51 protein-coding genes and 1 tRNA gene (1 of these 52 cut by a window edge) are annotated in these 56,431 nt (G+C 67.3%); 23 read left to right on the plus strand and 29 right to left on the minus strand.

The features are described from left to right. The first annotated feature begins 368 nt into the window (after nucleotides 1–368). Nucleotides 369–689: an excalibur calcium-binding domain-containing protein gene (locus tag EER27_RS17515; RefSeq protein ID WP_123088520.1), complete on the plus strand. Its 321-nt coding sequence runs from the start codon at nucleotides 369–371 to the stop codon at nucleotides 687–689. A gap of 203 nt (nucleotides 690–892) precedes the next feature. On the opposite strand, the gene EER27_RS12800 is transcribed toward EER27_RS17515, so the two are convergent. After that, a complete protein-coding gene (locus EER27_RS12800) occupies nucleotides 893–1,315 on the minus strand; it encodes a RidA family protein (RefSeq protein WP_123088521.1) in 423 nt (140 codons plus the stop codon). Between the two features lie 105 nt (nucleotides 1,316–1,420). Beyond that, complete coding sequence (locus tag EER27_RS12805) at nucleotides 1,421–1,831, minus strand: nuclear transport factor 2 family protein (protein WP_123088522.1); 411 nt, start codon at nucleotides 1,829–1,831, stop codon at nucleotides 1,421–1,423. Nucleotides 1,832–2,145: 314 nt separating this feature from the next. On the opposite strand from EER27_RS12805, the gene EER27_RS12810 reads away from it, so the two are divergent. Then, nucleotides 2,146–3,552, plus strand: coding sequence for an amidohydrolase family protein (locus EER27_RS12810; protein WP_123088523.1), 1,407 nt, complete (start codon nucleotides 2,146–2,148; stop codon nucleotides 3,550–3,552). Nucleotides 3,553–3,681: 129 nt separating this feature from the next. Here EER27_RS12810 and EER27_RS12815 read toward each other — a convergent pair whose 3' ends face one another. The 3 genes from EER27_RS12815 to EER27_RS12825 all read right to left on the minus strand — a co-directional run bounded on the left by EER27_RS12815 (nucleotide 3,682) and on the right by EER27_RS12825 (nucleotide 5,883). Then, the gene (locus tag EER27_RS12815) at nucleotides 3,682–4,743 is read right to left on the minus strand and encodes a serine hydrolase domain-containing protein (protein WP_123088524.1); all 1,062 of its coding nucleotides are present in this window, start codon (nucleotides 4,741–4,743) and stop codon (nucleotides 3,682–3,684) included. An 82-nt stretch (nucleotides 4,744–4,825) separates the two neighbouring features. Continuing rightward, nucleotides 4,826–5,641, minus strand: coding sequence for a helix-turn-helix transcriptional regulator (locus tag EER27_RS12820; protein WP_123088525.1), 816 nt, complete (start codon nucleotides 5,639–5,641; stop codon nucleotides 4,826–4,828). Between the two features lie 8 nt (nucleotides 5,642–5,649). Then, on the minus strand, nucleotides 5,650–5,883 hold the full coding sequence (locus EER27_RS12825) for a hypothetical protein (RefSeq protein ID WP_123088526.1): 234 nt from the start codon (nucleotides 5,881–5,883) through the stop codon (nucleotides 5,650–5,652). A gap of 394 nt (nucleotides 5,884–6,277) precedes the next feature. Here EER27_RS12825 and EER27_RS12830 point away from each other — a divergent pair, with 394 nt between their 5' ends. Then, a complete protein-coding gene (locus tag EER27_RS12830; protein WP_123088527.1) occupies nucleotides 6,278–7,732 on the plus strand; it encodes a bifunctional 2-methylcitrate dehydratase/aconitate hydratase in 1,455 nt (484 codons plus the stop codon). Nucleotides 7,733–8,040: 308 nt separating this feature from the next. On the opposite strand, the gene EER27_RS12835 is transcribed toward EER27_RS12830, so the two are convergent. Further along, nucleotides 8,041–9,042, minus strand: a complete 1,002-nt coding sequence (locus tag EER27_RS12835; protein ID WP_123088528.1) for an NADP-dependent oxidoreductase — start codon at nucleotides 9,040–9,042, stop codon at nucleotides 8,041–8,043. Next, complete coding sequence (locus tag EER27_RS17365) at nucleotides 9,039–9,308, minus strand: hypothetical protein (protein ID WP_223807325.1); 270 nt, start codon at nucleotides 9,306–9,308, stop codon at nucleotides 9,039–9,041. The genes EER27_RS12835 and EER27_RS17365 overlap by 4 nt, the downstream gene beginning before the upstream one ends. A gap of 66 nt (nucleotides 9,309–9,374) precedes the next feature. Between EER27_RS17365 and EER27_RS17630 the strand changes: the two genes are divergently transcribed. The 4 genes from EER27_RS17630 to EER27_RS12860 all read left to right on the plus strand — a co-directional run bounded on the left by EER27_RS17630 (nucleotide 9,375) and on the right by EER27_RS12860 (nucleotide 14,343). Next, a complete protein-coding gene (locus EER27_RS17630; protein ID WP_123088529.1) occupies nucleotides 9,375–9,515 on the plus strand; it encodes an excalibur calcium-binding domain-containing protein in 141 nt (46 codons plus the stop codon). Nucleotides 9,516–9,554: 39 nt separating this feature from the next. Next, on the plus strand, nucleotides 9,555–10,439 hold the full coding sequence (locus tag EER27_RS12850; RefSeq protein WP_148041025.1) for a tetratricopeptide repeat protein: 885 nt from the start codon (nucleotides 9,555–9,557) through the stop codon (nucleotides 10,437–10,439). 108 nt (nucleotides 10,440–10,547) lie between these two features. Next, the gene (locus tag EER27_RS12855; protein ID WP_123088531.1) at nucleotides 10,548–13,046 is read left to right on the plus strand and encodes a hypothetical protein; all 2,499 of its coding nucleotides are present in this window, start codon (nucleotides 10,548–10,550) and stop codon (nucleotides 13,044–13,046) included. Between the two features lie 142 nt (nucleotides 13,047–13,188). Further along, the gene (locus EER27_RS12860; RefSeq protein ID WP_123088532.1) at nucleotides 13,189–14,343 is read left to right on the plus strand and encodes a DUF3800 domain-containing protein; all 1,155 of its coding nucleotides are present in this window, start codon (nucleotides 13,189–13,191) and stop codon (nucleotides 14,341–14,343) included. A 550-nt stretch (nucleotides 14,344–14,893) separates the two neighbouring features. On the opposite strand, the gene EER27_RS16960 is transcribed toward EER27_RS12860, so the two are convergent. The 4 genes from EER27_RS16960 to aceE all read right to left on the minus strand — a co-directional run bounded on the left by EER27_RS16960 (nucleotide 14,894) and on the right by aceE (nucleotide 19,181). Continuing rightward, nucleotides 14,894–15,115 carry a hypothetical protein gene (locus tag EER27_RS16960; protein WP_148041026.1) on the minus strand — a complete coding sequence of 74 codons (222 nt, stop codon included), beginning with the start codon at nucleotides 15,113–15,115 and terminating at the stop codon, nucleotides 14,894–14,896. Between the two features lie 275 nt (nucleotides 15,116–15,390). Beyond that, nucleotides 15,391–15,996, minus strand: a complete 606-nt coding sequence (locus EER27_RS16965; protein WP_148041027.1) for a hypothetical protein — start codon at nucleotides 15,994–15,996, stop codon at nucleotides 15,391–15,393. Nucleotides 15,997–16,408: 412 nt separating this feature from the next. Continuing rightward, nucleotides 16,409–16,483 (minus strand) — tRNA-OTHER (locus EER27_RS16990). After that, a complete protein-coding gene (gene aceE / locus EER27_RS12865) occupies nucleotides 16,476–19,181 on the minus strand; it encodes a pyruvate dehydrogenase (acetyl-transferring), homodimeric type (protein ID WP_123088533.1) in 2,706 nt (901 codons plus the stop codon). The genes EER27_RS16990 and aceE overlap by 8 nt, the downstream gene beginning before the upstream one ends. A gap of 279 nt (nucleotides 19,182–19,460) precedes the next feature. On the opposite strand from aceE, the gene EER27_RS12870 reads away from it, so the two are divergent. The 3 genes from EER27_RS12870 (at nucleotide 19,461) to EER27_RS12880 (ending at nucleotide 22,429) form a co-directional block, all read left to right on the plus strand. Next, nucleotides 19,461–21,419 (plus strand): SpoIIE family protein phosphatase, encoded by a 1,959-nt coding sequence (locus tag EER27_RS12870; RefSeq protein WP_190285790.1) that lies wholly within the window; start codon nucleotides 19,461–19,463, stop codon nucleotides 21,417–21,419. A gap of 13 nt (nucleotides 21,420–21,432) precedes the next feature. Beyond that, nucleotides 21,433–21,852, plus strand: coding sequence for an ATP-binding protein (locus tag EER27_RS12875; RefSeq protein WP_190285791.1), 420 nt, complete (start codon nucleotides 21,433–21,435; stop codon nucleotides 21,850–21,852). A 181-nt stretch (nucleotides 21,853–22,033) separates the two neighbouring features. After that, entirely contained in the window at nucleotides 22,034–22,429 is a 396-nt protein-coding gene (locus tag EER27_RS12880) for an STAS domain-containing protein (RefSeq protein ID WP_123088536.1), read from the plus strand. Nucleotides 22,430–22,513: 84 nt separating this feature from the next. Here the strand turns inward: EER27_RS12880 and EER27_RS12885 are convergent, their stop codons facing one another. Next, entirely contained in the window at nucleotides 22,514–24,796 is a 2,283-nt protein-coding gene (locus tag EER27_RS12885; protein ID WP_123088537.1) for an NADP-dependent malic enzyme, read from the minus strand. Between the two features lie 196 nt (nucleotides 24,797–24,992). After that, nucleotides 24,993–26,204, minus strand: coding sequence for a flavohemoglobin expression-modulating QEGLA motif protein (locus EER27_RS12890; protein WP_123088654.1), 1,212 nt, complete (start codon nucleotides 26,202–26,204; stop codon nucleotides 24,993–24,995). Between the two features lie 148 nt (nucleotides 26,205–26,352). On the opposite strand from EER27_RS12890, the gene EER27_RS12895 reads away from it, so the two are divergent. Beyond that, nucleotides 26,353–27,021: a YajG family lipoprotein gene (locus tag EER27_RS12895; RefSeq protein WP_123088538.1), complete on the plus strand. Its 669-nt coding sequence runs from the start codon at nucleotides 26,353–26,355 to the stop codon at nucleotides 27,019–27,021. A 244-nt stretch (nucleotides 27,022–27,265) separates the two neighbouring features. Here the strand turns inward: EER27_RS12895 and rsgA are convergent, their stop codons facing one another. Next, nucleotides 27,266–28,387, minus strand: a complete 1,122-nt coding sequence (rsgA, locus tag EER27_RS12900) for a ribosome small subunit-dependent GTPase A (protein WP_223807326.1) — start codon at nucleotides 28,385–28,387, stop codon at nucleotides 27,266–27,268. Between the two features lie 160 nt (nucleotides 28,388–28,547). Here rsgA and EER27_RS12905 point away from each other — a divergent pair, with 160 nt between their 5' ends. The 5 genes from EER27_RS12905 (at nucleotide 28,548) to EER27_RS12925 (ending at nucleotide 33,834) form a co-directional block, all read left to right on the plus strand. Continuing rightward, nucleotides 28,548–29,810 carry an aminotransferase class I/II-fold pyridoxal phosphate-dependent enzyme gene (locus tag EER27_RS12905; protein ID WP_123088540.1) on the plus strand — a complete coding sequence of 421 codons (1,263 nt, stop codon included), beginning with the start codon at nucleotides 28,548–28,550 and terminating at the stop codon, nucleotides 29,808–29,810. Between the two features lie 8 nt (nucleotides 29,811–29,818). Continuing rightward, a complete protein-coding gene (locus tag EER27_RS12910) occupies nucleotides 29,819–30,466 on the plus strand; it encodes an SGNH/GDSL hydrolase family protein (protein ID WP_123088541.1) in 648 nt (215 codons plus the stop codon). Between the two features lie 194 nt (nucleotides 30,467–30,660). Further along, nucleotides 30,661–31,368, plus strand: coding sequence for a methyltransferase domain-containing protein (locus tag EER27_RS12915; protein WP_123088655.1), 708 nt, complete (start codon nucleotides 30,661–30,663; stop codon nucleotides 31,366–31,368). A 358-nt stretch (nucleotides 31,369–31,726) separates the two neighbouring features. Beyond that, on the plus strand, nucleotides 31,727–32,458 hold the full coding sequence (locus EER27_RS12920) for an HAD family hydrolase (RefSeq protein WP_123088542.1): 732 nt from the start codon (nucleotides 31,727–31,729) through the stop codon (nucleotides 32,456–32,458). Then, complete coding sequence (locus EER27_RS12925; protein ID WP_123088543.1) at nucleotides 32,455–33,834, plus strand: leucyl aminopeptidase family protein; 1,380 nt, start codon at nucleotides 32,455–32,457, stop codon at nucleotides 33,832–33,834. The genes EER27_RS12920 and EER27_RS12925 overlap by 4 nt, the downstream gene beginning before the upstream one ends. Nucleotides 33,835–33,930: 96 nt before the next feature. On the opposite strand, the gene EER27_RS12930 is transcribed toward EER27_RS12925, so the two are convergent. The 4 genes from EER27_RS12930 to EER27_RS12945 form a co-directional block, all read right to left on the minus strand. Next, on the minus strand, nucleotides 33,931–34,533 hold the full coding sequence (locus tag EER27_RS12930; RefSeq protein WP_123088544.1) for a response regulator transcription factor: 603 nt from the start codon (nucleotides 34,531–34,533) through the stop codon (nucleotides 33,931–33,933). 78 nt (nucleotides 34,534–34,611) lie between these two features. After that, nucleotides 34,612–35,826 (minus strand): sensor histidine kinase, encoded by a 1,215-nt coding sequence (locus EER27_RS12935; RefSeq protein ID WP_223807327.1) that lies wholly within the window; start codon nucleotides 35,824–35,826, stop codon nucleotides 34,612–34,614. Between the two features lie 109 nt (nucleotides 35,827–35,935). Continuing rightward, complete coding sequence (locus EER27_RS12940; RefSeq protein WP_123088545.1) at nucleotides 35,936–36,721, minus strand: ABC transporter permease; 786 nt, start codon at nucleotides 36,719–36,721, stop codon at nucleotides 35,936–35,938. Continuing rightward, nucleotides 36,721–37,656: an ABC transporter ATP-binding protein gene (locus EER27_RS12945; protein ID WP_123088546.1), complete on the minus strand. Its 936-nt coding sequence runs from the start codon at nucleotides 37,654–37,656 to the stop codon at nucleotides 36,721–36,723. Before EER27_RS12945 ends, EER27_RS12940 begins: the two co-directional genes overlap by 1 nt. 318 nt (nucleotides 37,657–37,974) lie before the next feature. Here EER27_RS12945 and EER27_RS12950 point away from each other — a divergent pair, with 318 nt between their 5' ends. From EER27_RS12950 to EER27_RS12965, 4 genes are all read left to right on the plus strand, one after another. Beyond that, the gene (locus EER27_RS12950; RefSeq protein ID WP_123088547.1) at nucleotides 37,975–39,231 is read left to right on the plus strand and encodes an efflux RND transporter periplasmic adaptor subunit; all 1,257 of its coding nucleotides are present in this window, start codon (nucleotides 37,975–37,977) and stop codon (nucleotides 39,229–39,231) included. 152 nt (nucleotides 39,232–39,383) lie between these two features. Then, the gene (locus tag EER27_RS12955; RefSeq protein WP_123088657.1) at nucleotides 39,384–40,109 is read left to right on the plus strand and encodes an ABC transporter ATP-binding protein; all 726 of its coding nucleotides are present in this window, start codon (nucleotides 39,384–39,386) and stop codon (nucleotides 40,107–40,109) included. Between the two features lie 58 nt (nucleotides 40,110–40,167). Next, nucleotides 40,168–41,325 carry an ABC transporter permease gene (locus tag EER27_RS12960; RefSeq protein ID WP_123088548.1) on the plus strand — a complete coding sequence of 386 codons (1,158 nt, stop codon included), beginning with the start codon at nucleotides 40,168–40,170 and terminating at the stop codon, nucleotides 41,323–41,325. Between the two features lie 108 nt (nucleotides 41,326–41,433). Then, on the plus strand, nucleotides 41,434–42,609 hold the full coding sequence (locus EER27_RS12965) for an ABC transporter permease (RefSeq protein WP_123088549.1): 1,176 nt from the start codon (nucleotides 41,434–41,436) through the stop codon (nucleotides 42,607–42,609). A gap of 189 nt (nucleotides 42,610–42,798) precedes the next feature. On the opposite strand, the gene EER27_RS12970 is transcribed toward EER27_RS12965, so the two are convergent. Both EER27_RS12970 and yedA read right to left on the minus strand, forming a co-directional pair. Continuing rightward, nucleotides 42,799–43,050, minus strand: a complete 252-nt coding sequence (locus tag EER27_RS12970) for a DUF1272 domain-containing protein (protein ID WP_123088550.1) — start codon at nucleotides 43,048–43,050, stop codon at nucleotides 42,799–42,801. Between the two features lie 142 nt (nucleotides 43,051–43,192). Further along, entirely contained in the window at nucleotides 43,193–44,128 is a 936-nt protein-coding gene (yedA, locus tag EER27_RS12975; RefSeq protein WP_123088551.1) for a drug/metabolite exporter YedA, read from the minus strand. Between the two features lie 169 nt (nucleotides 44,129–44,297). Between yedA and EER27_RS12980 the strand changes: the two genes are divergently transcribed. Then, on the plus strand, nucleotides 44,298–44,798 hold the full coding sequence (locus tag EER27_RS12980) for an Lrp/AsnC family transcriptional regulator (RefSeq protein ID WP_123088552.1): 501 nt from the start codon (nucleotides 44,298–44,300) through the stop codon (nucleotides 44,796–44,798). Between the two features lie 158 nt (nucleotides 44,799–44,956). Here EER27_RS12980 and EER27_RS12985 read toward each other — a convergent pair whose 3' ends face one another. From EER27_RS12985 to EER27_RS13000, 4 genes are all read right to left on the minus strand, one after another. Then, on the minus strand, nucleotides 44,957–47,137 hold the full coding sequence (locus EER27_RS12985) for a carboxy terminal-processing peptidase (protein ID WP_123088553.1): 2,181 nt from the start codon (nucleotides 47,135–47,137) through the stop codon (nucleotides 44,957–44,959). 255 nt (nucleotides 47,138–47,392) lie between these two features. Continuing rightward, entirely contained in the window at nucleotides 47,393–48,406 is a 1,014-nt protein-coding gene (gene lipA / locus EER27_RS12990; RefSeq protein ID WP_123088554.1) for a lipoyl synthase, read from the minus strand. Nucleotides 48,407–48,545: 139 nt separating this feature from the next. After that, complete coding sequence (lipB, locus tag EER27_RS12995) at nucleotides 48,546–49,259, minus strand: lipoyl(octanoyl) transferase LipB (RefSeq protein ID WP_123088555.1); 714 nt, start codon at nucleotides 49,257–49,259, stop codon at nucleotides 48,546–48,548. After that, nucleotides 49,247–49,525, minus strand: a complete 279-nt coding sequence (locus tag EER27_RS13000; RefSeq protein WP_123088556.1) for a DUF493 family protein — start codon at nucleotides 49,523–49,525, stop codon at nucleotides 49,247–49,249. The genes lipB and EER27_RS13000 overlap by 13 nt, the downstream gene beginning before the upstream one ends. 218 nt (nucleotides 49,526–49,743) lie before the next feature. Between EER27_RS13000 and EER27_RS13005 the strand changes: the two genes are divergently transcribed. Both EER27_RS13005 and EER27_RS13010 read left to right on the plus strand, forming a co-directional pair. After that, nucleotides 49,744–50,295 (plus strand): hypothetical protein, encoded by a 552-nt coding sequence (locus tag EER27_RS13005; RefSeq protein ID WP_148041028.1) that lies wholly within the window; start codon nucleotides 49,744–49,746, stop codon nucleotides 50,293–50,295. 84 nt (nucleotides 50,296–50,379) lie between these two features. Next, a complete protein-coding gene (locus EER27_RS13010; protein WP_123088558.1) occupies nucleotides 50,380–50,880 on the plus strand; it encodes a hypothetical protein in 501 nt (166 codons plus the stop codon). 90 nt (nucleotides 50,881–50,970) lie between these two features. Here the strand turns inward: EER27_RS13010 and EER27_RS13015 are convergent, their stop codons facing one another. From EER27_RS13015 to mrdA, 5 genes are all read right to left on the minus strand, one after another. Next, nucleotides 50,971–52,197 (minus strand): D-alanyl-D-alanine carboxypeptidase family protein, encoded by a 1,227-nt coding sequence (locus EER27_RS13015; protein WP_123088559.1) that lies wholly within the window; start codon nucleotides 52,195–52,197, stop codon nucleotides 50,971–50,973. Nucleotides 52,198–52,251: 54 nt separating this feature from the next. Continuing rightward, nucleotides 52,252–53,745, minus strand: a complete 1,494-nt coding sequence (locus tag EER27_RS13020; RefSeq protein WP_123088560.1) for a septal ring lytic transglycosylase RlpA family protein — start codon at nucleotides 53,743–53,745, stop codon at nucleotides 52,252–52,254. Then, the gene (gene mltB, locus EER27_RS13025; protein WP_123088561.1) at nucleotides 53,742–54,893 is read right to left on the minus strand and encodes a lytic murein transglycosylase B; all 1,152 of its coding nucleotides are present in this window, start codon (nucleotides 54,891–54,893) and stop codon (nucleotides 53,742–53,744) included. The genes EER27_RS13020 and mltB overlap by 4 nt, the downstream gene beginning before the upstream one ends. 187 nt (nucleotides 54,894–55,080) lie before the next feature. Next, entirely contained in the window at nucleotides 55,081–56,193 is a 1,113-nt protein-coding gene (gene rodA / locus EER27_RS13030) for a rod shape-determining protein RodA (protein WP_123088562.1), read from the minus strand. Further along, nucleotides 56,190–56,431: the 3' end of a penicillin-binding protein 2 gene (gene mrdA / locus EER27_RS13035; protein WP_123088563.1), read on the minus strand. 1,810 nt of this gene lie beyond the right edge of the window; the window shows 242 of its 2,052 coding nt (coding positions 1,811–2,052); its start codon lies off the right edge, out of view — the gene reads right to left on this strand; the stop codon is at nucleotides 56,190–56,192. Before mrdA ends, rodA begins: the two co-directional genes overlap by 4 nt.

Genomic DNA, 56,431 nt, shown 5'->3' on the forward strand with positions numbered 1-56,431 from the left:
ATGCAGCAGATCGGCGCCGCCATGCGCAAGCTGTTGCACCTGATCTTTGGCGTGGTGAAATCCGGCCGGCCGTTCGATCCAAACTACTTGCCCGGCAGTTGACGGCCAAGACGGTATCTACAAGAAGGCACTCCAACCGTGGGAGCTTCCGTAGGGCGCATTAGCCGCAGGCGTAATGCGCCGGATGGGGCGCGCTACGGAGACCCACCCTGGGCCTGAACAATCCGGCGCAATGCGCTTTGGTATCGCGCCCTACGTCTGCCATTCGGAGTAATGGGACGCAGCTGGCTCTTCTTTGCCTCCGCGTTCATCCACGCAGTTTCATGCAGTGGTAGGGTCGGCGCGCGCACGGGACATGGGGGTGTCCAATGCTGGCGAAGCTCCGCATCGCAGTTTTCGGAGTGTTGATTCTGGCGAGCGGCACCGCAGCCGCACATGGCGGCGGCCTGAACGCCGCGGGTTGTCACAACGACCGGAAGAATGGCGGCTACCACTGCCATCGCGGACCCCCAGCCCGACCGCCGCCTGCGCCTGCAAACGGCAACCGGCTCACGCGCGGCCAGAACGACTCCACTTACTACGCCAACTGCAGCGCTGCTCGTGCTGCGGGTGCGGCTCCCGTGCGGCGCGGTGATCCAGGTTATGCCGCGCACCTGGATCGGGACGGGGATGGCGTCGGATGTGAGTGACACATCCGGACAAGTAGCCAAAACTCGTAGGGCGCATTAGCCGAAGGCGTAATGCGCCGGATGAAACGCGCGACGAAGATCCAGCCTCCTCGCAAGCAAATTCGGCGCAATGCCCTTCGGCTATTGCGCCCTACAAGAAGGCACTCCAACCGTGGGAGCTTCCGTAGGGCGCATTAGCCGCAGGCGTAATGCGTCGGATGAAACTACTCGCCCAGCGCCGCCAGCGCCTCGATCTCGAACAACATCCCGTCCAAGGCCAGACGCGGGACCGGGATCAACGTGCAGGCCGGCTTGTGCGGGCCGAAGGCCGTCTCCAGCTCACTGCCGAACACCTGCAACCGCTCCAGGCTGTGGTCCACCACTAGCACCGTCAGTTTGGCGACGTCGGTGGCACGTGCTCCCGCCGACGCCAGCGCCGTGTGCAGATTGGCGAACGCCTGCCGCACTTGCGACCTAAAATCCTCCGCTAGGCGCCCGTCAACGGTCTCGCCACCTTGGCCCGCTATCAGGATCCAGCGCCGTGCGCCGTCGACGATGGCCACGTGCGAGTACCCGTTCGGCGCGGGGTCGTAGAGACCTGCGGGGTTGGAAAGCGCTACTACCGACGTGCGATGGAGATCGTTCATTGCAAGTCCTTTTCATCGAAGGAGTGCGGCCGCGCCGCAATCGCTCACTGGAAGATGTCGTGACAAGGACCGGGCACGAGATGTGCTCCGCCCCTGCGTTGTCTGTTATGCCTTCACGTAACCCATCGCCTCGACGATGCGTCCGCCTTGCACGCGCATCAGATTGAGGCCACGGATGGAGCTGGCGTCGTCGTCACCCCAGCAATACCGCCATCGGATGACGACCCGCTCGCCGACGACGAACACCTCTTCGCGCACGAACCGGGTTCCCGTCGAGCGCGCAATCGCTTGCCAGTTCGCCAGGCACGCGGCTCTTCCAACGAGACGAGCGCCGTCTGGTGCAGGGCCGGTGTTCTCGATGATGCAGTCCTCCGCCACGAGGTCTTCCATGGCGTGGGCGTCGTGACCATCGAAGGCCTCGTGGAACTTGCGGATGACCTCTCTTGCTTCGAGCGCGGCGCTGTCCACCGGCCCGAGAATCGTGATCTGGTCCGGCGTGAGAGATGGTTGGTTCATGAGCCTTCCTTGAGTGGCGAAACGTCGGACTCTTAGTAGCGTCCGTCCACGCGGTAACAAGGAACGCAATCAGGGAAAGCCAATCCCATCAGTGGGACGAGCGACGCGATACCGGATGGCATGTGCCAGACCATCGACCACAGGGCGGCAGCTCCGGCGCTCGCGGGCCTTGGTGAGGGCCGTTTCGGCCGCGACCCAGATTTAAACCCAACGGGTCGCGCCGGCATCGAACCGTGTTGTTGCGCGCTACAAACTCCCCGTTGTTACGACACGCGCTGCGGCTCCGCTGCGCACTTGACCCAGGACCTTGCCTGATGACATTCGCCGCGATCGCAAAACATGTTCTACCAGTTCCCCATCGCCGAAAATTGTGGTGCTGCCTACTGCTCCTCGGCGTGATGCCCGCCGCGGCACAGCCGGTACCGGTCACGCGCACGGCCTTTGTCGACGTGAACGTCGTGCCGATGGACCGGGAACGCGTGCTGACGCATCAGACGGTCCTGGTGGAGAACGGTCGGATCACGGCGATTGGACCATCGGTTGCGGTACCGAAGGATGCTCGTGTCATCGACGGGCACGGCACCGCGTTTCTCTCTCCCGGCCTGGCCGACATGCACACGCACGCGCACACGGCCGAAGACATGCGGCTGTATCTCGCGAACGGTGTCACGTCAGTGCTCAATCTGGGCGAGGCGTCGAACGAGTTCATGGCCAAGGTGAGACCCGCGATCAATCGAGGGGCGAAACCTGGCCCTCATGTCTATGCCGCCTTCCTGGTCGATGGTTCGCCGCGCTATGGGCATTTCACCGTAACGACGCCGGACGAGGCGCGCTGGATCGTTCGCCTCGCAAAGACCAACGGCTACGAGTTCATCAAGATCTACAACAACCTTTCGCCGGAATGTTTCCAGGAGCTGATCGCCGAAGGGCGCCGCCTTGGCCTGCCGATCGTCGGACACGGTGTCACCGGCGTGGGCCTGGAGCGTCAACTCGATGCCGGTCAGCTCATGGTCGCGCACACGGAGGAGTTCCTTTACACGTTCTTCTCGCGGCCGGGCGAACCCGAGCATGCACCCGATCCGGCCCGCATTCCGGCCGCGATCGATGTGATCCGGCGCAACAAGGCCTTTGTCACCGCTGACCTGAACACCTACGCGACGATCGCGCGGCAGTGGGGCCAACCCGACGTCGTCGATGGCTACCTGCGTCAGCCCGAAGCGCAGTATCTCTCGCCCAGTCAGCGCATCGACTGGAAGCAGGCCGGTTATGCAGCGCGGGTGGGCAACATCACTCCGACCCTCGACTTCCTCAAGCGCTTCACCAAAGCAATGAGCGATGCCGGCGTGCCTTTGATCCTTGGCACCGATGCACCCACGATCCCCGGCCTTGCGCCTGGCTATGCGGTCCACGAGGACATGCGCGCGCTGGAAGACGCCGGCCTAACGCGCTACGAGGTGCTTTCCTCAGCGACGCATACGCCCGGCGAGATGATCCATCGCGCGATGCCGCAGGCCGACACCTTTGGCACCGTTACCGAAGGCAAGCGCGCGGATCTGATCCTTTCCGCCGGAAACCCGCTCGATGATCTCTCCACCTTGCGAAAGCCGCTCGGCGTGATGGCGAACGGCACCTGGTACTCGGACAAGGACTTGCAAGGACTGCTCGACGAGCTGGCAACGACGTACGGCGCGCCACTGGAACCGGCCCGCACCTTGCGTTGAAGCGTAGAACGCGTAGGGCGCATTAGCCAAAGGCGTAATGCGCCGGATGGCGTCATTGAGACCCAACCTCTACGTGAATGAATCCGGCGCAATGCCCTTCGGTTTGCGCCCTACGAGGTCTGCTCCTGGTCAGCCCTGCGGAATGTTCGGCAGGATCTGATCCGTCAACAACTTGATCGTCAGGCGGTGCGGTTGCTGCACGTTGTAGTTGGTGGTGGTGATCACCACGACCACGCGCTCGGCGGGGAACACCTGCACGGTGTTGCCGCCGGTGCCGTTCATCGCGTACGACTTCCAGACCTTGTCGCCCACCGGGAACTGCATCAGCCACCACAGGTAGCCGTAGTCGACGCCGTCGTCGACGTGGGCCTGCGCGGTGGTCGAGGCCTGCACCCAGGCGCTGGGCAACACGGTCTGGCCGTTGTACTTGCCGCCATTGAGCTGCAGCTGACCCAGGGCCAGCAGGTCGCGGCTGCGCAGGCCCAGGCCACCGCCTGCCTGCGGCAGGCCCAGCGGTGAGAACTGCCATTCCGGATTGTCGATGCCCAACGGCGCGAACAGCCGGCGTTGCGCATAGGCATCGAGGCGCTCGCCGACGGCGCCCTGGATGGCCGCGCCCAACGCGGTGACGCCCGCAGTGCAGTAACGGAAGTTGCGTCCATGCGGCGACTGCGCCGGGGTCGGCATCCAGGCCGGGAAGCCCTGGATCGGCAGGTCGACGTAGAACTTCACCCAGTCCTCGACCAGGTACATGCGCTCTTCGTTGCCGCGCGAGTACTGGTTCTCGTCGTGGCATTCCACCAACGAGGACATGGTCATCACATCTTCGAACGTGATCTTCGCCTTGCGTGGATCGTCGTTCTCGATGGGCTTGTCGTAGTGCAGGTACGGCAACAGGGGAGCCTGCGCGTTGGGCAGCTTGCCGTCGGCGATGGCCAGGCCCACCAGCATCCCGGCAACGGTCTTGGTGGACGAGCGGGTGTTGCGGCGTGCCTCGGCGCCGCCGTCGTCGAAGTAGTGTTCGTAGACGAGCTGGCCGTCGCGGGCGATCAGGACGCTGGTGATCTGCTTGAACTCACCGCCCTCCACCGCGCGGGTCACGTTGTCGAATGGCGCCTCCGCGGTGGCAGCCGGTGCCACCAGCGGCGCTGCCAACAAGCACGCCGCGAACACAACCGTTTTAATGCACATGGAAAGCTCCGATAGGGAATGCGTGAACCGTAGCAAGCGCATCGCGCCGTGCCTTGTATGTCCTGAACCTGCTGCAGGCGCGTCAGGCCAGCGCGCGGTACTGCGCCGGCGTGCAGCGGTAATGGCGTCGGAACGCGTGAGTGAAGTGGCTCTGGTCGACGAAGCCGCATGCGACTGCGACCTGGGCCAGGCCCATGTGCGGGTCGTGTAGAAGGCCGATCGCCCGCTCCATCCGGCAGTGCCGCAGGTACTCGCCGGGCGAGCATCCGAATCGGCGACGGAACGCCCGCGAAAAATAGACGGGATGGACATCCGCGTTGCACGCCAGCGCGGACAGTCGCGGTGTGTGCTCCCAGTCGTCTTCCAACTGTTCGCGCGCGCGTTCGAGCCAGGCCGGGCCGTCGCGATGCATCACTCGCTGCATCAGCGTGGCGGCATCGAGCAGCGCCTCGACACCGTCTTCGATCACCAGCGGCGACGCGCTGTCCCAGCCGCGGAGCTCGCGCCAGAGCCCGGTGGCCTGGACCAGGCCGGACGGCGACAGTTGCAGGGCATGTTCGGGCAACGCGCGCTGGTCGGCCGCCGATCGCCAGAGGTGCGCCGGAATGGACAGGGTGAAGAAGCGGCCGTCGAGTCCGCGGAAGCAGTCGCGGTGCTTCGTCCCCGGCGGATTCAACACCAGCGCCCGCGTGTTGCACACCGCGGGCATGCCTTTCGCGCTACTCAGGTAGAGGCCGTCGAGCAGCAGCAGAAAGTGCGCGTCGTCGTGCGTATGGGTTTCGACGTCGTGTTCCGGCACGGTCGGCCGCAAGTCGGCGATCGCCAGGTCACCGACCTGGCGCCGCTCGCGATAGTCGCCGTAGAACGTGCCGTGCCCGAGTGTGGCGTTGGCGCTCACAGGAACCATCATGCTGTTGCGCGGTTCGCGTACTGAGGTCCGGAGCGCCCTCCAAGAAGGCGTGCAGGAAGAAGCAGCAGCGCCTGTAGAAATGCGAACAGTGCCGAGAACGTGATACCGACCAGGCGAAACGGCAGGGCGAGCAGCCACACCACGGGCCACAGCACCAAGGCCAACAATGCGAGTGGCCAGCACAGGACGAAGAGAAGGCACCAGGCAACGATCGCAATGAGCGTCTTCATAAGGGTTCTCCGCGGCTGGGCGCGCCGCACGGGGATGGACCGCCACACGGTGCGATCCCTGGAGACCCAAGGCAATCCGCCTGCGACGAACCCGCGCGGGGACCCGACCAAGCCGTGAATACCGCGACGAAACGCGGCGAGGCTCTCTTCTGGTCGTCGGTTACACCAACATGTCGGCAAGAAGGGCAAGAAGGGGACGGAGCGGATTGCTAATACCCTCCGTCCCCAATGTTCCCGCGCGTCAAGCTCGGCGCCGGATCCGGACAGGTCACTCCTGGCCGGCTTAGTTGCCTCCGTCCCCTTTGATTCGCCGCACCGATGCGTTCCTTTGCCGCGCCCTCACGGCGCTCCGCGCCACACTGGTCGCTCCCGTTCCGTCCGTGGGGAAGCGTCCATGAGTCACTTCGACAGCCGCTCCGCCATCCGCCCCCCACCGGATGCGCCGATGGTGGACATCGCCGACTACGTCGTCGATTACCGGATCGACTCGCAAGAGGCCTTCGACACCGCCCGCTACATGCTGCTGGATTCGCTGGCCTGCGCCGCGCTTGCGATGGACCACGCGCAGTGCGTGCAGCACCTGGGCCCGCTGGTGCCGGGTGCGGAGCTGAAGGGCGGCGCGCGCGTGCCGTTCACCGCGTTTGAGCTCGATCCGGCGCAGGCCGCCTACAACATCGGCGTGCAGATCCGCTGGCTCGACTTCAACGACACCTGGCTCGCCGCGGAGTGGGGGCACCCGTCGGACAACCTCGGCGCCCTCCTCGCGGTCGCCGACTACCTGGGCCGCATGGCCGAACGCGAAGGCGGCCAGGCGCTGACCGTGAAAGACGTGCTGGGCCATGCGATCAAGGCGCACGAGATCCAGGGCTGTTACGCGCTGAAGAATTCGTTCAACCGCGTCGGTCTCGACCACGTGATCCTCGTGCGCCTGGCGTCAAGCGCGGTCGCCACGCGCATGCTCGGTGGCGGCAAGGACGAGGTGATCGCCGCCGTGTCGCACAGCTGGATCGACAACGGCGTGCTGCGCACCTACCGCCACGCGCCCAACACGGGCCCGCGCAAGAGCTGGGCCGCGGGCGACGCCTGCCGCCGCGCCGTCATCCACGCGCTCAACGCCATGAAGGGTGTCGTCGGTTATCCCAGCGCGCTGAGCGTGCCGACCTGGGGCTTCTACGACGTCGCCTTCCAGGGCAAACCGTTCGAGTTCGAGCGGCCGTTCGGCAGCTACGTGATGGAGAACATCCTGTTCAAGATCAGCTTCCCGGCCGAGTTCCACGCCCAGACCGCGGTGGAGTGCGCGATGCGGCTGCACGCGCAGGTCAAGGACCGGCTCGACCGGATCGAGCGCATCGAGCTGGAAACCCAGCAAGCCGGTGTGCGCATCATCGACAAGACCGGCCCGCTCGCGAACTACGCCGACCGCGACCACTGCCTGCAGTACATGGTTGCCGTGCCCTTGATCTTCGGCCGCCTCACCGCCGACGATTACGCCGACGCGGTGGCCAGCGATCCGCGCATCGACGCGCTGCGCGCGAAGATGGCGGTGCGCGAAAACCCGCGGTTCACCGCCGACTACTACAATCCCGACAAGCGCTACATCGGCAATGCGGTGCAGGTGTTCTTCACCGACGGCACCGCGACCGAGCGGGTCGCGGTCGACTACCCGATCGGACACCGCAAACGCCGCGCCGAAGGCATCCCGGTGCTGATGGCCAAGTTCGAAGCGGCCATGCGCGCCCGCTTGCCGGCGGCCCACGTCGATCGGCTGTTGGCCTTGGCGGCCGAGCCCGCGGAGTTGGAGTCGTTGCCGATCACGCGGTACATGGCCCTGCTCGCCAAGGCCTCGTAGGGCGCATTGGCCGAAGGCGTAATGCGCCGAATGGGATGCCACGCCGGATAACAATGCCACGCCGGATAACAATGCGGCGCAATGCGCTCCGCTTGTTGCACCCTACGCGGACTGAAGCCAAGCGCACGGGCTTGGCTTGCATGGGTGGAGCCGCAATGCGAAAGCTTGCGAACGGCTGGGAACAACTGCGGGATCGGCAGCACAACTGGGTTAGGCGCAGGGACCAGGACGAAAATGCACTCTGACCCCTGTTGCTGACTTAGAAGCAAGTCGACTCTGCCCCCTGTTTGCGGTGCGCGTTCATTTGCTCACCTCACCTTGATCACGACCTTGCCCTTCGCGCGGCCCTTCGCCAGGTAGTCCATCGCTTCGTTGGTCGCCCCGAACGGGAAGCTCCGATCCACGACCGGCCGCACGACGCCGGATTCGATGAGCGCCGTGATCTGGCTCAATTGCGCGCCATTGGCCCGCATGAAGAGGAAGGAATAGCCGATGCCGTGCTGCCTGGCCTTCTTGCGGATACCGACGCTCAACAAGCGCATGACTTGCTGCAGCATCCAGTTCAATCCGCCTTCTTTCGCGAACGCCACATCCGGCGGACCGGAGATGGAGATCAGTTTCCCGCCGGGCTTCAGCACCGCGAGGGATTTTTCCAACGTGTCCTTGCCCAGGCTGTTCAGCACCACGTCGTAGCCAGAGAGGACTTTCGCGAAATCCTCCTGCTTGTAGTCGACGACGACATCGGCGCCGAGGCTTTTGACCAGCGCGACGTTCTCCGTGCTGGTCGTCGTCGCCACCATTGCGCCCAGGTGCTTCGCCAACTGGATGGCGAACGTCCCCACGCCGCCGGAGCCCGCGTGGATCAGGACTTTTTGTCCCTTCTTCAGCTGGGCGCGATCGATCAGGACCTGCCACGCGGTCAAGCCCACCAGTGGGATGGCGGCGGCCTCTTCCATGCTGAGGTTCGCGGGCTTCAAGGCGACGTCGTCTTCGTGCATCGCGATGCGTTCGGCGAACGTGCCGATCCGGTCCTGGCTGGGCCGTGCATACACTTCGTCGCCGGGTTTGAACCCGCGCACCTTGGATCCGACCCGCACCACGACGCCGGCCACGTCATTGCCCAGGATCAGCGGCAAGCGATATGGCAGGATCAGCTTGAACTCGCCATCGCGGATCTTGGCGTCGAGTTGATTCAGGCTCGACGCGTGTATTTCGACAAGGACATCGTGGTCGCGCACGTCAGGTTCCGGCATCTCGCCGAGGCGCAATGCGCTGCCGCGTTTGTAGCGGTCGACGATGAAGGCTTTCATGACAGCTTCTCCAGCCGCAGATCCCTACGAGTCCCAGTGTCCACCAGGCGCGCCGGTGCAACCCTGCGCAGCAAGCGCAAGCGCATGCGATTGGCGAGTGGCCCGGCCGTATAGCGTAGTTCCGATTGCGCGGGGGTCGCCGCTTGCAGCACGACCGCGTCGGCTGGTGCCGTAGACCTTGTAGCCCGCGGCGGCGAGCCGCTGCGCGATGGCTTCGCCGTGCCGGACGAGCCAGTGACCAGGGCAATGGAGTCGTGGATCTTCATGGTCGTGCCTCCAGCGAGAGGGGGAGAATTGGGCAAATTGGGGACGGAGGCAATTGGTCTGCCTTAATGGCCTCCGCCCCCTTTAGTTGGTTCCGGCCATCCCCGCTGTGCTGCCGCCCGTTGTCTTACGCGGCGCCGCTACGGCGTGGCGATCCCGGGCATGGGCGGCACTTGGATCGGGATGGGGATGGCATCGGCTGCGAATAGCTGAAACGCTTACCTGAGCACTTCGTGAGGATCAACTTCATGTCACTGAAATGGTTGTTCGGAGCGGCGTTGCTCCTTTGCTTCACGCCTGCAATGGGCTGCGTCAATGCGATCGGCACCGACCATGACGGGCGTCGATTCGATGCGGGCTGGCAAACGGGCAAAGAGTTGGCGGGAACCATCAACAACCCCGACAAAGCCCGCTATTGGCTGGGTCGTGCAAACGAGATCGTCGCGAGATCCCGTAGCAAGCCGGATCTCGAGACGCTAACGGATCTGGGCATCCTGTTGCTCTATCAAGGTCAATACACGAAGGCGATCCAGTTGTTCCTGACCATCGAGCGTCGCTATCCCGGGCACCCGGAAGCCGCGGCCAACCTCGGAACGGCGCTGGAACTGTCAGGGCACGATGCGACGGCGCTGCGCTGGATCCGTATCGGCATGCGTCGCAATACCGAAGAGCACTGGGGTACGGAGTGGCTGCACGCGCGCATCCTCGAGGCGAAGATCGCGGCCTCCATGGATCCAACCTACTTTGACCACCATTCCATCACCGGCCTCGTCTTCGAGAAGGTCCTCGTGCCTTCGCTGCCGGGCAGCATGCCGACAGGAAACACCGGCAAGCCGGCCAGGCCATGGGATGTCCATCGTGCACTGTCGTACCAGTTGTCGGAACGAACCGGCTTTGTGAAGCCACGCGACCCGGTCGTGGCCAACCTGCTGCACGACTGGGCCACGCTGAACCTCGCCGGCGGCCCAATCGAGAGCGCTGACGTCCTCTACGACTTGGCGGTGACCTACGGCGCCAAGCGCGAGGTACTGATGCGCAATCGACAGGCGTATATCAAACGCGTGCTGGCGCAGGCGGGAGATACAGAAGTCAGCTATGACACGCCATGTGCGATTTGTCCGCCGCCCGAGTGAGAAGAAGTGCACTCTGTCCCCTGTTCTCAGAGGCAAGCTATTTGCTCTTTGTTTGCTTTTGCTGCGTTACTGGGTGCCTGGCGAAGGACCACACAGGGGGCAGTGCGCATGGAAACGATTCTTTCGACGCCGACGACATCGGTGCTGCAGGTCGGCGATTCGGAGAAGGACGCTCCCGATTGGGACGCGATCATCGACCGGGCCGGTCCGGGTGGACCGCTCGAACGTTGGGTCCAGCCGGGCCAGTGGTGGCAGGTCGTGATCGGCATGCACGTGAAACTGGTCGACGTGCTTCGTCGCGCGGACGATGAGGCCGACAAGGGCCACGGCCGGCACCGGCTGCTGGTGTTTGCCGATACCGTGGATGCGCGATACGACGCGCCGGGGACCATCGACCTGGTGCAGCAAGACAGCGTGGTGATCATCGCCCGCCGGCTGCAAACCAACGCGACGTTGCACTTCAAGCAGACCAACGACTTGGGTTGCCTGGTGGGCTTCTACGTGCGGCAGGTCGAGCCCGCAAGCTTCCGGTCGCAACTGACGCGCCGAGTCGAGTGGCAGGATCGCGACGGCAGCCCGCGTTCGATTTCGCAGACCGGCTATCTGCCGGATCCGCTGACGCCCCAGGTGCTCGGGGCGTGGCACGAGTACGACGGTCTCTACGAGGTCAAGCAGCCGCCATTCCAGATGCTGCCGATGGACTTCTCCCTGATGCCGATGCAGGTCTGCCTGACGCTGCTCGAACGCATGCTGTTCGCCGCTCAGTGGCTGGGCGCGCAGGGCGGCCAGGGCGAGCGCGCCCTCGAACTGCTCGGACGCCTGCAGGAACTGCTGGCATTGCGGCCCGACGAGCCCACGTGGCAGGCGTTGGCGCTGCCCTGCACGAACCTGCGCGAGTTGCTGCAGCCGGTGCGCTTCGACGCGGGCCAGGTGCCGTACCTGAGCGCGTCGTTCTATGGCGATGTGGCGCGCGATCACCTCCCTGCCCTGCAAGCCTACGCCGGCAGCTACGCGCGATTGGCCGACCGCAACGTCGAACTCGGCGCACGCAAGGAAGCGGCGCGCCGCGTACTGGGCGAGAAAGGCGATGCCGGTGCGTTCCAGAAGCTGGTCGCCGCCCAGCTCACCGAGAACCTGCGTCTGGCGACCGCCAACGTCAAACGCGCGCAAGACGCGATCGAGCCGCAGAACAAGAACGTGCGCCGTGCCGAGGTCGCTTTCAAGGCCGGCCTGGACGCGTGGCGCGAAGCGAAGGAGCGCGAAGCGGCATGGGCGATCGCCGGCGCGGTGTTCTCGTTCGTGGCCGGCGTGGGCTCGATGTTCGGGGGCAATGGCGCCGGCGCGGCCGATGCGGCCAAAGCGGCGGCGGACGTGGCGAGCACCGCGGCCAAGCTCGCCGAGATCATGAAGAAGCTGGTCAAGGTCGGCCAGGCAATCGAGAAGATCGTCAAGATGTGCCTGGCCATCGTGGCCGCTGCCGACAAGATTGCCGATGCGGGCAAATTCGCCAACGACCTGTCCGCGATCAGCCGCGAATCGATGTCCGACGATGCCAAGGGCGCGCCTTCGGCCGGTGCGTACTGGGACCAGCTGTGGGTCGAGGTGGAAACGCAGCTGGCCCCGGCGATCAAGGAGGGCATCGGCGGCGCAGTGGAGTACCTGAAGGAACTCAAGATCCTGGTGATCTACGGCCGCGCGTTGACCACGGCGCAAGCGGCACTGCCGCCGCTGATCCAGGAGATCGCGCGCAGCCGCTTGCAGACGGAGATTGCCGCGCGCCAGCACGAGGCCGTCGCGCGCGAGATCGACGCGCTGAAGCAGAACGAGGTCATGTCCGCCCACGCCATGATGCTGCTGTGGGGCAACTACCGCGCGGTGCAGCGCTCGTTGCTGGTGGTGTTGAGCCAGTTCGACGCCGCCTGGCGCTACTGGGCTTTGGACGACTCGGCGGTGGCCCGAGACAACTACCGCGGCATCGCCGATCTGGCCGAGGACCTCAAGGCCGTCGGCGATCTGCGGAAGATGCAGGCGCGCGCACTCGACAGTTTCAAGCCAGCCCCGCAGGAGTACCGCCGCGCGACGTACGTGCTCACGGCCACGGAGCGCGATGCCGTGCTCGAAGGCCAGCGCATCGGGCTGCGCCTGACCCCCGATCGCAGCCCGCTGTCGGGCTGGGGCCTGGCCAGCCGCGTGCGCGTCACGGAGATCCACGTCTGGGTGGAATGGGCCCCCGGCAAGCGGCCCAGCCGCGGAGCGATCGAGTTCACCGTCCGCACCAGCGGTGCGTACGACGATCGGCGCCTGGTCGACAGGACGCCCAAGGCCTTCCACTTCCATGGCGCACCGGTGGACCTGACGTTCCGCTACGACCTCGCAGCCACGCCCGCGGACCACGCAGACACGGTGCGCGTGCGCGCGGCCATTGCCGAAGAGTTCCGCACGTCGTACAGCGAGCCCACGCTGTACACCGACTGGATAGTCTCGACACCGAAGGTAAGCCCAGGCGACGCCGACACCGTGGACATCGGCAAGCTGAAAGCCGACATCGCCGGCATCCGAGTGGAGTTCTCAGGGACGTACATCAAGGACCCGGATCGGTTGGTGTGAGGCAAAAGCCGGGGCAGAGCGTCATTCTGAGAATGGCCCTCTGACCCCAGTTTCGTATTCAACTACCAAGTGTTGAAAAGGCACACTGACCCCGTTTTTGGGCCTGACTCTACGTCCTAGCCACTTGAGATCGAGAAGTCAGATGCAGCCATTGCATGCCTTTATCGATGAATACGGTGACCCTCATCTCGACACGGGAAAGCCGGGGGTGTCGCGGGCCTATGTCGTAACCGCAGTCTGCATCTGGGAAGAATCACTCGAGCGTTCGCGGGATTTCGCGGAACATTTGAGAGCAAGGAACTTTCAGTCCGGCGAGATGAAGTCCAGCGCAGTTGGAGCCAACGATGGTCGGCGGCTCTCGATCTTGCAGAACCTTTCCAACCTGGACTGCTTTGTTGTCGCCCTCTGCGCCCAGAAGGAACGGATAGACCGCGACTCTGGCCTACAGTTCAAGAAGAGTTTTATCAAATACTTTGCGAGGCAGATGTTCGAGCGTCTTTCTCGTTACACGGACACTCTGGTCGTCACCGCGGACATGCACGGATCACCAGAGTTCCAACAGGAACTCAAGAACTACCTATCCAAGCGAACCAGTAGCGATCTCTTCCAAAAATCAGCATTTGATCAGGTTGACAGCGCCTCTGAAGTGCTGCTGCAGGTCGCCGACATCTACGCTGGTAGCCTGGCACGAATTTACGACTCCTCGAAACTCTCAGGTCGTGCCGATGAGCTTCTCTCTGCCCTAAGGGACCGCGTTTCACTTCGGCTCTGGCCAGAAGGATCGGAGCCGCTACATGGCAGCCCTCCCGAAGCGACAGAGCATGACGAGCTAATCCGCAGACTATGCGTTCGACTAGTTGAGAACTATCTACAGTCGCATGCAGGCAATGACAAGGAGGAGATCGCTCGCCTCACATTTCTGGAGTCCCTGCTTTCGAGCCATTCTTGGGGCGGCGCCAATGAGTACATTCGTACCGGCGCCCTCAGAAAAGAAGTCGCCCGCCGCATCGGCGAGCCCATTAGCGAGCATAAATTCCGCTCAAGCGTCGTCGCCAAGCTGCGCGATCTCGACGTGATCATTGCAAGCTGCTCTAAGGGTTACAAGATTCCTTCTAGCTACTCTGATCTTCGTGACTACGCGCTGTTTGCGAACACAATCCTGCCCCCGATGATCTCCCGGATCGGGCGAGCCCGTCGCAGCGTTCGAGAAGCCACATTGGGCTCAGTCGACATCCTTGGTGATCCGGAGCTCGCCGAGCTACAAACGCTGGTTGAGGCTATGCAGAAAACCCTCTAGTCCACTTAGCCCGTAGGGCGCGTTGACCGAAGGCATAATGCGCTGGTTCGAACGCGCGAGTCGGGTGCCCGATGCTTCTGACCACCGATTGAAACCCTCCCTCCGCAGCCTATGCCCCTGCACGTCGCCGGTTGCCCATGCTGTTTGCTTTGGCTTATCGGCTTGCCCCGCCTTATCGGAGTAAGCCTGCCTTGCATCCGCAACACTCTGCGCATGTCTTAATGAATAGACAGCCGTAAACGCGATGCTGAGGAAGAGGAGGAGCGGCAGCCAAGCAGAATGCTAAGCGGGCCGTCGAAGAAGTAACCCGCAATTCTTCCTGGAAGACCTCCAATTGTTGTGAACGCCACGCACTCAACCAAATTGTCATCGTGACTTACGGCTGGCTTCGCGGATTACCAACTTTCGAACCGAAAATCGAAGGCGGCCTTTTGCGCTGGCCGCAACTCTTCCAACACCACCTGGTCGTCGATGCTCGCTCCCTCTGAGGAGAGCTAAAGAGGACGGAGGCAATTGGCTAGGCTTAATTGCCTCCGTTTGATTGACCGACCTACTTGGACTGCTTCTTGCCGTTCTTGACGGCATAGTCACCAAAATCGCTCAGGGACAACCCGTACCAGTCCTTCCCGTTCTTTGGGGACCACAAAATACCGCTCGGCTTGACGCGTACATGTCCTACAACCTTTCCATCTGAATCAACAATGTGGTGCTCTTCGAACTTCTTCGGTGCGAATGAGTTAACACGCTTTGTTGCAGCCTTCTTCGTTTCCATGACCCCTCCGTTGGTTGGCCAGCCTAGCGCTGAGTGGTTACGTAGTCTTCAACACTTATGTTTGCTTGCCTTAGGTTTCCCCTGCGTGACTCTCCCCGAAGCATCCTGGGGCAGCTGTTCGGAAATTTCGGACAGCAGCCTCTGAACAAGCTTTCCACGGCCAAGATGGGCAAAGGCCACGGTAGCCTGCCAAGGTGCTGTCAGGGTCTCTTTCTTACTCGGCCATAGCAATGATGCTCGATGCAACGCTTTCGGATGAGCCCGCAAGTCCACGGTCACGTTGGCTCCCCAATAACGTCAGCAGGATCAAGCACTGCCATGTGCGCCGGGTCTTGCACGTACAAAGTGAACTGCCCGCTCATGGTGATGTGAGGCGTTCCGAAAACGAGGATGTACTTGCTGACAAGTTCACGCATTCCGTCAATGCGGAACCTGTCTCGCACACGCTGGACGAGTTCGTGCGGAACATTGATCGCGATGCGGTCACGGCTACGGTCTGCCGACGTGTTCAAGTAGACAGACCCATCCGCGCCCCACGGCGCGGAGCGGACAGGTATTCCCCAAAAGCCGTGGTAGTGGCCTGCGTGGAGTTCTGGATTGGCGCTGTCGAACGCAACAAAGAAGCGATTTGCCGGCAATGCGGTTCCATTGGGCAGAAGCATTTCAACAGGGCTTGTGCGGAACACTTGTGATGTCACCAGCAGATTCAGCAATCTTTTGGGGCCGCGTTGGATCGTGGTTCCAACAGGCTCGCCGCCGCCCACATGCCTACCGCCGCCACGTTGCTCGCGTGCGGCTCCATTACCACCCTGGCCGGGTTCGTCTGCATCGGCTGCTAGTGCCAACCTAATGCGCTGGCGGTCGGCCTGCCAGCGTTGCACGACTTCATCGCCTTCACGGCCCCACGGGCCTTCGCCACGCACTGCTAGTTCACAGTCGGGCGCGTGCGGGCGACCTACGAAACAGGCGTCATGGCCGTTGCTACTGGCTCGCCTGAAATGCACGGAGCCACCGCAGCCTAGGCATGTGAACTGTCCGCGTTGCGCGGCAATTGCGTCAGCTGGCAAGCGGGAAAAATCCCACGCGGTGGTTGGTTGACCGGTGACAGTTGACCTTGCTTCCTGCATGGCGCCCCCCTTGTCAGCCGTACTGCTCTAGCAGTTCGGATCACTGTTGGCAATGGTCAAGATTTGGCAGCGCAGATGATGCGCCGATTAGCTGTCACCTTGGCGTCACGAAAAAGCCGGCGCTAGGCCGGCTTGTCGAGTCTCCCTTGCAGTTCAAAGGGTCATTTGGTGGGCGGTGCAGGGTAGAACCTGCGACCCTTGCCGTGTGAAGGCAAGGGCCATCTCAGGACCTCTCAAACCCCAATCGGATTCGGCTTCTCGCTGTCGATCTTGTATTGCTTGATCGCTCGGGCCACGTCCTTGCCGGTCATCTTGCCTTCTGCTGCCAGTGCGGCGATGGCGGCGTGGGCGATGTGGAAGCGGTCCACTTCGAAGTGGCGGCGCAGGTTGGCGCGGGTGTCGGAGCGGCCGAAGCCGTCGGTGCCCAGGACGCTGTAGCGCATCGGGACGAATTCGCGGATCTGGTCGGCGTAGACGCGGATGTAGTCGGTGGCGGCGATGGCGGGGCCCAGGCGACCTTCCAGCAGTTCGGTGACGTAGGGCTTGCGCAGGTCCTTGGCTTCGGGGTGCAGGCGGTTGTGGCGGATGGCGTCGACGCCGTCACGGGCCAGCTCGTTGAAGCTGGGGCAGGACCAGATGTCGGCGGTGACCCCGAAGTCCTTGTCCAGCAACTCGGCTGCGGCAATGGCTTCGCGCAGGATGGTGCCGCTGCCCAGCAACTGCACGCGCAGCTCGCCCTTCTTCGCCTTGCCGGCATCCTTGAGCAGGTACATGCCCTTGATGATGCCCTCGGCGCTGCCCTCGGGCATGTCGGGGTGGGTGTAGTTCTCGTTCATCAGGGTGACGTAGTAGTACTCGTCCTGCTGCTCGGCCAGCATGCGCTGCATGCCGCGCTGCATGATCGTGACCACTTCGTAGCTGAAGGTGGGGTCGTAGCTGCGGCAGTTGGGGATCAGGCCGGCCTGGACCATGCCGTGGCCGTCTTCGTGTTGTAGACCCTCGCCGTTGAGCGTGGTGCGGCCGGCGGTGGCGCCCAGCAGGAAGCCACGCGCGCGCATGTCCGCCGCCTGCCAGGCGCTGTCGCCGATGCGCTGGAAGCCGAACATCGAGTAGTAGATGTAGAACGGCAGCATCTGCAGGTCGTTGGTGCTGTAGCTGGTCGCGGCGGCAAGCCACGACGAGAACGCGCCGGCTTCGGTGATGCCTTCCTCCAGCACTTGCCCGGCGGTGTCCTCGCGGTAGTACATCAGCTGGTCGCGGTCGACCGGCTTGTACTTCTGGCCGTGCGGCGAGTAGATGCCGATCTGGCGGAACAGGCCTTCCATGCCGAAGGTGCGGGCTTCGTCGGCCACGATGGGCACGCAGCGCGGGCCAACCTGCTTGTCGCGCAGGGTGATGTTGAGCATCTGCACGAAGGCCATGGTGGTGCTGATCTCGCGATCACCGGTGGTCTTGAGCAGGCGCTCGTAGGTTTCCAGCGCGGGCACTTCCAGCGACTGGGTGGACTTGCGGCGACGCTGCGGCAGGAAGCCGCCGAGGGCCTTGCGACGCTCGTGCAGGTATTCGACTTCCGGCGAGTCCTTGCCCGGGTGGTAGAACGGCACGGCGCTGTCGGCCAGCTGGGCGTCGGTCACCGGGATGTTGAAGCGGTCGCGGAAGCCGCGCACGGCGTCGTCGTCCATCTTCTTGGTGCCGTGGGTCGGGTTGAGCGACTCGCCCGAGGCACCCATGCCGTAACCCTTCACCGTCTTGGCCAGGATGACGGTGGGCATGCCGTCGGCGCGGCTGGCCTCGTGGTAGGCAGCGTAGACCTTGTGCGGATCGTGGCCACCGCGGTTGAGGCGCCAGATGTCGTCGTCGGACAGGTTGGCCACCAGCGCGGCGGTTTCCGGGTACTTGCCGAAGAAGTTGTCGCGCGTGTACTTGCCGCCGAAGGCCTTGCAGTTCTGGTACTCGCCGTCGACGGTTTCCATCATCAGCTGGCGCAGCCTGCCGGAGGTGTCGCGGGCCAGCAGCGGATCCCAGTAGCTGCCCCAGACGGTCTTGATGACGTTCCAGCCGGCGCCACGAAACTGGCCTTCGAGCTCCTGGATGATCTTGCCGTTGCCGCGCACCGGGCCGTCCAGGCGCTGCAGGTTGCAGTTGATGACGAAGACCAGGTTGTCGAGGCCTTCGCGGCCGGCAACTGAGATGGCGCCGAGCGATTCGGGCTCGTCGGTCTCGCCGTCGCCCAGGAAGGCCCAGACCTTGCGGTCGGTCTTGGGCATCAGCCCACGGCCTTCGAGGTACTTCCAGTTGCGGGCCTGGTAGATGGCGGCGATGGGGCCAAGGCCCATCGACACGGTGGGCACCTGCCAGTAGTCGGGCATCAGCCACGGGTGCGGGTAGGAGCTGATGCCGCGGCCGTCGACCTCCATGCGGAAGTGGTCGAGCTGGGACTCGCTGATGCGGCCTTCGAGGAAGGAACGCGCGTAGATGCCCGGCGAGCTGTGGCCCTGCACGCCGATGAGATCGCCGGGGTGGTCGCCCTCGGGGCCACGCCAGAAGTGGTTGAAGCCGACGTCGTACAGGGTGGCCGCCGAGGCGAAGCTGGCGATGTGGCCGCCCAGGTCGCCGGGCTTGCGGTTGGCGCGGACCACCATCGCCATCGCGTTCCAGCGGATCAGCGAGCGGATGCGCCATTCCATCGCCGCGTCACCCGGGCTCTTGGCCTCCAGGTGCGTGGGGATGGTGTTGATGTATTCAGTGGTGGGCTGGAACGGCAGGTGCGCGCCGGCGCGACGGGTGACCTCGACCATGCCTTCGAGCAGCTGGTGGGCGCGCTGGGCGCCTTCGCGCTCGATCACGGCCTGGACGGATTCCACCCACTCGCGGGTTTCGGCTGGGTCCGGGTCGGTCTGCAGCAGGGTGTTGATCGGGCTTTCGTACGTCCGGTTCATATCTGCTCCGGCCGCCGGCCCGCCTGTGCGGCCCGCGGCATTGCCTGTGTCGTTGGTAGAGCGAACATTCTAGCCCGTGGTCGGCGACGGTCGCTTGACACCCTGCAATGGCCGGCAGGATGCTGCGTTTGATGCCCTGCCAGGTGGGGGCCGGCAGACGGGATGTTGCGGCGGGACAGGCATACCGGGCAGGGCTGACGCATGGCCGTGATCGTGCACGACGCTTCTGGTGCAACCGTCGCCGCGGACCCTTCGCCGCCCGCTCCCGTTCGCCATCACGTGCCCTGGTACCACAGCCTGCGCACCCGCCTGTTGCTGTGGCTGGGATTGGCCTGCGTGGTGGTGCTGCTGGGCGGCACGGGGATGGTGTACCAGAGCACGCGCGCGCTGCTGCTGGAACAGACCCGCGAGGAACTTCGCTCACTGGCCGCGCAGACGGCGATGTCGCTGAACGCGATGCTGACCTCGGTGGAAACCAGTGCGGCCACGCTGGCCGCCAATGCGCTGAGCGTCGATCCGAGCCGCAGCAACCTCGAGGCGCTTCTGCGCTCCACCGTCGACGGCGACGGCGACGTGGTGGGCGCGATGCTGATCATCGAGCCCGGCGTGTTCGGGCCGGACGCGGCGGGCTACGACGGCTACCTGCGCAACGAGGGCACCGGCTACCACCGGCAGGCGATGCACGGCCCCGACTACGACTACCACGTGCAACCGTGGTGGCAGCGCACGGTGGTGCGGGGGCAAAGCTTCTGGTCCGAGCCCTACCGCAACGCGGCGACCGGCAACGAGATGTTCGTGACCTACAACCTGCCGCTGCGGCGCCCTGGCGACCCGGCCGATGCCGCACCGGTGGGCATAGTCAGCCTGGACGTGCCGGTGCGGCGATTGCGGCGCCTGCTGGGCGCGCCGGCCGAATCGCAGGGGCCGGTGCGGGCGTCGATGATCGAGCGCGTGCTGCTCAGCCCCGAACGCATGTTCGTGGTGCACTTCAACTCCACGGTGGAGTTGCGCCAGACCCTGGACGATCGCGCGCGCGCGATGCCGGAACTGGAGCCGATGCTGCGCGCCGTGCGCGGGCGTCGGCCGTTGCTGACGCGCTATTACGACCAGTCGATCCGCGGCGCGCGGATCGCCCTGATCGAGCCCTTGCCGCGGCGCGCGTGGACGATCGCGCTGTCGATCGACGAGCCGCAGGCGTTGATCGGCCTGCAGCACAACGCGCGGCTGATCGTGACCGGCGGCCTGTTCGCCATCGTGCTGTTGATCGGCCTGCTGTGGCTGATCGCGCGTCCGATCACGCGGCCGCTGGGCGCGCTGACCGCCTCGGCGGGGCGCTTTGCCGATGGTGAGTTCGACACGCCGCTGCCGCACACCGATCGCCGCGACGAGGTGGGCCTGCTGGCCGACGCGCTGGACGGCGCGCGCGGCTCGATCAAGCAGCAGATGGCCGAGATCGAACAGATGGCCGGCGCTCGCCTGCGCCTGGACAGCGAGCTGGCCATTGCCGCCGACATCCAGCAGGCGATGCTGCCGCCAGCGCCGCAGTTGCGTGTCGGCGAACGCGCCCTGCAGGCGCACGCACTGCTGCACCCGGCCACGATGGTGGGCGGCGACTTCTACGGGTTTTTCCCGGCCGAGCCGGGGCGGCTGCGCTTCTGCATCGGCGACGTGTCCGACAAGGGCGTGCCGGCGGCGCTGTTCATGGCCCGCTGCCTGACGGTGCTCGAGGTCGCCGCAGGTCGCAACCTGGACCCGGGCGCGGCGCTGGCAAAGGCCTCGGTGCGCCTGGCCGAGCACAACGACACCTGCATGTTCGCCACCGTGCTGTTCGGGATGATCGACCTCGACAGCGGGCACCTGGTCCTGGCCAGTGCGGGCCATGAGCCGGCCCTGCTGCGCCGCGCCGACGGCCAGGCTGAATGGGTGGAATTCGAGGCGGGGCCGCCGCTGGGGTTCGAGCCGGTGGCCAGCTACCCCGAGTGGCACGGCCGGCTCACGCCCGGCGAGGCGTTGCTCGCGTATACCGATGGCATCACCGAAGCCTTTGACGGGGACCTGCAGGCATTTGGCGGCGATCGACTGGAACGGGCCATCACCGCAGCCGACACCGACGCCAGTGCCGCGGCGCTTTGCACCGGCATTCTCGACGTGGTGACGCGCTTCGTCGATGGCGCCGCGCAGTCCGATGACATCACCCTGCTGGCATTGCGCGTGGAAGTGCAACCGGCAGACCGCTGAAAGGGGGACAGACATGCAGATCCGGATCACCGTTCCGTGCCAGCACGCGCGATTGCGCGAGCTCACCACCACCATCGACGACGTGCTGCACCAGCATGGCGTCGCCCAGCAGCTGCGCCACGACGTGCGCCTGATCGCAGAGGAAGTGGCCTGCAACGTGGTCGACCACGGCGGCGCCGACCAGGAGCCGCACACCATCGTCACCGACGTCAGCGCCCGCGACGGTCAGCTGATCATCGAGTTCCGCGACGACGGCAACGCGTTCGACCCCCTCAGCGCCACCGCACCGGACGTCGACGCCGACATCCACGACCGGCCGATCGGCGGGCTGGGCCTGCACCTGGTGCGCGAGCTGGCCGACTCGCTCACCTACCGGCGTGAAGGCGGCCATAACGTCCTGCGGGTCACTCTGCGCGACAAGCGGGCGGCATGAGGGCGCCGAACGACGGCTCGCGCGCGGGGAATCAGGGTGGTGACGGGCATGCCGGCGGACGTCGGCTCTGCGGATTCGGTCGGGCCGCGCCACCGGTTCCGCGCCTGCCGAACATTGCCGATCGGGCGCCCCACCGGGCCCACTCGAGCGGCAGCACACGGGCAATCACAAGGAGATGGGGATGAGCCTGGAAATCAAAGTCGATACGCCGCAGGGCAGTCGCTGCCTCGTGTCGTTGCACGGACGCCTGGACACGCACAGTTTCGAGCAGCTCGATCACGCGCTGGCACCGGTGCTGGTCTCGCACCCGGATGCGCTGGTGCTGGACCTGTCCGCGCTCGACTACATCAGCTCGGCCGGCATCCGTTCGATCTTCAAGGCACGCAAGTCGCTGGCGGCGCACGGCGGGAAGCTGCTGGTGACCAACCTGCAACCGCAGATCCAGAAGGTATTCGACATCGTCAAGGCGGTGCCGATGGATTCGGTGTTCAGCTCGATGGCCGAAGCCGACGCCTACCTCGACACCATGCAGCGCAAGGTGCTGGAGGGCAACGTCGAGGACGACGAGTACTCGTGAGCGTTGCGCGGGCCCCACGGGGCGGGCCGCCTTGCCCCGCCCCGCGCGAATCCGATTGGAATCACGCGGGGCGGTACGCCTGGATCAGCGCGCCTCGCGGGAGGCGCGGATCTGCGCGTCCACGGCGGCGATCGCGGTCATGTTGACCACGCGGCGCGGCGTCGAGGCCGGGGTGAGGATGTGCGCCGACTTGTCCAAGCCCATCAGGATCGGACCGATCGCGACGCCGTCGGTCATCACCCGGATCATGTTGTAGGTGATGTTGGCCGCATCCAGGTTGGGCATCACGAACAGGTTGGCGCGGCCCTTGAGCGTGGTGTTGGGGAAGATGCGGTGGCGCAGCTCGTCGTCCCACGCGGTGTCGGCCATCATCTCGCCGTCGACTTCCAGCTTGGGCATGCGGTGCTTGATGATGGTCAATGCCTTGCGCATCTTTGCCGCCGACGCGTTGTCGTGGCTGCCGAAGTTGGAATGTGACAGCAGCGCGACCTTGGGCTCGATGCCGAACAGCTTGAGGCGATACGAGGCCTGCAGCGTCGCCTCGGCGATCTGCTCGGCGCTGGGATCGAACTGCACGTGGGTATCAAGGAAGAACCACGCGCCCTGGTCGTTGATCACGCCGGTCATCGCCGAGGTGCCGGCCACGCCCGGATCGAAATCGAACACGCTGCGCAGGTAGCCCAGCTTCTTGTGGAAGCGTCCGACCAGGCCGCAGATCATCGCGTCGGCTTCGCCGCGCTCGACCATCAACGCGGCGATCAGCGTCGGCCGTGAACGCAGCAGGTTCTTGGCCGCCGCCGGGGTCACGCCGCGGCGTTCGGTCAGCGCGTGGTACTGCTGCCAGTACTCGTCGAAGCGCGGATCGGAGTTGATGTTGGTCAGCTCGAAGTCGACGCCGGCGCGCATGCGCAGGCCCAGGCGCTCGATGCGGCTTTCGATGACGTCGGGGCGGCCGATCAGGATCGGGAATGCCAGCTGCTCGTCGATCACCGTCTGCACGGCACGCAGCGCGGTTTCTTCCTCGCCTTCGGCATAGACGACGCGCTTGAGGTCGTTGCGGGCGCGGTCATACACCGGCTTCATCAACAGGCTGGTGCGGTGGATGTACTGCCCCAGTTTTTCCTCGTACACGCGCATGTCGGCGATGGGCCGCGTGGCGACGCCCGAATCCATCGCGGCGCGCGCCACCGCCGGCGCCAGCACCACCAGCAGGCGCGGGTCGAACGGACGCGGGATCAGGTACTCGGCGCCGAACTTGGGCACCTCGCCGCCGTAGGCATTGCCCAGGTCGGAGGCCTCCTTGCGCGCCAGCGCGGCGATCGCGCGCACGCATGCCAGCTTCATGGCCTCGTTGATCACCGTGGCACCCACGTCGAGCGCGCCGCGGAAGATGTACGGGAAGCACAGCGCGTTGTTGACCTGGTTGGGATAGTCCGAGCGACCGGTGGCGATGATGCAGTCCGGGCGCACGGCCTTCGCGTCTTCGGGAAGGATTTCCGGGTACGGGTTGGCCAGCGCGAGGATGATCGGCCGCGGCGCCATCGTGGCCACCATTTCGGCCTTCAGCACGCCACCGGCGGACAGGCCCAGGAACACGTCGGCGCCGTCGACGATTTCGGCCAGGCTGCGCTTGTCGGTGTCGGCCGCGTAGCGCGCCTTGTCGGGGTCGAGGTTGGGACGGCCGGTGTAGATCACACCCTCGCGGTCGAACGCGGTGATGTGCTCCTTCCTGACGCCCAGCGCGACCAGCATGTCCAGGCAGGCGATACCCGCCGCGCCGGCACCGGTGGTGGCGACGCGGATGTCGCCGATGTCCTTGCCCACCACTTCCAGCGCGTTGAGCACGGCCGCGCCGACGATGATCGCGGTGCCGTGCTGGTCGTCGTGGAACACCGGAATCTTCATGCGTTCGCGCAGCTTGCGCTCGACGATGAAGCACTCCGGTGCCTTGATGTCTTCGAGGTTGATGCCGCCGAAGGTGGGTTCGAGGCTGGCGATGATGTCGACCAGCTTGTCGGGATCGCGCTCGTCGATCTCGATATCGAACACGTCGATGCCGGCGAACTTCTGGAACAGCACGCCCTTGCCTTCCATCACCGGCTTGCCGGCGAGCGGGCCGATGTCGCCCAGGCCGAGCACCGCGGTGCCGTTGCTGATCACCGCCACCAGGTTGCCGCGCGCGGTGTACTCGCTGGCGCTGTTGGGATCGGCGACGATCGCCTCGCACGCATACGCCACGCCGGGCGAGTACGCGAGCGCGAGATCGCGCTGGGTCACCATCGGCTTGGTCGCGGTGACCTTGATCTTGCCCTTCGGCGCGAGGCGGTGGTATTCGAGCGCGGCTTGCTTCAGATCGTCGTCGGACATCGGAATGTTTGGGTACTGCGGAAGGGAGTGCCCGATTCTAGCCGTGCCCGGAGGCAAAGTCGGGATCGGCGGCCTTTGCTGAAACAGGGGGAATGCAGCGAGGCGGCAACGCGACGCAACGCGGGCCGGCAACGCCACGGGCGATGCGCTGGCGTACGGGCGGCGGCGCGAGGCGCCTTACCCGCGCGCAGCGGGCTCAGGAGGCCAGGAAGCCCTCGCCGCTGGCGATGCTGTCCAGGCGGATGCGGTTGGCGAACAGGGAGAACGCCAGCATGCCGGCCAGACCATTGGCCCGCTGGATCCACGGCGGCGTCCAGCGCGCGGGCAACAGGACGCCCGATTCGAACAGCGGTTCGAAACGCTGCACGTCGGCGAGGGTCATCTTGCCGGCGAACAGCCAGCGGCACAGTTGCAGCTTCTGCTGGCGCAGCGCCCAGCGGAAGAACGTGTGCACGCCGACCAGGCCGCGCAGGTAGACCGTGTCCTTGGTGAACGCGCAGCCGCCGTTGGTGGGCACGCCGCGGAACACGCGCTGGGCGGAGGCGAAGCTGTCCTCGGGCCGCTGCCCGGCGGCAAGGAAGTAACGGAACACCTCGATGAAGTCGGCACCATCGAGCGCCATCGCCACCGCCTCGATGCGCAGGCTCAGCCGCTTCATGCGTCCGATGTCGATGCTGCCGGTGATCTGCTCGGCGAACGTGGCCAACCCCTCCTGGGTGGCGGTGCTGCGAGGGGAGGCGAGCGCCAGGCTCGGCAGGACCGGCTGCAGCTGGCCGTTGAGCGCCGTCAGCGAATGCACGAAGGCCTCGTGCTGCAGCAGCTGGTGGCGATCGTAGTCACTGAAGGCCGCGCCCTGGCGGAGGCGGATGCGGGTGGACCCGGCCGCTGCCTTGGCGATCAGGCCGGGGTCGAGTTCGACCTCGATCACGCGGGAGTTGAAGTAGTCGTCCAGGTCGCCCTGCAGTTGCAGGCGCAGCGCGGTGGCGGAAATCGCGACGTGTTCGGCCGGCGACATCAGCTCGTGATCGAGCTCGTCGGCGATCGAGATGAAGTGCCGCGCGGCTTCGCGCGTGCTCGGTCCGTCTCCGGGCAAGGGTTCGTCGGGCTTGCCGTACAACTGCACGGACAGATCGGTGACCGCCGGCGTGCCAAGCACGTCGCACAGCGCAGCGGCCAGGGCCCAGCTACGGGCGGATTCGGCGACGTACTGGCCCAGCGGGTGGTGCGGGTCGGCGGCGGCGGCAATCGCATCCAGCTCGCTGCGCACCTGCGAGAAATCCTGCTTCGGGTAGGTGATCTGGGGCAGCGTCGCCGTACCGCGCGCGTAATCGGCCAGGAAGTGCACCTCAAGCCCTGCCGGCCAGCTGGCCAGCGTCAGCAGCTTGATCCCGCGGGCGGCACGCACCATGCGCGCGTCGAGGGCGGCGTGGTGGTCGATGTCGGCGGAGCGGGTGATATCCACGGGCCCTTTTCCGACAGCGCAGGCCGGTTCGTCAAGCTTTGTGCCATCGGTTCGCGTTGCCTATGGGCTTGGCAATCCACGATACGGAGCTCCCATGAGTCGCACTTCACAGCTGTTCCGCCTTGCCCTGCTGGTTCCAGTGCTGTCCGCACTGGCGGCCTGCGCCACCAACCGGAGCCAGATTTCACTGACCGTCCCCGCGCCCGCCGACTTCGTCGTTAGCGCCGACAAGACGGCGGTAATCGAAACGGTGGCCGACCAGCGCCGGTTCGAGGCCGAACCGGACGAACCGAGCACGCCGTCGCTGAAGAAGGGCCGCGACTTCGCGCTGGATGCCGAAGGCCGCAAGGCCGCCATCGCCCGCAAGCGTAACGGCTATGGCATGGCGATCGGCGACATCGTGCTGCAGCCGCCGCAGACGATCGAAACCATCACCCGCGAGCTGGTCGCCAGCGGGTTGCAGCAGCGTGGCTACCGGGTGGTCGATGCCACGGCCGCACCGTCCGATGCATTGCGGGTCAGGGTCGGCGTCGAGGAGTTCTGGGCATGGTTGACCCCGGGGTTCTGGGCCATCGACATGGAGGCCAGGATCAAGACCCAGTTGCAGTTCGAAGGCGTCAGCAGCCGCGAGATCAACGTGGCGGCATACGGCAAGAAGACCGCGCCCACCGGCCGCGAGGACAACTGGAAACAGGCGTACGAGCGAGTATTCGTGGATCACCTGGAAAAGCAGCAGGCCGCGTTCGACCAGGCCGGCCTGTAACGCGCGACAAACCGCGCATCCATCAAGTTTCGCAGGAGGGGTGGAGCATAGCGATACCCCTCGGTCGCCGTGCCGATGGCGGGGCGTGCGGCCGTGGCCGCGTGGCACCGAAGAGCGACCAATCGCACCGCGAGATCCCGGCCTTGGTGGATCACCGCCGTCGCGATCGACCGGATCCGGTTGATGGGTATCGCTACGCTCAACCCATCCTACGGCACCTCATCCACGCGGCACGGACGCCGGGCTAGTGCTTCCCGTACTTTTCGTCCAGGCGCTTGTTGAGTGCCTTGCCCTGGACCTTGGCGGCGGCGTTGTCGGCACGTCGGTGCGCGAGCTTGGTGGCGGCACCGGCAACCTCGCCGCTGAGCTTGACGAAGCTGGCGAACCGCTGGGTGTCCAGCGTGCCGCCTTCGATCGCGGCACGCACCGCGCAACCGGGCTCGCGGCCGTGCTTGCAGTCGCGGAAACGGCATTGCGCGGCCAGCGCCTCGACATCGGCGAAGTTCTCCGCGACGTCCTCCTCGCCTGTCGGCTTGAGCTCGCGCATGCCCGGCGTGTCGATCAGGCAGGCCCCCGACGGCAGCGGGATCAGCGCGCGGTAGGTCGTGGTGTGGCGGCCGCGCGCATCGCTCTCACGCACCGCGCCGGTCTTCATGCGATCGAAGCCGAGCAGGCTGTTGGTCAGCGTCGACTTGCCGGCGCCGGAGCTGCCGACCAGTACCGCGGTGCGGCCCGGCCCCAGCCACGGCAGCAGCGCGATGACGCTGGCCGGATCGCGGGCATTGACCGCCACCACCGCGAAACCCTTGGCGCCCAGGTCCTCGACCACCGCCACGGCGCTGGGGACCAACGATTCGTCCACCAGGGCGGCCTGGTCGGCCTTGGTCAAGATCACCACCGGCTCGGCGCCACCGCCTCGCACCAGCAGCAGGTAGCGCTCGATGCGACGGGGGTTGAAGTCGGCGTCCAGCCCGCAGACCACGAACACGGTGTCGACGTTGGCCGCGATCAGCTGCTGGCGGTAATGCTCGCCGGCGGCGCCGCGCTTGATCGCGCTGTGCCGCGGCAACAGCGCGACGATCTGCGGGCGGTGATTGTCGCTGTCCTGCACCAATACCCAGTCGCCGACACCGGCGCGCTGCTCGGGCGGGAAGCGTGGGCGCTGCCACTCGGCCAGGGACTCGACCGTGAACGTGGTGTCCGGGGCGGTGGCAACGACGTAGCCGCTGCGGTGCTGTTCGACCACGCGCGCCGGACGGGCGCCGGGGTGGGCGGCGAGCTTTTCACGCCAGGCCGGGGGCTGCGGCAGGCCGTCGGCTTCGACGGGCCAGCCGATCGCCTGCAGCAAGGCGGTCTCGGGGGTCAACGGAACGGGTGGGGTGTGCGCATGGGCCGATTCTAACTGCCGAGGCGGGTCCGTCGGCGGCCGGGTGTGTCTGGGCGTCATCAACCTGTACCGACCCTCCTGTTTCCGGGCGGCGATTCGGCTAGGCTGACAGGCCGCACCCCCAACCCGCCAACGCCGCATGTCCGCCCCCACCGTCAAGACCCGCGAACGCCTGTCCGAAGTCCGTTACGAAATCCGCGGCGAACTCGCCCGTCGAGCCCGTGAGCTCGAGGCGCAGGGTCGCAAGCAGATCAAGCTCAACATCGGCAATCCCGGCGCGTTCGGGTTCCGCGCTCCCGAGCACCTGCAGCGGGCGATCGCCGATCACATCGCCGACACGGACCCCTACACGCACCAGCAGGGCCTGCCGGCGGCGCGCGAGGCCATCGCGGCATTCCACCGCCAGCGCGGCACGCCGAACGCATCACCCGAGCGCGTGTTCGTGGGCAACGGCGTCAGCGAGCTGATCGACCTGTCGCTGCGCGCCCTGCTCAATCCCGGCGATGAGGTGCTGCTGCCCTCGCCCGACTACCCGCTGTGGTCGGCCGCGACCATCCTCAACGACGGCCGCCCGGTCTACTACACCTGCAACCCGGAAGACGGCTTCCTGCCCGACCCGGAGCAGATCGAGGCACTGGTATCGCCGCGCACGCGCGCGATCGTGCTGATCAACCCGAACAACCCCACCGGCGCGGCCTACCCGCGCGCGCTGCTGGAGAAGATCGTCGCGATCGCCGCCAAGCACCGCCTGCTGCTGATGGCCGACGAGATCTACGACTCGATCCTGTACGACGACGCGACCTTCCAGCCGCTGGCGCCGTTGGCCGGTGACCTGCCCTGCCTGTCGTTCGGCGGGCTGTCCAAGGTGCATCGCGCCTGCGGGTGGCGCGTGGGTTGGGCGGTGCTGAGCGGCGATCCGATGGCCAGCGGCGACTTCCACCATGCGATGGACCTGCTGGGCGCGCTGCGCCTGTGCGCCAACGTGCCGGGCCAGTTCGCCATCGACGCCGCGCTGCACGGCGAAGACACGATCGCGGCGCTTTGCGCGCCGGGCGGCCGCCTGTACGAAGCGCGCCGCGCCGTGGTCGATTCGGTGGCCGCCAGCCGGCACCTCGAGCTGGTCACCCCCGCCGGCGCGCTGTACGCGTTCCCCGGCGTGGTCGGCACGGCGGCGAAGGGCTTCGATGACCACGCCTTTGCCCTCGAACTGCTGGAAACCGAAGACGTGCTGGTGGTGCCGGGTTCGAGCTTCAACGTGCCCTACCGCAACCATTTCCGCGTGACCCTGCTGCCGCAGCCGGCCGACGTGCGCGAGGTGTTCACGCGCATCGAGCGCGTGCTCGACCGCCACGCCGAACGCGCAGAAGCGACCGGCGCAGCACGCCGCGTCGCGGCGGCCTGAGCACGCCGATGGCCAACGCCACGCCCCTGTCCTGGCTTGCCCTCGGCGACAGCTACACCATCGGCGAAGGCGTGGCCGACGAAGGCCGCTGGCCGCACCAGCTGGCGGCCAAGCTGCACGGCGAAGGCATCGCGATCGCCGAGCCGCGCACGATCGCCACCACCGGCTGGACCACCGACGAGTTGTACAGCGCGCTCGACATGGCCGAGCCGCTGGGCCAGTGGGACTTCGTCAGCCTGCTGATCGGCGTCAACAACCAGTACCGCGGCCGCAGCCTGGTCGACTACCGCGGCGAGTTCCGCACGTTGCTCGATCGCGCGATCGGCTACGCGCGCGGCCGTCGCAACCGGGTGCTGGTGCTGTCGATCCCGGACTGGGGCGTCACCCCGTTCGCGGCCGCCCAGTACGCCCAGCAGCGGGGCCGCGACAGCGACCAGATCGCCGCCGAACTGGATGCCTACAACGCCGCAGCCGCCGAGCTGTGCATCGTGCACGGCGTCGCCTTCGTCGACGTCACCGCGATCAGCCGCACGCACGGCGCGCAGACGGCGATGCTGGCCGACGACGGCCTGCATCCCTCCGCGGCGATGTATGCCCTGTGGGCCGAAGCCGCCCTGCCGGTCGCGCGCGGCCTGCTCGACGCGCCCGCCCCCTGAGCCCGCGCGACAGCGCGCCATGCGGGCGCGCCCTCGCCACACGGAAGACCTCATGCCCGACCGTTGCCCGACCGCTTGCGCATTGCCGCCCTTCGACATGCCCGGCGCCACGGTGACGGTCGCCGGCTCGGCGCCGGTCGCCTTGACGGCGCCGACCGGCCACCGGTTGCCAGCCCGTGCGTGACGGTCACGCCGTGCCGCGGTCCGAGGGGGCTGCCACCCGTCCGGTCGACGCCGGGCGCGCCCGTGCGATTGCGCAGGCGTTCCTTTCCGGCTCGGGTTTCGGGCGTCGATGGGACTACCACTACGCGCGCTCCAAGTTGCGCAGCGACCCGCTTTACCCGGGTGTGTGCGATGCCCTGCGCGGCACCCGTGAACCGCTGCTCGATCTGGGCTGTGGACTCGGCCTCCTGGCCCACGCACTGCGTGCGGACGGCATCGGCCTGGACTACCGCGGTGTCGACAACGACGCCGGCAAGATCGACCGTGCCGGGCAGGCCGCCACCCGCGCCGGACTGGCATCGGCGCGGTTCGACTGCGTCGACCTGGCCGCCGGCATTCCCACGCACCGGGGGAGCGTGGCGATCCTCGACGTACTGCAGTTCATATCTCCGGATGCCCAGCAACGCACCCTCGATGCCGCCGTGGCGATGCTGGTGCCGGGCGCGAAGCTGGTGATCCGCACCGGCCTGGACGACGGCGGACGGCGCGCTCGCGTAACGCGCGCGGTCGACGTGTTCTCGCGGGTGCTGGGCTGGATGAATGCCGGTCCGCGCGCCTACCCGAACGCCGACGCCCTGCGCGCGCGCTTCGAGGCGGCCGGACTGCAGGCGGAGTTCACGCCGCTGTACGGCAACACCCCGTTCAACAACTGGCGCGTGGTGGCCACCCTGCCCGGCTGACGCAACGCGGACCGGCCCGACGCAGGTTCCACCGGAACCGCCGTCGGGTCGACGTCAGGCCCCCTCGGCAGGCAATCGCCCCGATCGCACACATTGGCAGTGGGGAGACAGGCCACCAGTTGCGTTCAATGATCGTCCTCCCGGCATTCCCCGCCCGCGAGGGGCGCCCTGGCGCCTGCGCGAGAGCGTTCGCTGCGACGCCGCCCCCTATTCATCGATCCTCCCCGATCACTGGCTGCACACCTTTGCCCGCTTGCTTTGCACCCGTTCACCGCACTCCCGTCCACGGCCCGACGCACGGGCGGCGGCGGCCGCCATGCGCAAGGTCCGGACCGTGGCGCGGCGCTAGAATGCCGTGATGCCGTTCACCGTCAACGCGATCACCCTCGACCTCGACGACACCATCTGGCCGATTGGGCCCGTGCTGGTCCGCGCCGAGAACGCCCTGGGCCAGTGGCTGCGCGAGCACGCCCCGCGCACCGCCGCGCACTGGCCGGTCGAAGCCATGCGCGCGCTGCGCGACCGGGTCGCCGCCGAGCATCCGCAGCTGTCGCACGACTTCACCCGGCAACGGCTGATCACGCTGGAGCGCATGCTCGAGGCGGCTGGCGACGACATCGCGCTGGTGCAGCCCGCGTTCGATGTGTTTTTCGCCGCGCGCTGCGAGGTCGAGCACTACGACGACAGCCTGGCCGCGCTCGACCGCCTGGCCGCGCGCGTACCGCTGGCCGCGCTCAGCAACGGCAACGCCGACCTCTCCCGCATTGGGCTGATGCACCTGTTCCGCTTCCAGCTCGGCGCACGCGAGCACGGCGCCGCCAAGCCCGCGGCCAGCATCTTCCACGCCGCCTGCCAGCAGTTGGGTTGCGATCCGGCGCTGGTACTGCACGTGGGCGATGACATCGAACTGGACGTGCTGGGCGCGCACCGCGCCGGCCTGCGCACCTGCTGGATCAACCGCACCGACCAGGACGGTCGGCAACGCGAGTGGCCGCGCGCGCAGCCACGCCCCGACCTCGAATTTCCCACCCTTGCCGCGCTCGCCGACTGGCTGGACGCGGCCCACTCGCTGGAAACGTCACCCGCATGAACCTGCCGACCGGTTTTACCGCCTCTTCCGCCGATGCGCTGCCGTTGCACGTCGTCACCCGCGCATCGCTGGCCGACTGGCGCGCGGCGCAGGCGCCGGCGACGGGTGCGTGGCTGGACGCGCACGGTTTCGATGGCGCGCCGTCGACGCTGCTGGCGCTGCCGGGCAGCGACGGCCGTGTCGCGGCCGCGGTGATCGGCATCGGCGACCCGCTCGACCCGTACGCCTACAGCCACGCACCGTTCGCGCTGCCGGCCGGGGACTGGCGGATCGCCGGCGAACACGACGCCGCGACCTGCGCCGCGCTCCGCCTGGGCTGGGGCCTGGGTGCCTACCGCTTCAACCGCTACCGGCAGCCGCTGCGCGCGCCGGCACGCCTGCTGGTGGAAGGTGACGAGGCCATCGCCGATTTCGACCAGCTGGCCGCCTGCGTGCGCGTGCGCGATCTGGTCAACACGCCCACCGAGCACATGGGCCCGGACCAGCTCGAACAGATCACCTGCGAGATCGCCGAGCGCCATGGCGCGCGCATCGAGGTCATCAGTGGCGACGACCTGCTGGCGCACAATTTCCCGGCGATCCACGCCGTCGGCCGCGCCAGCCATCGCGCGCCGCGATTGATCATGCTGCGGTGGGGCGACGAGTCGCACCCGCACGTGGCCATCGTCGGCAAGGGCGTGTGCTTTGACACGGGCGGCCTGGACCTCAAGGCCGCCGACGGCATGCGCAACATGAAGAAGGACATGGGCGGCGCGGCGCACGCGATCGCGCTGGCCGAACTGGTGATGGCGCGCAAGCTGCCGCTGCGCATCACGATGCTGGTGCCGGCGGTCGAGAACGCGGTCGGCCCGGACGCCTTCCGCCCGGGCGAGGTGATCGCCACGCGCCAGGGCCTGAGCGTGGAGATCGACAACACCGACGCCGAAGGCCGCGTGGTGCTGTGCGACGCACTCACCTACGCCTGCGAACACAAGCCCGAGCTGATCCTCGACTTCGCCACCCTGACCGGCGCGGCGCGGATCGCGCTCGGCCCGGACCTGCCTGCGCTGTACAGCAACGACGAAGCCGCCGCGAGCGCCTGGCTCGATGCCGGTACCCTGCACCGCGACCCGCTGTGGCGCATGCCGCTGTGGCGCCCGTACCTGCGCTACCTGACCAGCACCATCGCCGACATGGCCAACGGTGGCCCGTCGAAGATGGCCGGCAGCGTCACGGCCGCGCTGTACCTCGAACGCTTCGTACCGGCCACCCAGCCTTGGGCGCACCTGGACGTCTACAGCTGGAACGACGCCGATCGCCCCGGCCGTCCCGCCGGTGGCGAGGCGCAAGGCCTGCGCGCGGCGTTCGCGATGCTGCAGTCCCGCGCCAGGGGCTGACCTCGGACGTTGCGTCGCCAGCGGCGGGCCGGCGACGCGGTGCCGCTGCTCCGGCGCGATCGGGCCGCGCTACATCGGCCGCGCACGACGCCCTCGCTATAACCAACCCTTCTGGCGGGCCAGTCGGGACGCCTCGATGCGGTTGCTCACGCCCAGCTTGCCGATTGCCTCTGACAGGTAGTTGCGCACGGTGCCCTGCGAGAGTTGCAACCTCGCGGCGATGTCGCCCGCCGACAACCCGTCGCCGGCAAGCCGCAGCACCTGACGCTCACGCTCGTTGAGCGGATCGGGTTCCGACCACGCCTCCAGTGCGAGCAGCGGATCGATCGCGCGTTCGCCACGACACACCCGACGCAGTGCATCGGCCAGGGTATCGGCCGGCGCGTCCTTGAGCAGGTAGCCCGCCACGCCGGCATCGAGCGCGCGCCGCAGGAATCCGGCACGCGCAAACGTGGTGACGATCACCACCTTGATCGGCAGCCCTTGGCGCTGGATGCGGTCGGCGAGCTCCAGCCCGGTCAGTCCCGGCATCTCGATGTCGGTGACCAGCACATCGGGCTGCAGACGTTGCAGTTCGCGCCACGCCGATTCGCCGTCGGCGACGGCACCCAGCACCTCGATGTCACCTTCCAGCCCGAGCAGCGCGGACAACGCACCGCGCACCATCGCCTGGTCTTCGGCCAGCAGCACACGAATCATCGGCGGCGGTCCGCAAGTGGGTGACAGGGAAAGGTAGCAAACGCGCCGTCCGATCCGCGTGGCGTCATCGGCGGCACGTCACGGGCTGTGTGGGGCGATCGTGCCCGGCGGCATCGCAGGCGCTCCGACGGGCAGCGGCAACCGTGCCTCGATGCACGTGCCCCGGCCGGCGCCGGCCTCCACGCGCAGGCGTCCGCCCAGCGATTCGACGCGTTCGCGCATGCCGACCAGGCCATTGCCCGGGACCAACGCACCGCCACGCCCGTCGTCGTCGATGCGCAGCACGGCTTCGTTGCCGTCCGCGACCAGCGAGACCCGCGCATGCCGCGCGCGCGCGTGGCGCTGGATGTTGGTCACCGCTTCGCGCAGGGTCAGCGCCAGCACGGTTTCCAGTTCCGGCGTCAGCGCCAGGTCGCTGCGTTGGTATTGGAACGACACCCCGTCGCAATCCAGCAGCAACTTCGCCGAGGCCAGTTCGGCGGCCACGCCCGCGGCGCGGATGCCGCTCACCGCGCCCCGTACCTGTGACAGGGCCTCGCGTGCGACGCGGGTCACGTCGTCGATCTCGCGACGCGATGCCGTCGGATCGCGCTCCAGCAGTTTGCCGGCGAGTTCGGACTTCAGCGCCACCAGGGACAGCGTGTGGCCGAGCAGATCGTGCAGGTCGCGACCGATGCGTTCGCGTTCGGCCAAGGCGGCCAGCCGGCGCACTTCGTCGTGGGACAGCTTCAGTTCCGCGCGCTTGCGGGTGTTCTCGCCCATGAGGTGGGTGCTGACGAACACCGCGACGGCGATGATGATCGTCACCGCGAACACGAACATCGGGTAGCCCAGCAGCAGCACTTCAGCCAGCAGGCCTGCCAGCAGCGCCACCAGCCAGGCCACGCGCGGCCACAGTGCACGCCCGGTGGTCGCAGCAAAGCCGGCGGCGTAGATCAGGTAGGTATTGGCGAAGGGATTGAACGGCAGCAGCGCGTAGCAGAGCCCGGCGATGGCCAGCATGTACGCCACCAGGCGTGGGCCGGTGGCGCGGTACGCGGCGAAGTACGCTGGCAGGAACCCCACCAGCGACAGCAGCGTCAGCCACAGCCGACCGTTCACCACCTGGTTCCAGCCGTTCATGCCGTGGTCCCCGCCTCCGTCGAGCACGAACGGCAGGAACAAAAACGCGAGATAGCCCAGCATGAACACCGGCGCCCAGCCCAGCTGCCGTTCTTGCGGCAACAGCCAGTGGTGCACCCGCAACGCGTGCGCCTGCAGGAATCGCTTCATCGTGGTGGGGGTAGCGGGCATCGCACGCTCAGCGTAACCCGGCGTCACCGGCAGGTTTTCGCCGAGTGCGCAGGATGATGGGCACGGCGCTTCGGGGACATGGTCGTCACGACGGTTCAGATGACACCCGTCAGACGCTGCGCGCCAACCGCGCCCGCGCCAGCGCCAGCGCGAAGAATCCGATCGTCACCGCACCCAGCACCAGCAGGTGAATCGCCAGGCTGCCGCCGCCGTCGCGATCGACCACCTTCAGCGCCACCTGGCCAAGGTGGTAGGCCGGCCACGCCACCGCGAGCTTGGCCAGCACCGGTGGCAGGACCGACAACGGCAGCCACAGACCCGAGAGAAACGCCATCGGCAGATACAGGATGTTGACCACGGCCGGCGCTGCCGATCCGCTGACCCGGCTGCCGATGTACAGGCCAATGGCGCAGAACGGCAGCACGCCCAGCACGTTGATCACCAGCAACAACGCCCACTGCGCGGGTCGCAACCAGACGCCGGCAAGCGTCCCCGCCAGCAGTGCGAGCGTCAGCGAGATGATGGTCGCGAACGCCATCGCCATCAGCATCTTCGCCATCAGGTAAGCGCCCGGTGGCATCGGCAACGCGCGCTTGAGGGTCAGCAGGCCGCGTTCGCGTTCACTGGCGACGGTCACACCGAAGCCGAACAACGCCGCGCCCATCACGCCGAAGACGCCATAGGTGGCCAGCAGGTAGCGCCCCGTGTCGCTGCCGCCACGCGAACCGGCCAGCACCACGGCAAACAGCACGTAGAACAGCGGCGGAAACAACAGCGTCGGCAGCACGAACGACGGCGTGCGCAACAGCCGCAGCAGTTCAAGTCGGGCTTCCAGCACATAACAGCGCAGCGGCGAGAACGACGCGGCGCGGGCGACGACGGCAACGGTGTTCATCACGCAGCCTCGGGTTGAAGGAGATCGACGGACGCCGCGGCGCGGGCGTCCTGGGTGAGTTCGATGAAGGCCTCGGCAAGCCCGGCGCGCTGGATCTCCAGGTCGTGCAGGCCGGCGTCCATTGCCAGCAGGCGACGCACCACGGGCTCGGCGCCTTCGACCACGATCTCGAGGCGGTTCCCATCGCGGCTGACCGCGCGCACGTGCGGCCAGCCGGCCACGATCTGCGCATCGAGGCTGGACACGCACCGGATGCGTCGTTGCGACACCTGGGCCCGGACATCGCCGATGCTGCCATCGACCACCACGCGACCGCGATCGAGCACCACCACGCGGTCGGCCAGCCTCTCGGCCTCTTCCAGGTAGTGCGTGGTCAGCAGCACCGAGCAACCTTGTCCCACCAACTCGCGGATGGCACGCCAGAGCCCTTGGCGCGCCTCGATGTCCAAGCCGGTGGTGGGCTCGTCCAGGAACAGCAGCTGCGGACGCCCGCATACGGCCAGCGCGAACTGCACCCGCCGCTGCTGGCCGCCGGACAGCGCGCCGTATCGGCGCCCGAGTAGGCCGTCGAGCCCGGCCAGCGCAACGCAATCGGCAACGCTGCGCGGATCGGGGTAGTAGCTGCGCGTGAGTGCCAGCAACTCGGCAACCGTGTTGTTGTCGGGAATGCCAGCCGATTGCAGCATCACGCCGATGCGACGGCGCGCGTCGAGCGACCGCGGTGACTGCCCGAACAACCTGGCGCTGCCGCTGTCGGCCGACAACAGGCCCAGCAGCAGGCCGATCGCGGTAGTCTTCCCGGCGCCGTTGGCGCCCAGCAGCGCGAGCACCTCGCCGGCACGCAGGTCCAGGTCGATGCCGTCGAGCGCCAACACCGCGCCGTAACGCTTGCGAGCCTGCGACAGTTGCGCCAGCAGCGCCTCGTTGCCGTTCATCGGGATGCTCCTTCAGAACCATGGAAAGGTGAAGGCCATGGTCTGCCGTCGGCGTGTGTCGCAGCAGATGAGATCGTCAGGGATTACATATGACAAACATCAGGTGACCGCTGCCATCGGGATCGCATAGGCTTGGCAGCGCCAATCGACGCTGGATGCCGGGCACTGGGTGAGCATCCGCCCGTAGCCGCCCCGTCATTGCAGGTTCGCTCCCGATAAGCCGGCTGCCGGTAGCAGCCCCAGGAAAGTGACTTCTGGCCCCTATTTTGGGCCGGACGCATGGTCACACTTCTCCCACTTCCGCTGTCCAGGTCCACGATGAACCAGTCCGCGCACCACTCCGCCGATCTGTTGAAGGAACTCCGCATCGACCGAAGCGCCCCGCCGCCGCCCGCATCGGGACGCGGGCTGTGGATCGGCCTGGGTGTGACGGCCACCGTGTTGGTGCTGGGCATCGCCGGCTGGGCACTGTTCGGCCGCGACAAGGCGCTGGAGGTCAAGACCGCGCCGGTCGTCGCCACCGGCAGCGGCGGCGGCAGCGCTTCCGTGCTCGACGCCACCGGGTATGTGGTCGCGCGACGCATGGCCACCGTCTCGGCCAAGATCACCGGCAAGGTTCGCGAGGTGCTGATCGAGGAAGGCCAGCAGGTCGCCGCCGGTCAGATCATGGCCACGCTCGACCCGATCGACGCCGATGCGCAGCGCACGCTCGCGGCATCGCAGCTGTCCGCCGCGCGCAGCCAGATCGGCAGCGTGCAGGCGCAGTTGCACGAGGCCGAGGCGAACGCCACGCGGCTGTCCGGGCTGGTGCGCCAGCAGTTGGTGTCGAAGGCTCAGTACGACCAGGCCATCGCCCAGCGCGATGCCCTGCGCGCGCAGCTTGCCACCACGCAGCGCAACGCCGAGGTCGCCGGTGGCCAGCTGCGCATCGCCGAACACGGCGTGGACAACACGGTGGTGCGTGCGCCGTTCGCCGGCGTGGTGATCGCCAAGGCGGCCCAGCCGGGCGAGATCGTGTCGCCGTTGTCGGCCGGTGGCGGTTTCACCCGCACCGGTATCGGCACGATCGTGGACATGGAATCGCTCGAGGTGGAAGTCGACGTCGCCGAGGCCTACATCGGCCGCGTGCAGCCGAAGATGCCGGTCGAGGCGGTACTCAACGCCTATCCCGACTGGCGCATTCCGGCCGAGGTGATCGCCATCATTCCCACCGCCGACCGCGGCAAGGCCACGGTCAAGGTGCGCATCGCGCTCATGCAGCGCGACAACCGCATCGTGCCGGACATGGGCGTGCGGGTGTCCTTCCTCGAACAGCACAAGCCCGGCGCCGCCGCGCAGCAAGCCGCCAAACCGGTGGTGCTGGTGCCGGCCGCGGCACTGCTCAAGGACGGCGAGCAGGACATCGTGTTCGTGCTCGACGACGAACGCGCGCAACGCCGTGCGGTGCGCGTCGGCAGCAACGTCGGCGACAACCGCCAGGTCCTGGCCGGCGTGGTCGCCGGCGACGACGTGATCCTCGATCCACCCGCCGAACTCAAGGACGGCGAACGCGTCCGGGTCGCAGCAGACAAGTAGCTAGGGCCTGTTAGCCCGAATTCCATTCGGGCTAACAGGCCCTACATGGCACCGTGCCATCGACGAATCCACCGATCACCACTCCAGCAGCATCCAACCATCACCCGACGCCCACGAGGCCCGCGATGAGCGAATCCAGCACCCAGGACGCGATGATTCAAGACGCGACGACCCACCACGCGAAGACGCAGGACGCGATGATCCAGATCCGCAACGTCACCAAGGCTTACGAACGCGGCAAGCAGAAGGTCGAAGTGCTGCACGGCCTCACGCTCGATGTTCCCAAGGGCGATTTCGTCGCACTGATGGGCCCGTCGGGCTCGGGCAAGACCACCCTGCTCAACCTGATCGGCGGACTGGACACGCCCACCTCGGGCGAGATCAGCATCGAAGGCCAGCGCCTGGACCGCATGAAGGCGGGCCAGCTCGCGCAGTGGCGCAGCCACAACGTCGGCTTCGTGTTCCAGTTCTACAACCTGATGCCGGTGCTCAGCGCCGAAGCCAACGTCGAGTTGCCGTTGCTGCTGACCAAGCTGTCGGCCGCCCAGCGCAAGAACAGTGTCGGCATCGCGCTGCAGGTGGTCGGCCTGGGCGATCGCGCCAAGCACAAGCCGCGCGAGCTGTCCGGTGGCCAGGAACAACGCGTCGCGATTGCACGCGCGATCGTCTCCGATCCGCAGCTGCTGGTCTGCGACGAGCCCACGGGCGACCTGGATCGCGCCACCGCCGACGAGATCCTGCGGCTGTTGCAGACGCTCAACCGCGAGCACGGCAAGACCATCGTGATGGTCACCCACGATCCGCTTGCCGCGGGTTACGCCCGCCGCACCCTGCACCTGGACAAGGGCCGCCTGGCCGAGCAGGCCGGCGTCGCGTGAGGCGCGCGCCCGCGCGCGCCACTGCAACGTCCGCCATCGGCCACAGGAAACCAACGCCATGACCAAGACCGGATTCGTCATCGCCAACCTGTTCCGCAAGAAGACCCGCACCACGCTGACGTTGATGTCGGTGATTGCGGCCTTCGTGCTGTTCGGGTTGTTGCAGGCGATCAACCTGATGTTCAACGCCGGCGCCGACTTCATCGGCGCCACCCGCCTCATGACCCAGGCGCGCGTGTCGTTCACCCAGCCACTGCCGATGAGCATGCTGCCGCGCATCGAGGCGGTGCCGGGCGTGAAGCGCGTCGCCTACATGCAGTGGTTCGGCGGCGTCTGGCAGGAGAACACGCCGCTGTTCGTGTTCGCTGTCGACCCGGTGCGCCAGCACGACGTCTACCCCGAGTGGGTGATGCCCGAGGCGCAGTGGAAGGCGTTTGCCACCACGCGCACCGGCATGGTTGCCGGGCGCGTGCTCGCCGACAAGTACGGCTGGAAGGTCGGCCAGAAGATCCCGATCGCGTCCAACATCTTCCCGCAGAAGGACGGCAGCAAGAACTGGGCGTTCGACCTGGTCGGCATCTACGACGGCAAGGACGAGGACTGGCAGAAGCAGACCAACAGCGTCTTCATCAACTTCGACTACTTCGACGAAGCCAACCAGTTCGTGCACGGCCGCACCAATTTCTTCGTGCTGCAGTTGGCTGACAGCAACGCCGCGCAATCGGTGTCGCGCACGGTCGACGCGATGTTCGAGAACTCGCCCGACGAGACCAAGACCCAGACCGAGAAGGACTTCAACCTCAGCTTCGCCAAGCAGCTGGGCGACATCGGCCTGATGGTTCGCTGGATCCTGTTCGCGGTGTTCTTCACGCTGCTGATGGTGGTCGGCAACACCATGACCCAGGCGGTGCGCGAGCGCATTCCGGAGTTGGCGGTGCTCAAGACGCTGGGCTTCTCCGACGGCAGCGTGCTCGGCTTCGTGCTCGCCGAGGCGGTGGCGATGTGCCTGATCGGCGGCCTGCTGGGGCTCAGCATCGCGACCGGCCTGGGCTGGCTGGTCCAGTCCGCCGCGGGCGATCAGTTCCCACTCAGCGTCGATGGGCGCGTCTGGGGAGCGGGACTGCTGGTCATTGCACTGATGAGCCTGGCCGTCGGCCTGCTGCCGGCGCTGCGCGCACGCCGCCTGAAGATCGTCGACGCCCTTGCCGGGCGCTGACGTCGTGCCGGCACGCCTGCCCGCAACGGGCACGCGTGCCGGCGAACACCGCAGCCCGGTCGCGACCGGGCGCGCACCCCCCTACTTGAAGCCTGAAGAGACGCCGACATGCTGAGTCAAATCGCCGCGATCACCGGCATCAACCTCAAGAGCATCCCGGAACGCTGGGGCCAGTCGCTGGTGATCGTGATCGGCCTGGCCGGCGTGGTCGCGGTGTTCACCGCGCTGCTGGCCATGGCCGCCGGCTTCGATGCCACGCTCAAGGCCACCGGCCACGCCGACACCGCGGTGGTGTTGCGCGGTGGTTCCAGCACCGAGCTCAACTCCGGCCTCGAACGCGACGCCGCAACCCTGATCCGCCAGGCACCCGGCATCCGAGACGGCGCCGACGGCAGGCCGATGGCGTCGGGCGAGATCATGGTGATCACCGAGCTGATGCGGCACGGCGACACGCACGGCGCCAACATCACGCTGCGCGGCGTCGAGCCAGTCGCCTTCGCGTTGCGCCCGCAGATGAAGATCGTCGAGGGCCGCCGGTTCCAGCCGGGGCTGCGCGAGCTGGTCGTGGGCCGCGGTGTCACGCGGCAGTTCCAGGGCGTCGCCATCGGCCAGACCCTGCGCATGCGCGGTTCGGAGTGGAAGGTCGTGGGCGTGTTCGAGTCCGGCGACGCCTACGAGAGCGAGCTGTGGGCCGATTCGGAAGTGGCGCAATCGACGTTCGGCCGACAGGGCTACAGCTCCGTGCTCGCCGCGGTGGATGGCCCGGCTGGCATGAAGCTACTCAAGGACCACCTGGGAGCCGACCCGCGCTTGACCGTGGACGTGCAGAGCGAGCTCGACTACTACAGCGGCCAGACCAAGCAGTTCCGCGCCACCATCGGCGTGCTGGCCGGCGTGGTCACCCTGATCATGGCGCTGGGTGCGATCTTCGCGGCGCTCAACACGATGTACGCCGCGGTCGCCGCCCGGGCTCGCGAGATTGCCACCTTGCGCGCAATCGGCTTCGGCGGCCTGCCGGTGCTGGCCTCGGTGATGGTCGAGTCGATGGTGCTGGCCGTGGTGGGTGGCGCGCTCGGCGCCCTGATCGCGTACCTGTTGTTCAACAACCTGTCGGTGTCGACCCTGGGACAGAACTTCACCCAGGTGGTGTTCGCGTTCAAGGTCACCCCGCCGCTGGTGGTGGGCGGGTTGGTGATCGCACTGGCGATCGGACTGCTCGGCGGTCTCCTGCCGGCCTGGCGCGCGGCACGCATGCCGATCACCACCGCACTGCGCGCGGAGTAATGGCCGGGCGAGTTGCCGGTGGTACCGGCGGCACGGCCGCCGCATCGTCCTGAGCAAACCACAACGCCGCCTTCCGGGCGGCGTTGTGGTTCCTGCAATCAGTCCCGAAACGCGAAGTGGGCACCTACCGCCCATCCTCCGCGTGTGGTCAGCGAACGCGTGATCTCCACGTTCCGCCGCCGTGGTGGCTCACGCCATCGGCCGTGCGCAGCCTTCCGGCTTGAGCACACGTTCGGTCGAAGCCGGGTACTTGGCCAGCAACGGCGCCGAACGGGTAGGCCGCACTGCGAAGTCGCCCCCGCAGTTGGGGCACCGGCCGCCGAGAACCGACTCGGCGCAGGTCGCACAGAACGTGCACTCGAACGAACAGATCCGCGCCTGGCTCGAATCGGGCGGCAGGTCGGTGTCGCAGCATTCGCAGTTCGGTCGCATTTGCAGCATGGCCGGCTCCGGCTGGGTCGTACGAAAAGGGAGGCCATCGGAGAAGCCGGGCCGGGTCGGTGGGAGCGCGGGGCGCGATCAATGCGACCCCGCCCCTCGCCTCACGCCACGGCCTCGCGCCCCCGAAGGAGTTGCCGGCCGCTCAGGCCGCCGGTTCGCCCGGATCGGCCGCCACCGGCTTGGCCGCACGCGCCTTGGCCAAGGTGATGATGCCCACGCCAACCAGGATCACCGCCATGGCGCCCAGGTCGTGCAAGGTGAAGTGCTCACCACCGATCAACGCGCCAAACAGCACCGCGATCGGCGGGTTGACGTAGGCATAGCTGGTCGCCAGCGCGGGACGCACGTGGTGCAACAGCCAGATGTAGGCGGTGAAGCCGAAGATCGAACCGGCAATGACCAGATACAGCAGCGCGGCAGTGGCCTCGAAGGTCGGCACGGCCGTGATGCGCTCGCCGAACAGCAGGCCGGTCACCAGCATCCAGACGCTGCCGGCAAGCATCTGCCCGGCGGCGGACATGAAGGGCTCCGGCAGGTCCTGGTCGCGGCTCCAGATCGAACCCCAGGCCCAGGCCAGCGGCGCGATCACCAGGCACACCAGGCCCAGCGTCGACGACGACAGCTCGCTGCCGGCGTTGAGCCAGAGCACGCCGAGGAAGCCGACCACCAGTCCGATCCATTCGATTCGCGACGGGTGACGACCACGCAGCATCGCGAACACGCCGGCAAACAGCGGCATCGATGCCACCGCGATGGCAGCCAGTCCGGAACCGACTTCGGTCTCGGCCAGGTTCACCAGGCCATTGGACAGCAGCACCATCCAGATCGACAGCACTGCCAGCGTGCGCCACTGCTTGGCGCTGGGCGGACGCGCGCCGCGCCAGCGCAGCACGGCGAACATCAACGCGCCGGCCAGGCTCATGCGAATCGCACCGAGCAGGAACGGCGGATAGCTCTCCAACGCGAACCGGATGGCCAGGTAGGTGGAGCCCCAAAGTACATAGACAGTGGCCAGCGCGAAGGCCACGGCGAGGCCGGTGGGAAGGGCGCGCGAAACGGTCGGGGAAGCGGTGCTCATGTGGGCGGCCGGGAGGGGGAAGCGACGGAGGGGAGGAGGCGGTGCGACGTGCGGAACCGGCACGAGATCGCCGGATTCGCTGCCGTCCATGGCAGCCGCCTGGATCAAGCGTAGCGGGGCCTGCCGCGCGGCGATTGATTATTCGTGCGCGTAAACGCAAAAATCTTGCATGCCTCGCACACCCGCCACGCTGGACGATTTCGACCACCGCCTGCTCGCGTTGTTGCAGCGCGATGCCTCCACCACCCTGACCGCGCTGGGCGAGGCCGTGGGACTGTCCGCCAGCGCCGTGCAGCGTCGGCTGACGCGCTATCGCAAGACCGGACTGCTGCGCCAGGTCGGCGTGCTCGATGCCGCGCAGCTGGCGGGCACGACCCTGGCGACGGTGTGGGTGGCGATGGAGCGCGAGTCGGCCGCGCGCCACGCCGCGTTCTATGCGCGCATGCGCGCCGCGCCAGAGGTGCAGCAGTGCTACGTGCTCGCCGGCGATTGGGACTACCTGGTCATCCTGGCCACCAGCGGCGTCGCCCATTGCCGCGAGGTTGCCGAACGCCTGTTCGTCGACGACGGCGTCATTCGCCGCTACGAGACGCGGCTGGTGTTCGACGTGGTCAAGCTGGGGCTGGAGTTGCCGACGCGACAGCCACGCATCACCACGCGGCGGCGTTGAGCGCACACCACGACGACACAGGCGACGGACGCACCCGACGCAGCGCGTCCCGCGATGGCCCATCCGCCCCCGCTGGCGAGCGCGCAACAGAAAACGGACGCCCGAGGGCGTCCGTTGTCGTGTGCAGCCGTGACGCGTGAAGCCGCGCGCAAACGGTGTCAGTCCGCCCAGTGGCCCGGCTGATTCGCGGTCGGCAACACCTGCGCCGACAGCACGCCGTCGTCGTTGAGCAGGCGCACCGCGTCGGCGAGGATCGCCGCGGACTCGCGCAGCAGCGGGTCCGGACGGTCTTCGGCGAGCTTTTCGCGCTCGGCGTCACGAGCGATGTCGCGCTCGGTCGCCGCCAGGCCGTCGTCGGCACCGTCATCGGCCAACGGGTCGAGCGCCAGGCCCAGTGCCTTGCGTTCTTCCTGGCGCGTCTTGCGCTTGGTGTCCTCACGCTCGCGCTCGGCGCGGCGCTCGCCCTCGTTGAGCGAGATCGCCTTCTTCGCACGTTCCTCGCGGAACTGCGCGACGTCCTGCGACCACCACTGGAATTCGCGGTCACTGGCGATGCGCGACTCGTGCAGCTTTTCCAACTGCGGCAGCAGCGGCGCGAAGTTGCCGTAGCGGGTATGCGGCACCGCGGCGATCTTGGTCCACGGCAGCGCGTTGTCGTACGTGCTCTCGCCGTACTCGCTTGCATCGACGCTGACCGGGAACGACAGGTCCGGCACCACGCCCTTGTTCTGGGTGGAGCCGCCACTGACGCGGAAGAACTGCGCAATGGTGAGCTTGATCTGGCCGTAGCGCGCGGTCTCGTTGGCCGGCCAACGGTCCAGGTCGACCAGGTTCTGCACGGTGCCCTTGCCGAAAGTGGTTTCGCCGATCACCAGGCCGCGACCGTAGTCCTGGATCGCGCCCGCGAAGATCTCCGACGCCGAAGCCGAGCCCCGGTTGATCAGCACCGCGAGCGGGCCTTCCCAGGCGATGCCGCGGTCTTCGTCTTCGTTGACGATCACCCGGCCACCGGTCTCGCGGACCTGCACCACCGGGCCACGGTCGATGAACAGGCCGGTGAGCTCGATCGCCTCGTTGAGCGAACCGCCACCGTTGTTGCGCAGGTCAAGCACCACGCCATCGACGTTGTCCGCACGCAGCTGGGTCAACAGCTTGGCGACATCGCGGGTGGCGGAGGCGTAGTCCTCCTTGTTCTGGCGGCGCGCCTCGAAGTCCTGGTAGAAGCCCGGCAGTTCGATCACGCCGATGCGCTTGGCCGGCATGCCGGCGGCGGCGGGGATGTTGATGGTCTTGGCCTTGGCCGCCTGATCCTCGAGGCGGATCCGATCGCGGGTCAGCACCACGCGGCTGGGCACGCTGTCGAGGCCTGCCTCGGCGGCGATGACATCCAGGCGCACCTGGGTGCCCTTGGCGCCGCGGATCTTGGCGACCACATCGTCGATGCGCCAGCCGATCACGTCTTCCATCGCGCCGCGCTCGCCCTGCCCGACCGCCACCACGCGGTCGCCCGGCTTGACCTTGCCCGACACGCTGGCCGGACCACCGGGCACGACCTCACGGATCGCCACCACGTCGTCCTGCTTCTGAAGCACCGCGCCGATGCCCTCGAGCGAGAGCGACATCGTCATGTTGAAGTTGTCGGCCGAGCGCGGGGTGAAGTAATCGGTGTGCGGATCGATCGCGTTGGCGTAGCTGTTGACGAAGGTCTGGAACACGTCCTCGCCCTTGAGCTCGCCGATGCTCTTGGCGAGATTGGCGTAACGCTTGTCGAGGGTCTTGCGGATGTCCTCGGGCTGCTTGCCGGCCAGCTTCAGGCGCAGCCAGTCGTTACGCACCGACTGCCGCCACAGCACGTCGAGCGCTGCGGTGTCGGCGGCCCACGGCACGTCTTCGCGGTCGTACTGGAATTCGTCGTTGCCGGCGAAGTCGAAGATGTCCTGCTTGAGCAGCGCGCGCGCATGCGCGACGCGCTCTTCGACGCGCTGCTTGTAAACGGCGAAGATCGCAAACGCGGGTTCGAGTTCGCCTTGCTTGATCGCGTCGTCGAGGCTGGTCTTGTAGCGATCGAAACGGGCGACGTCCTGCGCGGTCAGGAACTGCTTCCCGCCATCGAGCGATTCGAGGTAACGCGTGTACATGTCGGCCGACAGCACGTCGTCCAGCGCGCGCGGGCGATAGGCATAGCGACTGTCCGACAACCATCCGTAGACCATCTGCGCGGCCGTGCCCTGGTCGGCGGTCGGCGCGCCGGGGACGGCATTGCCGGCGACATCGGCACGCGCGAGCAGCGCCAGGGGCGCAGTCAGCAGGAACGCAAGCAGGGTGGTCTTGGCTTTCATTGCGATGTCTTCTCGGCCGCGTGCGGCCTGATCTTTGGCGACGGGGGAGGTTGCAGCATGGAACGCTTTACGACAGCCCCACAGTGCCGAAAGTTGCCGGGTCTGTCACCCACGCCAACGGCTGGCGGTTCAGGCCACGGCCAAAACGTTCAGGGAGATCAAGATGGCCAGCGTTATCCGGCGCGGTGCCGCTGCGGCACGCGAAGCGCGCAACCACGGGAGTTGCGCGACGCGATGCGTACTGGCCTGCGACGTTCAACCGGCCTCGACGACGCCGGCTTCGATCGCCGAGCGGTCGGCGTGGTAGGACGAACGGACCAGCGGACCGGACGCGACGTGGGTGAAGCCCAGCCCCATGCCGAACACCTCGAGCTGCTTGAACTCGTCCGGCGTCCAGTAGCGCATCACCGGGTGGTGGTGGGCGCTGGGCTGCAGGTACTGCCCGATGGTGATCATGTCGACGTCGTGGGCGCGCAGGTCGCGCAGGGTCTGCTCCACCTGCCCCATGGTCTCGCCCAGGCCGAGCATGATCCCGGACTTGGTGGCCACCTGGGGGTGCTGGGCCTTGAACTTCTGCAAAAGGGTCAACGACCACTGGTAGTCGGCGCCCGGACGCACGTTGCGGTACAGGTCCGGCACCGTTTCGACGTTGTGGTTGAACACGTCCGGCGGGCTGGCTGCCAGGATCTCCAGCGCGCGCTCCATGCGCCCCTTGCCGCGGAAGTCCGGGGTGAGGATCTCGATGCGGGTCTTGGGGCTGTGCTCGCGGATGGCGGCGATGCAGTCGGTGAAGTGCTGGGCACCACCGTCGCGCAGGTCGTCGCGGTCGACGCTGGTCACCACCACGTACTTCAGGCCCATGTCGGCGACCGTGTGCGCCAGGGTCAGCGGTTCGCTCGCATCGGGCGGCTTCGGCCGACCGTGGGCGACATCGCAGAACGAGCAGCGACGCGTGCAGACCTCGCCGAGAATCATGAACGTGGCGGTGCCGTGGCTGAAGCACTCGTGGATGTTGGGGCAGCTGGCCTCCTCGCACACCGTGACCAGGCGGTTCTCGCGCAGCTTGGCCTTGAGCAGCTGCACCGAGTTGCCCGACGGGATCCGCACGCGGATCCACGACGGCTTGCGCAGCACCGGCGCGTCGGCGAACTGCACCGGCGAGCGGTTGATCTTGTCGCCGGCCAGCTGTTTCACACCCGGCGCCAGCGACGCAGGCGCGTCGGACGTCACGACCGCGAGCGGGATGGTCCTGGAAGCGGAATCGGTCATGGCGTGTCCGGGGAACTCTTCGGGTGATCCTGCGCGCCCGTTCTGGCGTGCCGGCATAGGAGACGGTGCGTCCTGGTCGCGCTGCCGGCCACTCGCGTGGCCTTGTGCGCCCGACCGGGCACGACGGCGTGGGGCGGGCTCAGGCCACCGCGGGCAACTTCGGCGGCGGCGCGGCTTCGACGGTCAACCCGAACAGGCGGGCGAGGTGCCCGACCAGCGCCGGCTTGACCGCATCCAGCCCCGACGGGCCGCCCAAGTCTACCATCGAGGTCACCTGCAACCCCGCGTAACCACAGGGATTGATGCGCTGGAACGGCGACAGGTCCATGGCGATGTTGAATGCCAGCCCGTGGAAGGTGCAGCCGCGGCGGACGCGGATGCCGAGCGCGCCGATCTTCGCCCCGGCCACGTAGACGCCGGGGGCGCCGTCGCGCCGGGCGGCCTCGATGTTCCAGTCGGCCAGGGTGTCGATCATGGCCTGCTCGACGCGGCAGACGTACTCCTTCACGCCGACCTTGAGCCGCCTCAGGTCCAGCAGCGGGTACAGCACGATCTGGCCGGGGCCGTGGTAGGTCACCTGGCCGCCGCGATCGACGTGGATGACCGGGATATCCCCGGGCAACAGCACGTGCTCGTCCTTGCCAGCCTGGCCCAGGGTGAACACCGGGTCGTGCTCGACCAGCCACAGCTCGTCCGCGGTATTGGCATCGCGCGTATCGGTGAACGCCTGCATCGCGCGCCAGACCGGCTCGTACGGTTGCCGGCCAAGGTCGCGCAGGTGCGTCGTGGGCACGCCGGGCGGCGTTGCCGGCGCCTCGATGGCGCAGGCGGGGGCCTGGGTCACAGCGTCCACTTCACTTCCGGATGATCACGCAGCACCTGATGGGCCAGCTCGTACTGCTCGCGGCTCAGGGCACGGAACGCCAGCCGCACCGACACGTACTTGCCGCTGGAGGAGTGCTTCCACTGGATGCTTTCCTCGATCACTTCGATGCCGACGCCCATCAGGCGCTGCGGCAACTCGTGCTCGAGGCCGGCGTCCGCGCCGCCCATCGCGCTGAGCTCGAACGTCCCGGGGAACTGGAAGCCGTGGTCGGGGTTGTCGGATCTGATTTCCATCGGCCGATTATGGGTCCGGCCCCGCCCGAACCCAAGCCGTCGCAGGAGCGGGATGGACGGCGGCGGCGCTCCCGGCGTGTCCGCCCCGCCCCGGTGGCTGCGTACCTACCCATGGCAGACCCGGGATCCCATGGACTGGTCGATTCTCCGGAAGGGCTGCTGACCCGCTATCCGAGGGCGTCAACATGGACGTTTCACGTGCATCCCGGAGTCCGTTGGTGCTGGTGTTGCTGGTCGGCCTGCTTGCCGGGGCGCTGGCGCGGGACTGGCTGCGTTCAACGTCACCACCTGAACCGCGGGCAGCCGCAGGCGCAACGACGGCCGATTTCCACCCGCCCTCTTCCGCAGATCCGATGCCGCGCGAGCCCCTGCCCGTGGAAACGCGGCGCCCCCCGCCTGCCGTGATGCCACCGGGTCAGTCGCCGGATCCGCCCACCCCGGAAGCGCAACGCGGCGCGCTCGACGCCCGCCTGCGCGCCGAACCGGTATCGGCATCGTGGGCCCGTTTCAACGAAGCGCAGGTGCGGTCGGCCCTTGGCGAACACCTCCTGGCGGCCGGCATCGAGGCGCCGCTGGACCAACGCGTGGAGTGCCGCACGACCCTGTGCCGCATCGACGTGCACACCCGCGACGGCGAGATCGCCGATGCGACGGAGGTGCAGCTGCTGCAAGGAATCTCCGACGGACTCGCCAATACCCGGATTTTCCGGCAGCCACGCAAGGACGGCACCGTCGCGCTGGTGATCTACGCCAGCGGCGGAGGCCTTTGATTCCCCGGCAAGCCAAGGAGGCGCCCCCATGCCGAAACCGGTAACACCCCCCTTCCTGTTTCCCCCAACTCTGGGATCACACTCATGAACAGCATTCGCAAACTGCAGTTCCTGGCAGCCCTGGCGCTGGCCTGCGCGGCGTTCAGCGCCTCGGCCGCCGACAACAAGGGCATCAGCACGCTCGAATGCCGCCCGTACAGCGCGGCCCACACGGGACTGAACTTCACCGTCAATGGCATCACCAACACCACCACGGCCAGCCGCAGCGTGCTGTGCCCGATCCTGCGCGACCAGAACGTCGCCTACACCGCCGCCCTGAACGCGTTCGTTTCGCCGTGGTTCCGTACCGGCGCGGCCGCGGGCACGTTGCGCTGCACGGTCTACCGCGGCAGCGCCGTGAGCGCCCTGGCGGCGACGTCGGTGGCCAGCCCGTTGATTGCGCCAAACACCAACAGCGTCATCAGCATCAACGTCGTCTCACTGCCACCGGGCTGGGTGCAGATCCAGATGAACCTGCTGTGCACGCTCAGCCCCGGCGTGACCATGGCGCACATCTACCTCAACGAGAACGGCCCGACCCAGTAACGGTCGAACGCGGCTGAAGCCGCCGGGCAGACACGACAAGGCCGGCTTTCGCCGGCCTTGTCATTGCTGGGGAGCCAACCGCCGTGGCGGTTACTCCGAGTACCACCACATCAGCAGTTCGTGCCACAGGCGCTTGAAGAAGCCGGCCTGCTCGATCGCGGCGATAGCCACCAGCGGGCGCTGCGCGATCACCTTGCCGTCCAGCAGGATGCGCACGGTACCGATCGGCTGGCCCTTCGCGATCGGCGCGACCAGCTCCTTGGGCACGTCCATCATCGGCTTGAGCTGGCCGTACTTGCCGCGCGGCACGGTCACCAGCAGCGGCTCGGCGACGCCCAGCTGCACCTCGTTGATGACGCCCTTCCAGACCTTCTGCTGCGCGACCGGACGGCCTGCGTCGTAGAGCTTGTGGGTTTCGTAGAACCGGAAGCCCCAGTTCAGCAGGGCCAGGTTGTCGCTGGCGCGCTGCGCCTCGGACGTCGACCCCATCACCACCGAGATCAGGCGCTGCTCACCGCGCTGCGCCGATGCCATCAGGCAGTAGCCGGCCGCCGAGGTGTGACCGGTCTTGATGCCATCGACACTCGAATCGCGCCACAGCAGCAGGTTGCGGTTGGGCTGGGTGATCGGACCGACCGTGAATTCCTTGAGCTTGTTGTACGAGTACGACTTGGGGAAGTCGTGGATCAGTGCCCGGCCGAGCAGGGCCAGATCGTGCGCGCTGGAGGTGTGGCCCTCGGCCGGCAGGCCGTGCGGGTTCACGAAATGGCTGTTCTTCATGCCGATGCGCTGCGCGTACTGGTTCATCAGCGCGGCGAAGGCATCGGTGCTGCCGGCGACGTGTTCGGCCAGGGCAATCGCGGCGTCGTTGCCGGACTGCACCACCATGCCCTTCTCCATCTCGATCAGCGGCGCGGTCTTGTTGACCTCGAAACCCGAGTAGCTGCCGTCGGTGCCCGCGCCGCCCTGGCGCCAGGCGTTCTCCGACATCATCACCTGGTCGGTTTCCTTGATCTTGCCGCCGGCCAGTTCGGCCGCGATCACGTAGCTGGTCATCACCTTGGTGATGCTGGCCGGCTCGAGCTGGGCGTCGTAGTTCTCGCCGGCCAGGACGTTGCCGCTGGCGGCATCCATGACCAGCCATGCCTTGCCCACCACGCTCGGCGGCGGCGGCACCGGCAGCGAGTCGCTGGCCGGACGCGCGGCGGCGGGGGTCGGCTGCGGCGCCGGGGTCGGCGTCTGGGCGACCGCGAAACCGATGGAAACCGTGGCGAGGGCGGCGATCAGGGCGGCGCGCAGGGTGAAGCTGGTGCTCATCGTTCTACTGCTCCGGGAGGCCAGCGACGTGCCGGCCGGGTGGTTCGGGAAAGGTTACTCGCGCACGCGCTGCGGCGGGCCGAAACCCAATCCGACAATGCGGGCGGCGGTCTGGGGTGCGGCGGTGGCGTCCAGCGGGCCGACCCGCAGGCGCCAGACCTTCTGGCCATTGGCCTGGCCATCGAGCAGGCGTGCGTCGTCGATACCGGCCCCGTGCAGCATCGCCAATGCGCGATCGGCATTGCCACGCGCGGAGAAGCTGGCGACCTGCAGGGTGACGGCATCGCCGGCGGCCGGGGCGCGCACGGTGTCAGCGGGCGTGGCGACTGCAGGCGTGGTGGCGGCGGGCGCGGCCGACGGCGCGGTGGCGGCGGCCGGAGTTGCCGGGCCTTGGCCCGCGGCGGGCTTTCCGGTCGCCACGCGCACCTGGCGTGACTTCATCCACGCTTCGAACTCGTCGGCCGTCATCGTGCGGCCGTCCTGGCGCATGTCGAAACGCCAGTCGGGCGTGGCGCCGCCAGCGGTCGACCCCGTTGCCGTGGTGGTCGTCGAGGTCGATGCCGTTGCCGTGGTCGCGCCACCGGTGGACGCGCCGACAGTGCCAGCCCCCTGCGATGCGACGCCCGGGCGGCTTGCCGCATCCCCATCCAGGCGCGCGGGCCTGCCGGTGGCGATGCGCACGCCGGGCGGCAGCAATGGTGTCGCCGGGGACGCCGCCGTGGCCGATGCGACGACCGCCCTGGGCTCGGGCGTGGCAGCCCGCGCACTGGCGATGGGCATGGCCGCAACGAGTTTGTCGAGCGCGGTGGGGGCCGGCGCAGGTGGCGGTGTCGCCTGGCGCACCGGCTGCGGTGGGTTGTTGGCCGCGCTGGCGAACACCGGCGCCTGGTCGCCGGGCGACAACGCGCGAACCTCGACCCGGCCAGTACCGCGCTGGGTGATGCCCAGCTTGATGGCCGCGGCGTAGCTCAGATCGATGATCCGGCCTTCGTGGAACGGGCCGCGGTCGTTGACGCGCACCACCACCGACGTGCCGTTGTCGAGGTTGGTCACGCGCGCAAAGCTCGGCAACGGCAGCGTCTTGTGCGCGGCGGTGAACGCGTACATGTCGTAGACCTCCAGGTTGGAGGTGCGACGGCCGTGAAACTTGTTGCCGTAATACGAGGCATTGCCCTGCTCGACGTAGCCGCGCGCGTTTTCCAGCACGTTGTAGCGGCGACCGAGCACCGAGTAGCTGGGTCGGTTGCCCACCGCCGAGCGCGGTTCGTTGGTGACTTCGGGCTCGGGGATGCGATCGACATCGGGAATGTCGGTCGGCGTGCTGTCGGCGATGTGCGGCGCGTACAGGCCACCGGCCGTGTAATGCCCACGCTTGCGCGGATCTTCCTGCGCGGGCGCGTACGGCGAGACCTTGCGCTCGCCCGGAAGCGGCGCGCCGCGCACGTCACCATCGCCGGACAACGGCTGCGGCTGCGAGGCCGACTTGTGGGGGTTGCTGGCGCAGGCCGCGAGGCCCAGGGTCACCGCGACGGCGAGCCAGCGGGTCATGCGCCCGGCTGTCCGTCGGCGACGCCGTCAAGCGCGACATCGCGCCCGGCAATCGCCTGCGACAGCTGGTACACGGCCATCGCGTAGTGCTTGGAGATGTTGTAGCGGGTGATCGCGTAGAAATTGCGGAAACCCAGCCAGTACTCCCTGCCCGCGGCGCCATCGAGATTGAGCGGTACCGCGGTCTCGTCGCCGGGCACCGGCGTGGCCGGTCGGTAGCCGCGTGCGGCAAGGTCCGGCAACGAGTACACCGGGTCCAGCGCTTCAGGCTCGAAGTCGCTGCTGCCGGCGGCGCGCAGCGCGCGCACGGTGACCGGACCGCCCCGCACCCAGCCGCCCTTCTTGACGAAGTAGTTGGCAATCGAGGCGAAGACGTCGTCGGTGCTGTTGAACAGGTCGCGGCGGCCGTCGCCGTTGCCGTCCACGGCGAATTCGCGGTAGCTCGATGGCATGAACTGGCCCCAGCCCATCGCACCGGCGTAACTGCCGGTGAGGGTGGTGATGTCCATGCCGGTTTCCTTGCCCAGCGCGAACAGCTGCGCGAGCTCGCCCCGGAAGAAGGCCTCGCGGCGGTTCTCGCGATCGGCCTTGGCCGGATCGCCGCTGCGCGGATAGGCGAACGCCAGCGTGTACAGCGCATCGATCACCGGATAGCTGCCGGTGTTGCGGCCGTAGCTGGTTTCCACCCCGATGATCGCCACGATGATCTCGGCGGGCACGCCGGTCTGGGCCTCCACGCGCGACAGCGCGGCGCGGTGCTGGGCCAGGAAGGCGCGGCCGCCGTCGATGCGAGGCTGGGCGATGAAAATTGGCCGGTAGTCGCGCCACGGCTTGGCCTCGGCCGGCCGCGACATCGCGGCGACGATGCTGTCGCGAATCTCGGCACGGGCCAGCACCGACGCGATGTGGGCTGGATCGATGCCGTAACGGGCGGCGGTGTCGCGGATGAAGATCGGGCGCGCCTGCTCGATCGGCATCGGGACGTGCGGCTCGGGCAATGCCGGCGTACCCGGTGCCGGAGTGACCGGCACCGCGGCGGCGGGCGCCTGCACGGAAGGAAGCGGCGTAGGAGCCTGCGTGGCGCAGGCCGCCAACGCCAGCGAGAGCGCGCAGATCGAGGCGCGACGGGCAAGGTGGCTTCGGCTCATTGCGCCGAGGTTATCACGCACGCCAAAGCGTCCAAACCGCGGGCGCGGCCAGTGTGAATGTCCAGTCAGGTTGGTCATCGCGGACGGGCCACGTTGCCCGGCGCCGTAGCCGGGGCGATCAACAACCTCGGACGATGCCGGCGCGAGGTTGACCTGGCCGACGGGCGGCCGTCGCCCGCGCGCGCCCTTACCGCCCGTGCACCGGCCGGTGCGCGCGCACCGCCATCACCACGCCCAGGCCCGCCAGCAGCGACACTGCCGAGGTGCCGCCGTAGCTCAGCAACGGCATCGGCACGCCAACCACCGGCAACAGGCCGGCGATCATTCCGCCGTTGACGATCACGTACACGCAGAACGCCAACCCCAGCGAGCCGGCAATCAACCGCGAATAGCCGTCGCGGGCCTCCGCGGCGATCCACAGGCAACGTCCCACCACGAACAAATACAGCGACAGCACGGTGACCACGCCCACCCAGCCGAACTCCTCGCCGAGCACGGCGAAAATGAAATCGGTGGTGTGTTCGGGCAGGTAGTTCAGGTGCGACTGCGACCCCTCGCCCCAGCCCTTGCCGGTCATGCCGCCCGCGCCGATCGCGATTTTCGACTGGATGATGTTCCAGCCGGTCCCCAGCGGATCGGACTCGGGATCCAGGAAGGTCAGGACGCGGTGCTTCTGGTAGGGGCGCAGCAGCCAGAACCAGGCCACCGGCGCGATCGCCGCGACCGCGCTGAACGCCGCGCCGAACCACCACCACGGCAGGCCCGACAGGTACAGCGCGAACGCGCCGCTGATGCCGACCAGCATCGCCGTGCCGAAATCGGGCTGCAGCAGGATCAGCAGCGTCGGCACGCCGATCAGCACTGCCGCCACCATCACCGTGCGCCAGCGCGGCGGCAACGCCTGACCGTTGAGGTACCAGGCGACCATCATCGGCAGCGTCAGCTTGAGCAGCTCGGCGGGCTGGAAATAGAACACCTTCAGGTCGATCCAGTGCCGGCCGTGCTTGCCGGTACCGATCAGCAGCACCAGCAGCAGCGGCAGCAACGAGGCGGCGTAGACCAGCGGCGTCCAGTTGCGCAGCTGGGTCGGCGGCAACCGCGACAACGCCCACATCGCCGCCAGTCCGACAGCGAAGCGCGCGCCCTGCGCCATCACCAGCCGCGGCGAGTGGTCGGCGGCGCTGTACAGCACTGCCAGGCCGATCGCCATCAAAGCCAGCAAGGCACCCAGCAGCGGCAGGTCCAGGGTGCGGACGAAGCGCAGGAACAGATCGAACAGCCAGCGCAGGATGATCTTCATCGCGCGGGCTCGGCGTCCGTGGCGGCAGAGCGAGCGCGCGGCGGGGTGGTGGTCGCGCCGGGTGCCGGAGGCTGCGACGCGGATGTGCCGGTGCCGGTGCCGGTGCCGCTGGCGGTGGCCGCGGTCGCTTCCGCGCCGGCGGCCGGCGGTGCCGCAGTGGGCCGGATCGCCCCCGGCACCGGCTCGGGCATCTTGCCCAGCAGCCAGGCGTCGAACACCTTGCGCGCGATCGGCGCGG

It is taken from the genome of Montanilutibacter psychrotolerans, assembly GCF_003719825.1.
Lineage (GTDB): Bacteria > Pseudomonadota > Gammaproteobacteria > Xanthomonadales > Xanthomonadaceae > Montanilutibacter > Montanilutibacter psychrotolerans.

Excerpts from the sequence above, each read along its gene's own strand:
- EER27_RS17515 (WP_123088520.1), top strand. The coding sequence starts at position 369 with ATGCTGGCGAAGCTCCGCATCGCAGTTTTCGGAGTGTTGATTCTGGCG.
- EER27_RS12800 (WP_123088521.1), bottom strand. The coding sequence starts at position 1,315 with ATGAACGATCTCCATCGCACGTCGGTAGTAGCGCTTTCCAACCCCGCA.
- EER27_RS12805 (WP_123088522.1), bottom strand. The coding sequence starts at position 1,831 with ATGAACCAACCATCTCTCACGCCGGACCAGATCACGATTCTCGGGCCG.
- EER27_RS12810 (WP_123088523.1), top strand. The coding sequence starts at position 2,146 with ATGACATTCGCCGCGATCGCAAAACATGTTCTACCAGTTCCCCATCGC.
- EER27_RS12815 (WP_123088524.1), bottom strand. The coding sequence starts at position 4,743 with ATGTGCATTAAAACGGTTGTGTTCGCGGCGTGCTTGTTGGCAGCGCCG.
- EER27_RS12825 (WP_123088526.1), bottom strand. The coding sequence starts at position 5,883 with ATGAAGACGCTCATTGCGATCGTTGCCTGGTGCCTTCTCTTCGTCCTG.
- EER27_RS12830 (WP_123088527.1), top strand. The coding sequence starts at position 6,278 with ATGAGTCACTTCGACAGCCGCTCCGCCATCCGCCCCCCACCGGATGCG.
- EER27_RS12835 (WP_123088528.1), bottom strand. The coding sequence starts at position 9,042 with ATGAAAGCCTTCATCGTCGACCGCTACAAACGCGGCAGCGCATTGCGC.
- EER27_RS17365 (WP_223807325.1), bottom strand. The coding sequence starts at position 9,308 with ATGAAGATCCACGACTCCATTGCCCTGGTCACTGGCTCGTCCGGCACG.
- EER27_RS17630 (WP_123088529.1), top strand. The coding sequence starts at position 9,375 with ATGGCCTCCGCCCCCTTTAGTTGGTTCCGGCCATCCCCGCTGTGCTGC.
- EER27_RS12850 (WP_148041025.1), top strand. The coding sequence starts at position 9,555 with ATGTCACTGAAATGGTTGTTCGGAGCGGCGTTGCTCCTTTGCTTCACG.
- EER27_RS12855 (WP_123088531.1), top strand. The coding sequence starts at position 10,548 with ATGGAAACGATTCTTTCGACGCCGACGACATCGGTGCTGCAGGTCGGC.
- EER27_RS12860 (WP_123088532.1), top strand. The coding sequence starts at position 13,189 with ATGCAGCCATTGCATGCCTTTATCGATGAATACGGTGACCCTCATCTC.
- EER27_RS16960 (WP_148041026.1), bottom strand. The coding sequence starts at position 15,115 with ATGGAAACGAAGAAGGCTGCAACAAAGCGTGTTAACTCATTCGCACCG.
- aceE (WP_123088533.1), bottom strand. The coding sequence starts at position 19,181 with ATGAACCGGACGTACGAAAGCCCGATCAACACCCTGCTGCAGACCGAC.
- EER27_RS12875 (WP_190285791.1), top strand. The coding sequence starts at position 21,433 with ATGCAGATCCGGATCACCGTTCCGTGCCAGCACGCGCGATTGCGCGAG.
- EER27_RS12880 (WP_123088536.1), top strand. The coding sequence starts at position 22,034 with ATGAGCCTGGAAATCAAAGTCGATACGCCGCAGGGCAGTCGCTGCCTC.
- EER27_RS12885 (WP_123088537.1), bottom strand. The coding sequence starts at position 24,796 with ATGTCCGACGACGATCTGAAGCAAGCCGCGCTCGAATACCACCGCCTC.
- EER27_RS12890 (WP_123088654.1), bottom strand. The coding sequence starts at position 26,204 with ATGGTGCGTGCCGCCCGCGGGATCAAGCTGCTGACGCTGGCCAGCTGG.
- EER27_RS12895 (WP_123088538.1), top strand. The coding sequence starts at position 26,353 with ATGAGTCGCACTTCACAGCTGTTCCGCCTTGCCCTGCTGGTTCCAGTG.
- EER27_RS12905 (WP_123088540.1), top strand. The coding sequence starts at position 28,548 with ATGTCCGCCCCCACCGTCAAGACCCGCGAACGCCTGTCCGAAGTCCGT.
- EER27_RS12910 (WP_123088541.1), top strand. The coding sequence starts at position 29,819 with ATGGCCAACGCCACGCCCCTGTCCTGGCTTGCCCTCGGCGACAGCTAC.
- EER27_RS12920 (WP_123088542.1), top strand. The coding sequence starts at position 31,727 with ATGCCGTTCACCGTCAACGCGATCACCCTCGACCTCGACGACACCATC.
- EER27_RS12925 (WP_123088543.1), top strand. The coding sequence starts at position 32,455 with ATGAACCTGCCGACCGGTTTTACCGCCTCTTCCGCCGATGCGCTGCCG.
- EER27_RS12930 (WP_123088544.1), bottom strand. The coding sequence starts at position 34,533 with ATGATTCGTGTGCTGCTGGCCGAAGACCAGGCGATGGTGCGCGGTGCG.
- EER27_RS12935 (WP_223807327.1), bottom strand. The coding sequence starts at position 35,826 with ATGCCCGCTACCCCCACCACGATGAAGCGATTCCTGCAGGCGCACGCG.
- EER27_RS12940 (WP_123088545.1), bottom strand. The coding sequence starts at position 36,721 with ATGAACACCGTTGCCGTCGTCGCCCGCGCCGCGTCGTTCTCGCCGCTG.
- EER27_RS12945 (WP_123088546.1), bottom strand. The coding sequence starts at position 37,656 with ATGAACGGCAACGAGGCGCTGCTGGCGCAACTGTCGCAGGCTCGCAAG.
- EER27_RS12950 (WP_123088547.1), top strand. The coding sequence starts at position 37,975 with ATGAACCAGTCCGCGCACCACTCCGCCGATCTGTTGAAGGAACTCCGC.
- EER27_RS12955 (WP_123088657.1), top strand. The coding sequence starts at position 39,384 with ATGATTCAAGACGCGACGACCCACCACGCGAAGACGCAGGACGCGATG.
- EER27_RS12960 (WP_123088548.1), top strand. The coding sequence starts at position 40,168 with ATGACCAAGACCGGATTCGTCATCGCCAACCTGTTCCGCAAGAAGACC.
- EER27_RS12965 (WP_123088549.1), top strand. The coding sequence starts at position 41,434 with ATGCTGAGTCAAATCGCCGCGATCACCGGCATCAACCTCAAGAGCATC.
- EER27_RS12970 (WP_123088550.1), bottom strand. The coding sequence starts at position 43,050 with ATGCTGCAAATGCGACCGAACTGCGAATGCTGCGACACCGACCTGCCG.
- yedA (WP_123088551.1), bottom strand. The coding sequence starts at position 44,128 with ATGAGCACCGCTTCCCCGACCGTTTCGCGCGCCCTTCCCACCGGCCTC.
- EER27_RS12980 (WP_123088552.1), top strand. The coding sequence starts at position 44,298 with ATGCCTCGCACACCCGCCACGCTGGACGATTTCGACCACCGCCTGCTC.
- EER27_RS12985 (WP_123088553.1), bottom strand. The coding sequence starts at position 47,137 with ATGAAAGCCAAGACCACCCTGCTTGCGTTCCTGCTGACTGCGCCCCTG.
- lipA (WP_123088554.1), bottom strand. The coding sequence starts at position 48,406 with ATGACCGATTCCGCTTCCAGGACCATCCCGCTCGCGGTCGTGACGTCC.
- EER27_RS13000 (WP_123088556.1), bottom strand. The coding sequence starts at position 49,525 with ATGGAAATCAGATCCGACAACCCCGACCACGGCTTCCAGTTCCCCGGG.
- EER27_RS13010 (WP_123088558.1), top strand. The coding sequence starts at position 50,380 with ATGAACAGCATTCGCAAACTGCAGTTCCTGGCAGCCCTGGCGCTGGCC.
- EER27_RS13015 (WP_123088559.1), bottom strand. The coding sequence starts at position 52,197 with ATGAGCACCAGCTTCACCCTGCGCGCCGCCCTGATCGCCGCCCTCGCC.
- EER27_RS13020 (WP_123088560.1), bottom strand. The coding sequence starts at position 53,745 with ATGACCCGCTGGCTCGCCGTCGCGGTGACCCTGGGCCTCGCGGCCTGC.
- mltB (WP_123088561.1), bottom strand. The coding sequence starts at position 54,893 with ATGAGCCGAAGCCACCTTGCCCGTCGCGCCTCGATCTGCGCGCTCTCG.
- rodA (WP_123088562.1), bottom strand. The coding sequence starts at position 56,193 with ATGAAGATCATCCTGCGCTGGCTGTTCGATCTGTTCCTGCGCTTCGTC.